This is a genomic window from Lederbergia citrisecunda, assembly GCF_018343695.1.
In the GTDB taxonomy this organism is placed as follows: Bacteria; Bacillota; Bacilli; order Bacillales; family Bacillaceae_C; genus Lederbergia; species Lederbergia citrisecunda.
Genome location: NZ_JAGYPJ010000001.1, coordinates 346029 through 403699 on the forward strand (window position 1 = coordinate 346029; position 57671 = coordinate 403699).

A 57671-nucleotide genomic window follows, 5' to 3' on the forward strand; every position below is an offset into this window, starting at 1 on the left:
CTACGTTTCTCAGTTTGGAAATTATTCGGCTACGTATGGAAGCATCGGAGGTATTATCGTTTTAATGTTATGGTTTTATATCACTGCCATCATTATTATGGTGGGGGGAGAGATTAACTCTCTTGTTACGAAAGAAAAAGACCGTTGTTAAATGAATGGAATTATAGTTAAATGGTGCAAACTAATGGAGCTTTAGGGAATAATGTAGTCAAAAGTATGCAAATAAAAATTTATTAAGTTATATCTTTTTATATAGGTTTTTGCTGCCCAGCTCCGGTGCCATTCGACTAGCCATCATTTTGTTCTCTTCCTTACGATAAGTCAACATCGATTCATCCTAATGGACTCATCCTGTTTCCTTTAGCTTAGTCGAAGGCCGTAAACGCCACGTCTTCTTGTGGCACCATTGAGAGCCCAAAGGCTGTAAGCCTGTAGGTCGATGAGCAGGGCGTTTGCGCTTTTCTAAAGAACTTGAGAGGAATGGAATGCATTGGTAAATAGAATTTTTCTTATTGTCATATTGATTGGCTTTCCATTAATTGTAATCGGAGCGCTATTACAATTCCCAAGCGTATTAATGTTTGGAATTTCCTGCATTACCATTATCGGCCTCTCTAGCTTCATGGGGAGGGCCACTGAAAGCTTGACGATTGTGGCTGGCCCACGAATTGGTGGACTATTGAATGCTACTTTTGGTAATGCCGTGGAGCTGATCATTTCGATTTTTTCATTAAAGGCTGGGCTCATTGGAGTTGTGCTTGCTTCATTAACGGGTTCCGTTATTGGAAATCTTTTGCTCGTCGCGGGTTTATCATTCTTTGTTGGAGGTTTAAAATTTAAACGTCAAAACTTTAATGTGTTTGATGCTAGGCATAATTCAGGGTTACTTATGTTTGCAATCATTGTCGCATTTATAGTACCGGAAATGTTTTCAAAAAGCATGAACGAAACAAAAACTATTACGTTAAGTATTGGTGTTTCCATTATTATGATTATTCTTTATATACTCGCATTGTATTTTAAATTAGTTACTCATCGAGGGGTCTATAATACAAAGGAATCGGAAGAAAATATTGAGCATGAGGAACCGGAATGGGGAATAGGAAAAGCAATCCTTATTTTGGCAGTGGCTACGTTAGCTGTAGCATACACGTCTGAGAAGCTTGTTCACACGTTTCATGAAGTTGGTGTCAAATTTGGTTGGAGCGAGTTATTTATTGGAGTTATCATTGTTGCCATTGTTGGAAACGCCGCGGAACATGCCTCTGCGGTTTTAATGGCATTTAAAGATAAAATGGATGTTGCAGTTGAAATTGCAGTTGGATCGACTTTGCAAATTGCTATGTTCGTTGCGCCACTACTTGTCCTTGTATCGTTGTTTTTTCCAATTTCAATGCCGCTCATATTCACTGTGCCTGATATAGTTGCGATGGCTACTTCTGTCTTACTGACGATCGTAATCGTTAATGATGGTGAATCGAACTGGTTTGAAGGTGCAACGTTGCTTGCAGCCTATTTAATCATGGGAATTGGTTTTTATTTGCTCTAAAGTTGGATAAACAGTTTACTTTCGGAAAAAAATAAAGGTAAATGATGAAAGGAGTTTGCCTTTATGAAACAGTTTCGTTATGGAATGCAGTTAATGCTTATTTTACTTTTAATATTATCTGGACCTACTAATTTTAGCTTTGCAAAAGGGCAATCAAAGGGGTCCATTCAACTGCCTTCATCTGTAGTAAATATAGCAAAAGAAAATACGATACCAACTGAAATGGAAGACTTAATCTATTTAAAACCAAGCCATTTTACGAAGGAATTGTTTAAATCATCAAATGAAGCAATCGAAAATCCTAATTTGATTCGAATATTAAATGAGTCCTCCATTAATAAGTCCCCACTTTCTATTGGGATGCGAGCAACGATTTATATGGGTGAGTGGCCATTGAACTATAAATCAGATGAAACAATTCCTAATTGGCAATATCAAAAAATAAATACAAATGTATACGATAATACTGTCGGAAAAGTAAACCACCAAATTAACTATGTACAGCAAGCGCAAAAAAGGGTAAAAGGTGGTTTAACTGGAAGAGTTCCTCATCCAGAGGATGTACAAAAGATGATCCTAATTAAAGCAATGGAAAAAACAAATCTTCCAATTGCCACTGAAACAGTTATTGGTGCCGGTACGAAACATTCGCAAATTTACAATGTACATCCAAAGCGAATTGGATATTTGCATGCTCATGTCCCAGCCATAATTGAAAAAGGAGAGGTAACGTACGGAGAGGTATACTTAGTCATTAGAGGGACGAAACGGAAAATCGTCGTTAAAAACGTAACCTCCCAAAAAATTGGAGCATGGCTCCCAATTCAAGATCATTTATCCTTTTCCTTCACTGCAAATTGAGGGGACGGGTTCAAAAGGGACAGGTTCAAATGAACCTGTCCCTTTTATTGTCAGGCATGATTTTTTAACTATGGAAAAATCTAAAGGAAAAGGATGAAAGGCGGAAAATGAAATGAAAAAATGGATACTATTTTTCCCTGTTCTGTTTCTTATGTTTTTTCATGCAGCGACTACCCATGCCGTCTCCAATCAACCGATTCATTGGGGTTTTAAAAAAGGAGCGAACGAACAACAAGCAGATGCAGGTGAACGATATGATAAATTACTTGAAAAATATGGTGCCTTCTACAAAGGTAGCCCGGAAGAAAAGATACTATATTTAACGTTTGATAATGGCTACGAAAATGGTTATACGGCAAAAATATTAGATGTTTTGAAAAAGGAAAAAGTACCAGCTATATTTTTTGTTACAGGTCATTACTTAGAGAGTGCTCCTGATTTAGCGAAGCGGATGGCGGATGAAGGACATATTATTGGCAATCATTCATGGAGCCATCCCGATATGACCCAAATCAGTGATGCAAAAATAAAAATGGAGCTCGCAAAAGTGAAGGAGGCAACTGAAAAGGTTACAGGACAAACCAATATGCAATATTTACGTCCGCCACGAGGAATACTAAGTGAACGGACCCTTAAAGTAGCACAAGAAGAGGGTTATGTTCATGTACTATGGTCATTAGCTTTTAAAGACTGGCAAATCAACCAACAAAAAGGCTGGAAGTACGCTTATGACAATATCATGGCACAGGCACATCCAGGTGCAGTCATATTATTGCATACCGTATCAAAAGATAATGCTGATGCACTAGAAAAGGTAATCCAAGACTTAAAAAAACGCGGGTATATATTTAAAAGCCTCGATGATTATATGCTTAAGGAAAAAGTCAAAAATCCAATAATGACACATTGAAGATCTTTACCAGCCGTTTCATGAATAATGGCGCTTATACATTGATTTGCCCTTCACTTAATTGCTTCAATCGGATAGCAACGTTACTTTTCCATAGGTTACAGGCATATCGAATGCTAAAAGCGGAAGGTAACGTTGCCTCTTTCTGTTCAAGTGAGAATGACACTATTGAGGATTGAAATCATCAAAAACAGAAACATTTGTATTTCTACCAATGAACACGAAAACTGATGGAACTCTTTAATATTCTTTTTGATTGAGTGAAAAAACTCCATCCACGATGGTATAATAAATAAACATTTAACCATTCGGAGGAGATATAAGTGTGGCAAGAAAAGATAGAATTTTCCGGCCCATATGATTTTGACTTGGCTTTAAGTAGGCTATCCATGGATCCGCTAAATATCGTAAATCAGAAGGAACGATCCTTAATGGTTCCAATTTATGATGCTGTTCCTGAAGTAGCGAGTATGCAGGCAATTGGTTCAACGGATGAACCAGTATTTCTTGTAAGTGGCCAAAATGGTTCAACAAAGTCAAATGTGATAGAGAAAATAACCGGCATTTTTCAATGGGATACGTCATTAGCCGAAATTCAAAATCATTTTTTAACAACTTCTTTAAATAAAATTTTCGATAACCATCGAGGAACTCCAATCGTATTAGATTTTTCACCATTTACTACGCTTGTAAAATCGATTATTCATCAACAAGTTAATATGAAATTTGCCATTTCTTTGACGGAGGAATTCGTTAAAACGTTTGGCTTCCAAATGGATGGGGTATATTTTTATCCGTCCCCAGAGACAATTGCTACGATACAGCCAGAAGCGTTAAGAACATTAAAATTTAGTCAGCGAAAAGCGGAATACATTATCGGCTTAGCAAAACAAATAGTAGAGGGTGAAATTAATTTAGAACAGTTGTCAAAGCTGTCAGATGAGGAGATTATGAAATCATTAGTAAAAATCCGTGGAATTGGTCCTTGGACAGCTCAAAGCTTCCTTCTTTTTGGACTGGGAAGACCTAATTTATTTCCTCTTGCTGATATTGGGTTACAAAATGCGATTAAAGATCTTTATGGACTGGATCGAAAACCTACGAAAGAAGAAATGCTGGAATATAGCAGTGAATGGCAACCTTATTTGAGCTATGCCTCTCTATATTTATGGAGAAGCATAGAACCTCCTATCAAAGAATTAATTGTAGAATGAGTGATTTTATGACAAAAGTGAATGAAACAATTATCAAAGTAAACCAACAATTCCCTCTTACTATAAAACGTCTCGGAATCAACGGGGAAGGCGTCGGCTATTTTAAAAAGAAGGTCGTATTCGTACCAGGTGCGCTACCAGGTGAAGAAGTCGTCGTAGAAGTCGTCAATGTTCATCCGAAATTTTCGGAAGCCATCGTAAAAAAGGTCCGAAAACGTTCCCCATACAGAATAAAAGCACCTTGTCCTGTATACGAACAATGCGGAGGATGCCAGCTCCAGCATTTACGTTACGATCAACAGTTAAAGGAAAAACGAGATATATTAATTCAAGCACTTGAAAGGCATACGAAATTTACGATTGATGATTTAGATATCCGTGAAACAATAGGTATGGAAGATCCATGGAAATATCGTAATAAAAGCCAATTTCAATTAAGGGAAATGAACGGAAGAATAGTCGCAGGACTCTACAGTATGAATTCTCATCGACTAATCAGTGTTCCTGAGTGTATCGTCCAGCATCCTGCAACAAATAAAGTAAACAATGCCATTAAGAAAATTTTTGAAGACTTTAAAGTTCCTATTTATAATGAAAAAACAAAAAAAGGAATTGTGAAAACAATTGTAACTCGTGTTGGAGTACAAACTGGCCAAGTTCAGGTTGTCATTGTAACGGCTGGAGAAAAACTTCCCCGTAAGGAAATGATTGCTGAAGAAATAAAAAAGCGACTTCCAGAAGTTGTATCCGTCATGCAGAATATTAATCCTAAGCAAACTTCACTTGTATTCGGAGACAAAACACTCAATATTACAGGCAAAGAATACATTGATGATAAAATGAATGAATTTACATATGAGCTTTCAGCTCGTGCATTTTTTCAATTAAATCCTGAGCAAACTGTAAAACTATACGATGAAGTAAAAAAAGCAGCTGCCCTCACTGGTAAGGAAAAAATCGTAGATGCCTATTGTGGTTCTGGAACAATCGGATTATGGCTTTCTGAAGGTGCCGCAGAAATTCGTGGAATGGATGTAATACCAGAATCCATTGAAGATGCGAAAAAAAATGCCATGAAGCATGGGGTTAGGAAGGCAAAATATGAAACGGGAAAGGCAGAAGATATTTTGCCAAAATGGCTTAAACAAGGCTGGCATCCAGACGTAGTTATTGTTGACCCTCCTCGTACAGGTTGCGATGATAAGTTTTTAAAAACACTATTAAAAATAAAACCGAAAAAATTTATATATGTTTCCTGCAATCCTTCTACTTTAGCTAAGGACTTGCAAGCGATCAGCCATATGTATGAGGTGAAGTATATTCAGCCTGTGGATATGTTCCCACAGACTGCACATGTAGAGGCAGTCGTGAAAGTAGAATTAAAAAAAGTAACCCCTACTTAAAACATTCGATGGTCCTACCCCGTTTTCGTTAAAACACTCTTTTGCGAATTCGGGGTCTTTTTCTCCAAGTTTTGAAGAGACTTGTTTAGTTTATTTGTCGTGTGTTCTTTCTCTTGATGAATGAAGCCTTTCAGTCTGTTTATCTTCTATCGTACAGCAAGTGGCTGTTTATGCTTGTGAGTTAGTATTGGACCTATTAAACCAAAGAAAGTTAAAGATGGTAAATACATAATAATGTATAGATTTTAATAAAGAAAAAAAGATTTGAAATTCGAATATTTTATAATCCGAGCTATAATTTGATTTGAATAATATTGTATGTATAATCAAAATAAACGGAGAATGATAGTGTAAATATAGGCTGAAAGAAGTTTTGCTTTTTGGATGTATATTTGAAGTTTGTACTAGTAGGTTTTTCGATTGCCTTACCTGTTGGGGCAATCACCGTAGAAATGACTAAACAGGGATTAAAAAATGGGTTTTTTCATGGTTGGGCAGTTGGTATTGGTGGAATGACCGTCGATATGTTGCTCATTTTTGCATTGTATATGGGTCTTGCGAAGATTCTGTCCTTATCATATGTGCAAATACCATTGTGGATTATAGGAGCAGGATTCTTATTCATGCTTGCCTATGATTCTATCAAAAATGCAGATAAAGATATTACTCTTGTTGGTAAAAAAGTGAATAAATCTTTATTTAAGACCTATCTTAATGGTTTATTGGTTGCTATTTCACCTGGGAATTTAGTTTTTTGGGTTTCTGTATTTGGAGCAGTTCTGGCTGATTCTTATACACAAACTAAATCAGCTAGTTTTATTATCGCCGCATTTGGTATTTTAACAGGAATTCTTTTACATGATATTGGTTTACTGAGTATCGTCTCAACTACTCGAAAAGTAATGAACCGAAAAATGATTAAATGGACATCCATTATAGCTGGCATATTATTATTTGGATTTGCTTGTTATTTCTTATATGAATTTTATTTAGATATTCAATTATTTTTATAATTGTTTAAGCTAAAGTAAGAAAATCTTTTTTACTTTAGCTTTTTTATTTTGAAGGCGACATGTATGAGGTGAAGTATATTCAGTTCCCACACACGGCGCATGTGGAGTCAGTCGAGTAGATAGAATTTAAAATATATCCTTTTACATAAACCTTAATGGCCAGACCTCGTTTTCGTTAAAACATTCTTTTTCGTGTCTAATCCTTTTTACGAATTCAGCATTTGTCACTGATTTAGGGCAAATACCCAAGAACTTTTATCCGCTAATGCATATGCTTTATTGACAAAATAATTGAGGAGGATAAAAGTGCTTCCATATAATGTAAATTATAATGCCCATAACTTAACAGATGAAAGGATTCGACCAGGCTTTGGTCTAGGTGGACCAGGTTCTGGATTCGGCTTTGCTCCTGGTCTAGGTTTAGGCGGACCTGGTTCGGGCTTTGGGGTTTATCCTGGTCTAGGCTTTGGTGGCCCAGGATTTGGATATGGCTATCCATACGCACACTACCCATACCACCACCACCACCACTATCCATATCATCACTATCCCTACCCATATCCTTACTAGAACACATTAGCTTTTTGTGCAGTAAGAAATTCACATAATAATAGAAGTAAGATGATACTGTATTGTTAAAAATTGGCGTACCTACATTAAGTAGAGACGCCAATTTCTTATTTGGCTAATAGAGCGGCTTTGTTAATCAAAAAATGTTTACAATACTAAAAAAATTTATAAAGTGAAATTAAATTTAGAAAATCCTTGTGATATGAAAAAAGAGGTCACTATTGTTATGAACGAACTAATATCCTTATTAAAAATAAGATAGTGGATTAAAGACTAGTGATGTAAAAAGAACATTAATTCATTCTTATATAACAATTTTCTGTTCCAACCCTCCTACATAAATTCAGAAACCGTAACACAAACCCACATACAAGAATATTTTGAAAAGAGAATATAGAGGAGGTAAATGAAAATGGAACATGTTACGCATGATCAAAGAGATATGAAGCATCATCATGAAAAGTCAAAACAACATTTGTATCAATTTGTGCAAGTTGAAATGAATGATGGCTCAGTTTATCAAGGTATATTACACAGCTATGATATGGACAAATTGTTTCTTATTATGCCTAAAATGCATCACCATATGTCAATGGAATTAGATGAAAGCAGCAGCCGCCAATTTCCTTTCTTTGGACCATTTGGATTATTTGGATTTCCATTCTTTGGAATTAGAAGATTTGGACCATTTTTCCCATTCTTTATCTAAAATATAGAAAAACGGCTTGCAGTATGATTTGCTGCAAGCCGTTTTGATTTACTCCTTCGTACATGAATATATTCGATAGTCTATTGTGCCGTCATACTCATACATATTAATAAAATGCTGCATCATGACCATGAAAAGCTTTGGTTCAATGGAATCTGAGTAGCGAAATTCAGTTATAGTATTATTTTCTTGAAGAGAATACTGTGGTTTGTGAACATAAATATTTTTAAAGCCAGTCTTTTCTAATAATGATAGCCACTCCTCCTCAGCTAGGAAAGAATCAAAGCCATAAAATTTTTTAATTTCCTCTTTATCTGGAGCATCGAGCTCATGATTTATCGTAAGTTCATTTGCAATGAACCGTCCGCCTTTTTTTAATAACCGAAATATTTCATCCATTGCACTAGTTGCATTTACAAAAGCAAGGACTGACTCAGAAATGATTAAATCAAATTTTTCATTCTCAATCGGACATTTTTCAATTGAGCCTTGGATAATCTCTACACCTAACTGGTCTTGCTCCATTCTATATTGGGCTTTTTCCACCATAATTGGATTTATATCTAATCCAGTTACGTTTGCTTTGTAATGTGTAGCTAGAAAAGCTGCGGTTTGGCCGGTACCACATCCTACATCTAAAATATGAGAAGTATTATTAATTTCTTCTGTCGCTAATATTTCTCTTGTTAGGTTCATACCTCCAGGGTGTGCACCACTAACACCAAATTTGGACAAGAAATCTAAATATATGGACTGCTCGATCAGAACCACCTACTTTATATATCTTTTTTGCATGATATGTAAACAAAACAAGATGGGTTACTGACACAATTGAGGAAGTCCCTGGATTTAGCATATGCGGCTATATATAAAAAACTTTGCAAACAATTAGGAAATAAAGCCAATGTAAATCTTTTACAATTTGGTATACTTTTCCTAAGGTGATGTTGAAGATTTTAATAGCTTTTTAAATTAGGTATCCACGATTTTAACGAAACTGATTGATTACTCTAATTGACAATTTATACAAAATAAGTTGATTTCCACTCCAATCAACTTAGTATTAAAACAATGATTGAGTTTGAAAAATCTATAGGAACTTGGGGAGATTTCAATACTGGAAAAATAAGTTTCGTCTTTAGGAGGATTCCATGTTAGTAGACTTAGTAATTGTTGGTGGGGGATTGGGAGGCTGTGCAGCGGCTCTTTCGGCTTGCGCGAATGGACTTAGGGTTTTTATGACGGAAGAAACAGATTGGATTGGGGGCCAAGTCACTTCTCAAGGTGTCCCTCCAGATGAGCGTCCATGGATTGAACAATTTGGATGTACAAAAAGATATCGGACTTACCGTGATAATGTAAGAGATACATATATTAAAACGTTTAATGTTAAAGAGGCTAGTTCTTCTTTTAACCCTGGCAATGGACTAGTAAGCAAAATTTGTCATGATCCACGAGTTTCATTGCATGTTTTAAACGAAATGCTGATGCCATACCTTTTGACAAATCAATTACTACTAAGCTTAAATACAAAAATATTATCAGTGAAAAAAATAGATAAAACCATTCGTGAAATGACATTTGAAAATACGATTACTGCTGAAAAGGTGCAAGTGATAGCTCCATATTTTATTGATGCAACAGAAGCAGGGGACGTTCTTCCATTGGCAGATATTGAATATGTGGTGGGAGCAGAGTCTAAAGCTGAAACAGGAGAACCTCATGCATTAGAATCGAGTAATCCAGAAGATATTCAAGCTTTCACATACGTGTTGCCGATGGAATATCGCGAAGGGGAAAATCATGTCATTCCAGAACCTGAAATGTACGAGTTTTGGAGAGAATATCATCCGGATATTTGGCCGGATAGATATTTAAGTTTTTTTGCCCCACATCCGATTACGAAAGAAAAAAGAGAGTACACATTATTTCGTGAAGAAACAGGGTTCCCACTTTGGGAATATCGTCGAATTTTTGATAAAAACCAGTTTGATTCGAAATACAAAGCTGGAGATATTACATTGATGAACTGGCCACAAAATGATTTCTTTTTAGGAAATATTTATGATGTTTCTGAAGAAGACAAGAAGAAGCATGTATATCAGGCAAAACAACTCAGTCTTTCGCTTCTTTATTGGCTACAAACTGAAGCCCCCCGTCCGGATGGAGCAAAAGGCTACACAGGATTAAAACTAAGAAAAGATATTTTTGCCACAAAGGATGGCTTGGCTAAATCAGCATATATTCGTGAATCTAGGCGAATTAAAGCAGAATATACGATTGTAGAACAGGATGTATCGCCAGACTTTAATAAAGGGAGAACCGGAAAGAAATATCACGATCGAGTAGGAATCGGTTCCTACAGTATTGATTTACATCCAAGTATGGCAGGAAGAAATTATCTTGATATTAAAGCATTGCCGTATCATATTCCGTTAGGTGCATTACTACCGAAAGACGTCGACAACGTATTAGCCGGGTGCAAAAATATCGGAACGACACATATTACGAACGGCTGCTATCGATTGCATCCAGCGGAGTGGAATATAGGTGAAGCTTGCGGAGCATTAGTAGCATTTTGTATAAAACACAATACCTATCCAAAAACGGTAAGAGAAGATAAGAAACTATTGTCTGCATTTCAAGTGGAATTGAGAAATGATGGCTTTGAATTGGAATGGCCGGAGGATTTCTATTAGAGAAGAAAATAATATTTTGCCTAAAACTTAATACCAAATGTCAATGGACTTAGATGAAAGCAACAGAAGCTTATTTACTTGAAATCAAAGGTTCGTACCATTTTCCCCAACTTTTTCCAAACTTTTAAATGAAAAACAGGCTTGCAAATAACGATTTGCAAGCCATTTCTGTTTACCTTAAGTACATGTAAAAATGTACCACATCCTTCTAATAAGAGATAATCTCGTTTAGTAATTAAGCTATTATCTTACCTCATCTTCACTTACATCCATTACTATATTGAAATAATATCTATTTTACGACGGTTTTATTAACATTCTGTGAATGAACTTCATGAACAGTTTGTGACTTTTATCACATTTAAGTGTTTTTATTATTTGATGATAATAAAATATGAAATATATTATGGTATTTTTACATTTTAGATTTCATCTTCAAGAAAGAGGGGAACTGAATGAAAATGAAATGGGCTTTTTTTAGTTTGATTATCATATGCCTGTTTACATTAACTGGTTGTGAACCATTAATGGTATTAGATCCGAAAGGACCTCAAGCAGAAACACAAGCTAATGTGATTTGGCTTTCGATAGCGACGATGGCATTTATTGTGATTGTAGTCTTTGCCCTTTTAATATATGTCGTTACCAAATATCGAGCATCTAAACAAAGTGAAGATTACGAGCCACCACACATTGAAGGGAATCCGATCGTTGAGTCGATTATTGTTGGTATTCCTGTGATAATTATTATATTTCTTTCGATTGTCACCGTTAAATCGACCTATGATGTGGAAGCAACACCAAAAGGATATGAAGACCAAAAGCCATTGACGATTTATGCATCTTCTTCTGATTGGAAATGGCACTTTAGTTATCCAGAAGAAAATATCGAAACGGTTAATTATTTATATATCCCAACTGATCGTGCGTTAGAATTCAAACTTTACTCTTATGGACCGATTACGAGTTTTTGGATTCCTCAGCTTGGCGGTCAAAAATACGCTATGTCAGATATGGTAACGACATTGCACTTAGCAGCAAGCGTACCTGGTGAATACATGGGAAGAAATGCGAACTTTAGTGGGAAGGGATTCGCAGAAAATACGTTTCAAGTGAAAGCCATGCCGCAAAAAGAATTTGATAAATGGGTTGAAGAGGTAAAAACCTCTGCCGAACCACTAACTGAAGAAAAATTTAATGAGCTATTAGAACCAGGTCATCTTGGACAGTTAACGTTTAGTGGTACACATTTAACCTTTTTACCCGCTCCAGAAGGTGAATATGGCGGTCATCATCATGGATCAACCGATTCGCATGAACACGATCATGATGAACATGCACAGCAAGATTCCCATGAAAAAACAAATGAACATCATCATCATTAATAGATGTAGAGTTAGTTAACAAATCGTTTTGCATGAAAGGAGTCAAAAAGTATGAATTTCTTTGATCGATTTGCTATTCCGCATCCAAGCCCGGCGATTTATGCTTCGATGGTTGCCATCGGTCTTACCGTTATTGCCATCATCTTCGGCTTAACATATTTTAAAAAATGGGGATACTTATGGCGCGAATGGTTAACAACTGTTGACCATAAAAGAATTGGTATTATGTATTTAATTTCCGCCCTACTAATGTTATTTCGTGGTGGCGTTGATGCGCTTATGATGCGGGCACAGACGGCTGTTCCTGAAAATACGCTTTTAGATGCCCAACATTATAATGAGGTGTTTACTACCCACGGGGTGGTTATGATTATTTTTATGGCTATGCCATTTATCTATGCTTTAATGAATTTCGTTGTTCCCTTACAAATTGGTGCACGTGATGTGGCGTTCCCACGCTTGAATGCATTAAGTTTTTGGCTATTTTTCATGGGAGCCATGTTGTTCAATATTTCTTTCGTCATTGGTGGTTCACCTGATGCTGGCTGGACTTCTTATTTCCCACTTGCTGGTAATGACTTCAGTCAATCGGTTGGGACAAATTATTATATGCTTTCGATCCAGATTGCTGGTATTGGAACATTAATATCGGGAATTAATTTTATTACAACGATTTTAAAAATGAGAGCGCCAGGTATGACATTAATGAAAATGCCAATGTTTACATGGACTGCTTTCATTACGAATGCCATTGTTGTTTTTGCCTTTCCAGTTTTAACGATTGCCCTTTTATTAGGGACAATGGATCGACTTTTTGGCGCAAATTTCTTCACCACAACAAATGGTGGTATGGACATGCTTTGGGCGAACCTTTTCTGGGTTTGGGGACATCCTGAGGTGTACATTTTGATTCTTCCGGCATTTGGTATATATAGTGAGATTATTTCTACTTTTTCACGACGTAATCTCTATGGATATAAATCAATGGTCGCTTCCATTGTTATTATCTCGTTTTTCTCATTCCTAGTTTGGACACACCATTTCTTTACTATGGGGCAAGGACCACTAACGAATAGTATTTTCTCGATTACTACAATGGCCATAGCGATTCCGACCGGAATTAAGATTTTTAATTGGCTGCTGACGATGTGGAAAGGGAAAATTAAATTTACGGTTCCAATGCTGTATGCGGTTGGTTTTATTCCGATTTTTACAATTGGTGGGGTAACTGGGGTTATGCTCGGGATGGCAAGTGCCGATTATCAATATCATAATACGATGTTTTTAGTTGCACACTTCCACTATACAATTATTCCTGGGGTCGTATTTGCGATGCTTGCCGGACTTACGTACTGGTGGCCAAAAATGTTCGGTTTCATGCTAAATGAAAGAATTGGAAAATGGGCATTCTGGTTTATTGCTGTAAGCTTTAATGTCACCTTCTTCCCAATGTTCTTCACTGGTTTAGACGGTCAGGCGCGTAGGATGTACACATACTCTGAAGCAACTGGGTTTGGTCCATTGAACTTGATTTCATTTGTCGGTGCGGTAGGACTTGCCATTGGTTTTGCTTTAATTGTCTATAATGTTTATTACAGTACTCGTTATGCTTCAAGAAATATTAGTTCAGATCCATGGGATGCACGCACGCTTGAATGGGCAACGCATAGTCCAGTTCCCTCATATAACTTTGCCGTCACACCGCAAGTTGGTTCAATTGAAGCATTCTGGGATGCTAAGAAAAAGAATATTCCTTTATTCCGAGGGAAAATAGATAAGATTCATATGCCGAATAATAGTGGTGTTCCTTTTATTATGAGTAGTATTTTCTTTGTATGGGGATTTTCATTCGTATTTAGCATGTGGATTCCAGCGATTATTACAACCATCGGTATATTTGTTTGTATGGCGCATCGTTCATTTGAAAAGGATGACGGATATTATATTTCTGTTAAAGATGTTGAAGATACCGAAAAAAAGCTGCGAGGTGTTAGTTAATGAAAATAGATCACTCGCTTCCACTTGAATATAGTACTGACCAAAACAAATTAAATATTTTAGGGTTCTGGATTTTCCTTGGGGCCGAAATTATGCTGTTTGCCACGCTTTTCGCCACTTATTTTACATTAGTGGATCGCACAGGAAACGGACCTATGGGCGCAGATATTTTCGAAATTACTCCAGTGCTGATTGAAACGCTTGTCCTTTTAACAAGTAGCTTTACAATTGGACTTGGTGTTCATGCAATGAGATTAGGTAGAAAGAATGCGATGATCACATTCTTTGCGATTACACTCCTTCTTGGTCTTACCTTTTTAGGGGTAGAGATTTATGAGTTTACGCATTATGTGCATATTGGAGCAGGTCTTCAAACGAGTGCTTTTACCGCGATCCTATTAACAACATTAGGAACACATGGAGCACACGTGACGCTCGGATTATTTTGGGGATTATTTATCATTTTACAAGTGAAAAAACGTGGACTTACTCCGGAAACAGCAAATAAATCATTCATCTTTTCACTTTACTGGCATTTCTTAGATGTTGTTTGGATCTTCATTTTCAGCTTCGTCTATTTGAAAGGAATGATGTAATATGAGCGAATTATTTCCGAGGAAGCAAGTAATGGGGTTTGTCTTTTCTTTAGTCCTTACCGCTGTCGCCTTAGCTGTGTATTTCTTTGATCTATCATTTGCAGTAGCAATGACCATTCTTTTAGTCACCGCATTTGTGCAGGCAGTCGTTCAACTTGTTGTATTTATGCATGCAGGTGAAACGGGAGATAAAGGATCGATTTATACGAATCTTTTTTATGGATTTGCGATCGCCCTCGTTACTATTTTCGGGACATTACTCATTTTGATATGGGATATGTAAATTCTAAAGGAGCGCCTATGATGGCGCTCCTTTTTGTTCAGAAAGTTTTTCCCTTAGCAGGAATCCTAACTCCTTTATTTGTTTTTTCATGCAATTCCTCTGTTGCTACGAAAAAAACCCCCATTAAAAAGATAAAAATTGCCCCCATCACTGTACCAATTCCAATACTTGTGATCGCGCTGTGATCGCTTACAAAAAATCCGTATAAGAAAATAATGATTCCAGTTGTAAGTAAAGTAAAACCAACATATTTAACAGCATTTAGTAATTTTTTACGATCATTCATTTTATTTCCCCCTTGTTATTTATTATTCATTTTGTTCACAAAGTTGTCAATTGTTTTTTGGAAGAGGCAGGAAAGAGAAGATGTTAATCTTTGGTTCAAAGTTATTATTCCTATTACTATTATATGTAATTTCAGGGATGAGAAACGGAACGCTTCAATCATTCATTTGTTGTTTCTAGTTAGCCTATTTGTTTCTGATAGATTTGGTCGGACAAAAATCTCCATTATAAGATGTGACAATTATACTTCCGCTCATTATTTCTACTAACTTTATAAGTAGAAAAGTTACTTTTTTATTTAATGGAAAAACTCTAATTCTTATTTATAATATTGGTATAATAGAACTCAGGTACACCTGACTTAAAGAAATCAACGAACGGATCTAGTTTATACGCTTTTGCAAGCAACTCCCAAAATACATACAGATAATCAAAACAGAAAATGGATAAAAGGTGAACTTATGAATAGAGAAAATGGGATAACAGCCGAACTAAACAATAAAAAAATGAGCACTGAAACTAAAATACAGAGAAGCATTAGAAATAATCTGATTACACATAGACTGGATTCAGCTAAACAGGTGATCATTGATCGTGAGCCAGGGCAGTATTTAGGGCAACCGGACTCCGTTTTGCTCGATGATGATCAAACCATTCTGACTGTGTATCCAAAGGGACACGGGATAGGAGAAGCCTTAATTAATAAAAGTACCGACGGCGGACTTACTTGGTCAGGAAGAAAATCTGCAAACCTTACATGGAAAGATTCACAGGAAACACCGACAATATATAAATTAAATCTTAATAATGGCGATCAAAAACTAATTTCTATATCTGGTGGCCCTGGTTGGGGACCTGATAAATTTACTGGATGGAAAACTTCTATTTCTATTGATAATGGTGAGACTTGGAGTGATTATAAAGACTGGTATATGGGAAACCAAACGATTGTAGCGATGGCCAGTCTTGTTAGGTTAAAAGATAAAGAGGGAAGATGGCTAGATAAATGGATGGGGATTTACCATGATCCTAATTTTATAAACTATAAAACATATCTAACATTTACAGAAGATGGCCAAGAGCAATGGAGCAATCCAAAACCTTATTTAGAAGAGTATCGTGATATTGAAGCCACCGTTCAATTATGCGAGGTCTGTATTTTTCGTTCCCCCGATGAAAGCCAGCTTATATTATTAGCGCGAAGTCAATCCCATATGCATACATCGGTTATTTCGTTTTCGGATGATGAAGGAGAAAGTTGGACAAAGCCAAGGGAAGTGCCAGGGGCCTTAAATGGAGAACGCCATAAAGCAGCTTATGACCCGATAAGTGGTAGACTTGTCATTTCCTTCAGGGAAATTACACTTGATTATAACAATAATGGATTGATTGAACATGATGACTGGATGGCGGGTGACTGGGTCGCTTGGATCGGTACATATGAAAATTTAATCAATGGAGAAGAAGGAGAGTACCGTATTCTTTTAGGGGAAGACTTTACTCCTTCGAGAAAATCCGGAGACTGCGGGTATGCCGGAAATGTAGTCATGAAAGATGGAACTTTCTTTTTGAACTCTTATGGATATTTTGATAAGGATGAAGTTGAGAAATTAGGAACAGAGGCCAAGCCCTATATAATGGGAGTTCGGTTTAAATTATCAGACTTTGATTAATCAAGATTTGATATACAACAAACAACAACATAGGAAACCCCATCATAAAACAGCCAGCGATATAAGGGGATATTCTTGTTTATAGTGATTGGATCAAGCAAATAAATATCCTGTCTTACAAAAAATGTTTTGGTGAATACAAAACCCGATTCTCTAATTGAAGAAAATCGGGTTTTATTTTTGTAGAGGTTATCATTTGATGTTGAAGATAATCTCAGTCTCAAGTTTCGATTCATCTTCATTCCAATGTCCGTAAATTTCCATTGAAGGTGGCTGATGGTGCTCACCCGAAGTTTCAATGATTGACTCAATTTTTCTGTATGATTTGTCCAATTCACTATAAGGACCAATGTGTTTGCAGTATGCATATTTATCAAGATGAACAATTTTTTCCTCTAATGATGAATCTTCTGAAGGGGAAGAATTCAGCTCAATCCCTGCAAATACGATGTGATTAGCGTCATATACTACATGGTTAATGCCTTTATGAGAAAGATTATTGTTTCTAACTTCCGCCCATACCTTATCCAATAATTCGAACATCGTTTCACTATACGCTCTGTTTTGATCATGTTGTTTGGAAAATCCAAATAATGTAAATGTTTTACTTTGATTCACAATAACAGCTTCCATGATTAGAGCACCCCTTACCAATATGTTAACTGGTTATATTCGATACTCCATTTTATTTTCCTTTATTTTTTCCAAAAGAATCATAAAAAATCCACCTTTACAATCATATACAGCATTATTACTTATTTTTACTAACTTAATAATTGTTGCCTACACTTCAAAGTTTTCCGCTTGTTTCAAGTATGGAAAGCTATACCGTAAAAGTTATATTTCCATATCCTTCATATTAAATTCAAAAAATATGAATCTCAACATTCCATTTTTGCGTCAAATATATTAAGGAAGAAAACCTCTATTAAAATTCATATGACACGATACTTATTAATGGTGTTTAAAAAAGAATGGCGAAAAAAACCGTCGAACGAATTTTTAGCTTTTTGCATATATTATTCAAGGGATTCGAGTTCACATATCGAATCATAATTATACAAGAAAAATAAATTATTCGGTTTCACATATTGTCCATGCAGAAAAGAAACATAATGATGATAGGGGAATAAAGATAAGCCCAAATGAATAGAGTGGAGAATGTGTATGGAACCATAAAAATATTAGTAAAGTTGGGATAAAAAAATGGGGATGTATAAAGGGGTGCTTACTGTTATTTTGGTAAGTAGTTTATTAGGTTTGACCGGATGTTCGGTACATACGGCAAAACAGAAAGAGCTGGATGAAAAAATCGCAGAATTAGAGAAACAAAAGGAACAATATGAGAAAGAACAGAAAAAATTAGAAGAGGAAAGGAAGAAAGCAGAAGAATTACGGTTGGAAGAAGAAAGGCGAAAGGCAGAAGAGTTAAAACCAATTGATATTGAGGTCGTAGATCCACTGAAGAATGAAGTCATTAAGACATTTAATTTTATCCGGAAAGATTTAAAAGAAAATGAGGAAACATATAAGCAGGAGATTCAAAACTGGGCGAGGGAATTGGCAAGAGGAACGGATACAACAGAAGGATATGATCAGAGGATGATTCCTGATCGAATTGGGGATGACGGGAAAATAATAAAAGGTAATCCGAGAGTTATTTTAGAGGAATCGGAATTAGTTGAAAAAGTAGTGGAAGCTTTTATCGATGGAGGGACGGTAGAACTCCCTTTACAAGTGACCGAAAGTGGTTATAAAGAGGAAGAAGCATCTAAATTGGATGAAGTTGTAGTAGCTTCGTTTACTACATATTTTGGTGGAAGTCCCGATGGCCGGAATAAAAATATCGAGCTTTCAACAGACGCTATAAATAACGTAATTCTTGGGATAGACGATTATTTTTCTTTTAACACAACGGTTGGACCAAGTGACGCGGAACACGGATATCAAAAAGCCATGGAAGCTTTAAATGGTAAGCTAGTGGAAGGAATTGGCGGGGGAATCTGTCAAACATCCTCTACCTTATTTAATACTGTCGATCAAATGGGCGTTTCCTATGTCGAATTGCATCACCACTCCGTTAATGTTGGATACGTACCGAAAGGACGGGATGCAACGGTATCTTATGGTGGTAAAGATTTTAGATTCCAAAATAAAGCTGGTGTACCGTTATTGATTAAAGCATTTACAAATGGTGGAGCATTGACCGTTGAATTAAGGACATCTAAATCTTATCAACCATTAGTCAGAAAAGGGAATGTATAAGATTATCATCCATGGTTCATTTTTTGTTAAGTTTTATCGATACAATCGGTAAAACTTTTTTCATGTTCAAATAGCAGAGATTTGACGAAAAAAAATGTACTTGACCCTTATCTTATGCGTCGCTAAGATATTTGTAGGTAACCCGTAGTTATCTTTTATCGATTAAGTTTTATGTTCAATATTAGATAATTTAAGATTCATAAATTAATAAAATGAGTGAGGTTTTTATTTCATGATACCGATCATATACGAGAAAAAAATTTCTTCAAAAATAAGATCTCATGCAATTAGATCAACTCGGTTACTCATGTTATATTTTTTAGCTATTGTACATATCTCTATGGTGGATAAAGTTGGAAGTGGCCAGAGTATCTTCATTGTTGTTTCTATGCTTATTTTTACGTTAACCCATTTTTTCTATTTTTCACGTTTTTCGACTAAAACCTTTATCCTTCTTAACTTAGTTGACTTTTTATTCGGTGTCGGATATGGATACATGTTTCCAGAATCTAATTATTTGTATTTACTCTTTTTTGGAGTAGTAGGAGTAACGTTATTTTTAGGTACGAGTTCCAAGGGCGTCTTGATGGGGGGAGTAGTTCTTTTTACTATTGCATGGTTGTTCAATATGGCGACCGACTATTATCGTACTGGATCTGCCAATTTGATTTTCAATATTATATGCTTCGTCGTTCTTGTGCTTCAAGGATGCATGGTTGGTGGATTAATCCGTTATTTACTCCTTGCTCAAGATAAAATTAGCGATCAGTACAAAGAAGTAACCTCATCCCATATGGCTTTACAAGAGGCTCATGAACAGATGCGCCGCTATGCAGAAGAAGTTGAAATACTTACTTCGACGAGAGAACGTAATCAAATTGCGCGAGAGATTCATGATACTGTTGGACATAAGATGACAGCACTTCTAGTACAGCTTGAGGTAGCACAAATGATCCAAGAGAGTGAGCCTTTAAAAGCAAAAGACACGATACAACTTTGTAAACAATTAGCTCAATCTGCACTTCAAGAAGTCAGGCTGTCAGTAAGAGCGATTCACGAAGAAGTAGGAATACAGCTTGGACTCATTGAATCCTTACGCAAGTTGCTAACTGACTTTTCAGAAATGACAGGAGTGAAAACATCCTTACAAGTAGAAGGTGATCTTTCTTCCGTATCGGCAACATTGCAACCAATCATTTATCGTGTCATTCAGGAATCTCTAACCAATGCTAAACGCCATGGTAACGCTACGCAAGCCAACGTCAATCTTCATGTTACGGAACAACAAATTAATATAGAGATAGCTGATAATGGAGCAGGTGTTACGGGTATTGTTCCAGGTTTTGGATTAATCAATATGAGAGAAAGAGTGGAGGAACATAGCGGTATGATTCAATTTATTAGTAAAAAAGAACATGGATTTCTAATCAAAATATCTTTTCCTTTGCAGAAGAAAACATGGACGTTCGAAGGCTAGGCAGTATAATCTACATATTGTAACGGATGAACAACACCTCATTAGTGATGGATCAGAGACTATTTTAAGTTTGAGGGATTATCAGTAGTTAAAAAGGCATCGAATGGAGCTGAAACTCTTAAAGTAGCAAATATATTAATACCAGACTTAGAATCGAGTCGGGAACTCTAGGATTATCGAATTACTGTCTCGATTAGTAATGAATCTGGACAGAGACCTAGCAATATTCAAATTTCAGTCTCCATCCAAGGTAAATCGAGAGAAAGATATGAATTCAGCTAGCCTATCCATACTTTTGCTACCTCCAATTTGTTCGATAAAGCATCTTTGAAAAAAAAAGGAGTTGTTCAAAAAGCTGCCATTATATCTTCTTAAGTTTGTAACAAGAGACTATCGTAAATAGTAAACGATTTGGTATGATTGTAAGAGATTATGTTAAACTTTTCACAAATGTTATGTTAGGCTTAGCATGAAATGCTCATTATTTCACTAATTAAGGAGGGAATGAGCTACATATATACATAGAATCATTGTTTTATTTGAATAGTATTTAGTAAAGTTATGTTTGTTCACTTTTTCACTTAGTAATATTTTTTTCTTTGTTTATGATCACTTTTTCACAAATTACAAAAGTCTTACAATCAACTGTTAACGTAGGAGGAGAGTCAAAGAATGGAAGAGATTATTCTTGCAAGGATTCAGTTTGCATCAACTACACTGTTTCACTTTATTTTTGTTCCTTTATCGATTGGATTGGCTTTTATCGTAGCTATCATGCAAACGATGTATTTAATCAAAAAAGACGAAATCTATCAAAAAATGACAAAGTTTTGGGGAACTTTTTTCCTTATTAACTTTGCAGTTGGGGTCGTTACTGGGATTATTCAAGAATTTCAATTCGGGATGAACTGGTCATCGTATTCACGCTTTGTTGGGGATGTGTTTGGTGCCCCATTAGCAATTGAGGCGCTGCTTGCTTTCTTTATGGAGTCCACATTTATCGGGCTTTGGATTTTTGGCTGGAATAAGATACCGAAAAAACTTCATCTTGCTTGTATTTGGCTCGTTTCAATCGGAACGATATTATCAGCATTTTGGATTTTAGCGGCTAACTCCTTTATGCAAAATCCAGTTGGCTTTACTATTCAAAATGGGCGGGCAGAAATGAATGATATTTTAGCCGTTTTGACTAATCCCAAATTAATGGTTGCTTTCCCGCATACTATTTTTGCTAGCTTTGCTACAGCTGCTTTCTTTGTCGTTGGTGTAAGTGCTTGGAACATATTAAAGAAAAAAGATCTGCTCTTTTTCAAAAAATCGATGGCTATTTCTCTTATTCTCGGTCTTGTTTCCGGATTAGGCATCGCTTTTTCCGGACATTCTCAAGCGACGTATTTAATGACTGCACAACCAATGAAAATGGCGGCTGCGGAGGCACTTTGGGAAGATAGTGATGATCCGGCTGCATGGACAGTCATCGCAAATATCGATGTGGAGAACAAAGAAAGTACTGCCAGACTTGAAATTCCATATTTATTAAGTTATTTAGCTTTCAGTGAATTTTCCGGAAAAGTAGAAGGGATGAACACACTTCAAGAAAAGTTTGTGCAAAAGTTCGGTGAAGGAGACTATATTCCACCTGTAAAAACAACCTTCTGGAGCTTTAGAATAATGGCCGGTACTGGTGGACTTTTAATAGTATTAAGTGGACTCGGTTTATTCTTAATGTGGAGAGGCAAAATTGTTGAAAGCACTCGTTACTTAAAATGGCTTGTTCCTGCGATTTTCTTCCCGTTAATTGGAAATTCATTTGGCTGGATTATGTCAGAGATTGGTCGTCAGCCTTGGGTTGTTAACGGCTTAATGCTTACCTCCGATGGAATTTCACCAAATGTAAGTGCTGGTCAGATTTTATTTTCATTAATATCTTTCTCACTCATCTATACGCTGCTCGCAATAGCAATGGTGTATCTATTTATTAGGGTAATTAAGCAAGGACCTCATGAGAAGGTTAAAGAAGATGTTTCAGCTTCAGATCCATTTGAAATGGGAGGGTTGCAAAATGCAGCTGAGTGAGTTGTGGTTCGTACTAATCGCTGTTTTGTTTGTAGGCTTTGTTTTTTTAGAAGGATTTGATTTTGGGGTTGGAATGAGCACGAAGCTTTTAGCAAAAAATGAGTTGGAAAAACGAATGCTGATTAATTCGATTGGACCATTTTGGGACGCGAATGAAGTTTGGCTTATTACTGCCGGAGGTGCGATGTTCGCTGCTTTTCCTCATTGGTATGCCACTCTCTTCAGTGGTTACTATCTACCGTTTGTTGTCCTTCTACTTGCCCTCATTGCAAGAGGAGTCGCCTTTGAATTTAGAGGAAAGGTAGAATCAGAAAGATGGACACTTACATGGGATTGGTCGATTTTCCTTGGGAGTTTATTGCCGCCGTTTTTATTAGGTGTCTTGTTTTCAAGTCTGATCAAAGGACTTCCTATTGATGAAAATATGAATATGCATGCTGGATTCCTAGATATAGTTAATATTTACACAGTTGTAGGTGGTATTGCTTTTGTTACCCTAACTTATTTGCATGGCTTAATGTTCATTTCATTAAAAACTACCGGCCCGTTACGTGAACGCTCCCGCCAGACTGCAATGAAAATGTACTTGCTAGGTGGAGGAGTAATTATTCTATTTACAGTTTTAACAGGTCTGTATACTGATGCATTTTCTGATAAAGGGATTATTTTCTATCCGCTTTATAGCGTTGCGATTATTTTGTACCTTGTATTGTTTCCTTTATTGCGCCATAAAAAAGAAGGATTTAGTTTTACCGTCACTGGGTTAATTTTAATGATCATTACGTCTTCTTTTTTTATCGGATTATTTCCTAATGTCATGATTAGCTCTACGAACTTATTAAACAATTTAACGGTTTATAATGCTGCTTCTGGTCACTATTCATTAAAACTAATGACCATTGTAGCAGCAGTTATGGTACCTATAGTCCTCGGCTACACAATCTGGAGTTATTATATTTTCAGGAAACGAGTTACAAGTAAGGAGCATTTAGAATACTGATGGACAGAAACCTTCTACATTATAAAGGAAGTAAAAGTCTTATCGTTATCGTTGGAATATTAACAGTTGCACAGACGTTGGCCATTATTTTTCAAGCGGTGTATTTATCAGAGGCAATAGTAAAAATGTATAAGGGGGCTGCTTTATCCGCAGTCCTTCCTTCTTTTTTCATATTTTTTGGAGCCTATGCAGCTAGACATTTTCTTCAATGGATGAAGGATAAATTAGCTTACCGTTTTGCTGATAAAACGTCTATTCATTTTCAGCAATTACTCGTTGATAAATTATTTGATCTTGGGCCTCGAGAGATTGGCAAAAAGGGTTCTGGAGATTTAATTACGCTTTGTCTTGAAGGAATCCCAAATTTTCGGACATATTTAAAGCTGTTTATTCCACGTTTCGTTGCTACGATTTGCATCCCTATTATGCTATTAATTTATGTATTAAAAGTAGATATTGCATCGGGGATTATTTTAGCGGTTGTCATGCCGATTATGATTATTTTTCTCATATTATTGGGTCTTACTGCCAAAAAACAAATCGAAGCACAATTGGATACGTATCAGCTGCTTTCTCGCCATTTTGTCGATTCATTACGGGGTCTAGTGACACTAAAATATTTAGGAAAAAGTAAGAGTCATCAAGAAGCCATTAAGTCTGTAAGTAATAAATATAGAATTGCAACTAATCGTACGCTCCGGGTCGCTTTTTTATCAACCTTTTCTTTAGACTTTTTCTCAAGTCTTTCTGTTGCGGTTGTTGCAGTAGAACTTGGGCTCCGGCTCATTAACGGTGGTATTGGTCTCGAGTCTGCTTTAACGATTCTCATATTGGCACCTGAATATTTTCTTCCAGTGCGTGAATTAGGAAATGATTATCATGCGACGATGGACGGGAAGGAAGCGGGAGAGAAGATCCATTCATTATTGAAAAAAGAAGGGCCTTCTAATCAATATCAGAATGTGACAATCAAAAAATGGGATGAGAATAGCACATTATCTATTCGAAATTTGACGAAATCCTCTGAGGAGGAAAATCGAGTTATTTTAAATAACATCAACTTTGAAATCAGTGGTTTTGCAAAAGTAGGGATAGTTGGCACTTCTGGTGCAGGGAAATCGACACTGATTGATATTTTATCAGGATTTACACAACCTTCGATAGGTAATATCCATGTCAATGGAACAACATTGCACCACTTTTCTAATTCAGAATGGCAGGAACAAGTGACGTATATCCCTCAACATCCATACATTTTTTCAGGGACGCTTGCTGAAAATATCGGTTTGTATGCGAAAAATCCGTCTCAAGAAGAAATAGAACGGGCTGTACAAATGGCGGGGATATCCGAATTAGTGAAAAGTTTACCAAAAGGATTAGAAGAGAAGGTTGGACAAGGAGGAAGGATCTTAAGTGGTGGTGAAGAACAGCGTGTTGCGCTTGCTAGGGCTTTACTAGAAAAAAGACCGATTATGTTGTTTGATGAGCCAACAGCACATTTAGATATTGAAACGGAACATGAGATTAAGAATATTATTTTACCAATGTTAGATAATAAACTCGTTTTTTTTGCGACACATCGCCTTCACTGGATGAAAAACATGGATATCATTCTTATATTGGAAAATGGAGAGCTAGTTGAATATGGATCACATGATGAACTTATTCGCAGAAATGGAGAGTATTTTCGTTTAGTCTCTGCACTTGGGGGAGGTGGCATGAAATGAAGTTGTTTCAAAAGTATATAATACCTTATCTTAAACAATTTAAATGGTTGTTGATTGCGACGATTTTCTTAGGGATTTTAACAGTGGTTGCCGCCTCCATGCTTACGTTTACGTCAGGATATTTAATCACGAGAGCATCAGAAATGCCCGCAACAATTCTTCTATTATATATTCCAATTGTGGGGGTTAGAACATTTGGAATATCACGGGCTGTTACGCGTTACTTAGAGCGTTTGACAGGTCATAATACAGTTTTGAAAATTTTAGCGGATATGAGGGTAAAGCTTTATTCTATATTAGAACCGCAAGCTTTATTTATCCGCTCACGTTTTCAAACTGGTGATTTATTAGGAACACTCGCAGATGATATTGAACATTTGCAAGACGCTTATATACGCACCATTTTTCCTACAATCATAGGTTTGTTTTTGTTTACTTATTCTGTCATTGTTTTGGCGCTATTTGATTGGCTTTTCGCACTTTTTATGACATTTTGTTTAAGTATTATCGTATTTGTGTATCCTCTTATTTCACTGTATTTCTTGAAAAAACATCAATTGAAATTAAAAGACATTCGTTCAGGACTTTATCAATCATTTACTGATGCGATCTTCGGATTGACTGATTGGATGATTAGTGGGAGAAAAGAGACGTTTATTAATGGATTTACAAAAGAAAGCAGGAAGAGTGGTATTCTTGAGAAGAAACTAGAAAACTGGAATCAATCACGGACATTTCAACTACAAATAATAAGTGGCATCATCCTTATTTTAGTAGGTTTGTGGGCAGGGGCTGCTGCTCAAAGTGGTGATATCGCTCCTACTTATATCGCTGCATTTACGCTTGTCTCTCTACCTATATTAGAAGGGCTAATCCCATTGTCACATGCAATTGAAAGGTTGCCATCTTACCAAGAATCATTGAAGAGAATTGATAACCTTCAACAATTTGTTTCTGAAAAAGGGGAAGTAACAGAGCAGCTGAACATGAATGAATATCCAGATATTATCTTGAAAAATGTTACGTATCAATATCAAGGTCAAGTGGCACCGGCTCTGGAAAATATTTCACTTTCCGTTCAAAATGGACAAAAAGTAGCCATCCTTGGAAAAAGTGGTGCAGGAAAATCTACATTGCTTCAATTACTTTTAGGAGCTTTGACACCAGATTCAGGCAACATACAAATAGGTGGATACGCGCCAGAAATGTACGGTGACGACAATATTACTAACATCTTGAGCGTTCTTAATCAAAAGCCTTATTTATTTGCAACGTCGGTAAAAAACAATATCCGTTTAGGAAATCAAAAGGCAACTAATGAAGATATTAATAATGTTATAAGTGATGTAAAGCTAGAGAAATATATTCAATCTCTACCGATAGGAATCGAAACTCAAATGGAAGAGACTGGCCAACGATTTTCCGGAGGGGAAAGGCAGCGAATTGCATTAGCAAGAATTTTATTGAAGAACTCTCCGATTGTCGTATTAGATGAACCAACAGTAGGATTGGATCCATTAACAGAAGCTGATTTACTTAATACAATATTTGCTGGATTGCAGAATAAAACAATAATTATGATTACTCATCATCTAATTGGCATGGAGTATATGGATCAAATCATATTCTTAGATGAAGGGAAAATTGCCATGAGCGGAACTCATGAACAATTAATGGCAAAGAACGAACGCTATCGCCATTTGTATTTACTAGATAGAGGCTTATAAAAGATTTCCTTCCAAGGTATATATTTGGGAGGATTTTTATTTTTAATGGCAAATTTGTAACTTAACAAAAAAGGTGGTGGATATTATGAAAACTTTACTTATTACTGGTGGTAACAATGGAATTGGCTATTTTATGGTTAAGGAATGGCTTAGAAATGGGCATTGTGTGTCTGTACTTGATCTCCATTGTGATAACCTTGAACAGTTACAAAACTTTTATCCAACAACATTAATATATTTTAAAGATGATGTTACAGACTTGGAATCCGTAAAAATGGCGGTCAACGAAACAACTCGTCAGTTTGGAAGTATAGATTACGCAATACATAATGCCTGCTTATGTTTATTTAAAGATTTTGAGGAACATAGTAGGGAAGATTTTGATAGAGTAATCGATGTAAATTTGTATGGAGCGATGAATATAACTAAAGCAGTATTAGGGACTATGAAAAATCTAAAACGTGGTAAGGTCATATTCACAAGTTCAGGTATAGGAGTTACTGGATATACCAATTTAAGTGCGTATGCATGCAGCAAAGGTGCTATAGAATCTTTAGCAAAATGCTTAAACCTAGAATTTGTAGACAGTGGTATTACATTTCATATTATGCATCCACCCCTTACTAATACAAAATCATCTACGCCGTTGCCAATTCCGAAAGAGTTTAAAGCTTCACCTGAAAGAGTTGGAAAAGGGTTTATTAGAAACATCGACAGTAAAAAGTTCATTATTACTCCTTCCTTTAAGGATGCATTATCAATAAAATTCAGTTATCTTTTCCCATTATCTATAGGTCGTATGCTTGTAAAAATGACGAATAGAGCAATGAATAGATAACTAGAAAAGGATAGAAAAAAACGGCTCGGAATTTTCCAAGCCATTTTTTCAATAAGGTAAGAAATTTTAAATAGGTATGCCTTTCGTTTAATTAATTATCCAACATTATCAGGTGTGACGGATACTTTCAGTTTCTTCCTTTTCTCCTTCACTTTCACTCGTTCAACACTGACGCGTGAAAAGGAAAATAGTCGATACGTTGCGGGTACGAGTAATAAGGTGATAAAGGTTGCAAACATTAATCCGCATATGATAGCGGTAGCCATCGGTGCTTGATAATTACCTGATGTACCAGAGGCAAGTGCTAATGGAAGCATTCCTCCTGCTGTCGTTAAGGTTGTCATGAATATCGGGCGAATCCGATCTTTCCCCGCTGCAACGAGTGCCTCTTCAATTGAGTATCCATCTTTGCGAAGCTGATTCGTCCTGTCAATGAGAAGAATCGCATTGTTTAATACAATTCCAATCAACATGACAATTCCAATTCCAGACATTAAATTTAACTCCATTTGTGTAAAGAATAATCCAAGAATGACGCCGACGATTGTCATTGGAATTACGGACATGACAATAAGGGGATGACCTAAATGGTTAAATTGGACGGCCATTACAAGGTACACAAGGAATAAGGCGATTGCAAAAACAAATAGTAAGTCCTTCATTAATGCTTGTTGCTCCTCAAGATCCCCAGCAACAGTGATTGTGTAACCATCTGGTGTATTAAAGTCTTTTATCAATTTTTGGACATCACGATTAATGGTACCTAAGTCTTTTCCTTCAATATCTGCATTAATGGATAAAAAGCGGTCTCCATCTGTATGTCTAATTTCATTCGGAGTTTCAATCGTTTTTAAATCGATAAAGGAAGATAGCTTTTTTTCACCATTTGGAAGTGGTATTTTCAAATCCAAAAGGTCAGACTTCTTACTCGTTTTCTCATCCCATTTTACATTTAATGGAATGTTCTCGTCTTCGAGCGTGATTTCACCAACAGGCATTTGTAAAAATGCTTGTTCTATGAATTGCTTTATTTGAATAGGGGAAAGTCCAGCCTTTTCTATTTCTTTCTCCTTTAATTGGATAACCTGAGCTTGTGATGTGCGTTTCATAGAACTTTTTGAATCAACGATACCTTCAATAGATTCGAGTTCATTCATAAAATCATTTGATATCTGTTGTAATTGTTCAAAGCTTTCTCCTTTAATGTTAACTTGAACAGGAGAACCACCACCTTCATCCATCGCACTTTGAACATGATCGATTGGAGAAGTTTCACGTAAATCACGCAGTGAACTCATAATTTGTTCATTTACTTCTTTTTGGGGTAAAACAATATCGTCACCTTTCGTCATATTGATAATGGTGTAAAACATCCCTCCATTATCCATAACATAGTTTGTTTCTACATCTTCGATCGATTGGAGTTTATCATTAATTTTATGAACAATCTCTTCTTTATCTTTATTTGAAAGGCCAGGTTCTAAAGTGATCATTAGCTCAGAATAACGATTTAACATATCTGGCATTATGTTCGTTGGAATTTTATTTACAAGGAATAATGATCCTACGAACATTAAGATAAAAGCGGTAATAATAGCCAAACTACGACGTTTCTTCCTAATGGTCCATGCGACTACTCCGTTGTAGCTTCGTAGAAGTGGCCCTTCTTTTCTTCTTTTCTTAGGCTGGCGAAGCTTTAATAATTTCTCAGAAAGTGCCGGAATAATCGTGAAAGCGACGATGACAGAGGCTATTAAAGTAATAGCGACGACTGTTGAAAGAATGACCATGAATTGGGCCATTTCACCTTGGACCAAGCCAATCGGTAGAAATACGACGATAGTTGTTAACATCGATGCAATGACTGCAGATGAAACTTCTTTCGTTCCTTCTATTACGGCATCAAATTTGCTTAACCCTTGTTCTCTCTTTTTATAAATCGACTCGAGAATAACAATGGATGAATCAACCATCATTCCAATCCCTAATCCGAGGCCAATCAAAGTAATAATATTAAAGCTATAATCTAATAACCATATTGTTAAAAAAGTAAGTAGAACAGAGGTTGGAATCGATATTCCAATAATAAACGTTGCCCTTAAGTTGCGAAGGAATAATAAAAGTACGGCAACTGCAATAATTCCTCCGACAAGTATATTATCTGTTACACCATCTATTGAATCCTTTACATAATCAGCCTGGGCGACCATTTCATTTAATTCAAAGCCGTGAATTAAATTTTCTTTACGAATGTTTTCAATTTCTGCCCTTACAGCATCGGCCATATCAATTTGAGTAACTTCAGAAGAACGACCCACTTGGACTAATATAAAATCCTTCGATCCATTTTTCCATACATACGAAGAGTTTTCCAACGGCTGAACTGATACTTTTGCAATGTCATTTAGTAAAATATTGCCATTTGAAGTAGGGATTTTAATATTCTTTACATCATTAACATTTTCTAATTTAGTATTCCAGCGAATGGATGGAGAATCTTTGTCATTGTTTAGTTCTCCTAAAGTAGCTTCAGTATTAACGTTTTGTAATGCACCAATTACTTGAGTTACATCCAAAGAATGCTTAGCCATTTTTTCACGGTTAAACTCAATGGACACTTCACGCTCTACAGTACCAACAAGCGCTACATCTCTTACTTCTTTCAAAGCTTCTAGTCTAGGTTCCAAAACATTTTTGGCAAAATCGGTCATTTCCTCCATATTCCCATTGGAAATATCCATAAAAAATTCGTAGTTTTGACTTGTTCCATACTGCCCAGAATGGACTTCAGTAATACCGGATACAGAGCCTTTTAAGGAGTTAGAAATTGACTCGACTTCTTTATACATCTCATCTCCTTTACCACGCTTAAAGTTGATTAAAAGAGTGCTCCGCCCAATGGATGACGTAGACTGAATCTCTTCAACTCCATTCAAGCCTTTAAGCTTTTGTTCCAATGGGGTCGTAATCGTTCGTTCAATTTCAACAGCTGCCATTTCACCAGCACTGATCTCCACATACGCTCCGTCCATTTTTATGTTTGGCAGCAGCTCCTTATCTAACTTAAAAACAGAATAACAACCTAGCAAAATAATTAATACAGTCATTAATCCTACTAAAATCTTTCGTTTCACAATAAACATAATTGCTTTCATATTTCATACCCCTTTCGTTTTTTTATATTTCAATGTGGAGGAAAAATTCGGTGAATTTGGTAATACACTGAAACATTAATTCCTATCATAGCCAGCTTTCATAATCTGAATAACCAGCCTGAGACATATTTTTGACTAAGTCTCGAGACGGAGATATAAAGAAAAGCAGAAACATCTTTATGAATGTTCAAACTACAGGAAGCAAGATGAGGAACGAATCGATTTTGACATATTGAAGGAAAAGGACGAGAAGTTTGCTAGCTAATAGGCGCTGGAGATGTACACAAAACAGCCTCCAACATAAAAAGTTGGAGGCTATCTAAACATCATAAATTATTATTTTGCTGCTTTATTTCTTCCTCAGCTTGTATCAGGTTCCCTCTTTCGACCATGCGATGTTCATTGACTGAATCGCCTGCTTTAAGGTTATTTAAGTTTGATGTGATGGTGATTTGTTCTTGGTTGAGGAGGGGCGGTTTCTTTTTCTTCATTATTACAACTCCGTTCTATTTCATGTAGCGAAGGCATAATATGGTTCTTGGGTAGTTTCTACAGTAATATGTTTTCTTATACATAACAGTTTGTCATAACAATTTTTTGAAAAGGAAAAAAATAAATGTATAAAAAGACTATTGACTTGTTCTCTATAAAGAACTATTATAAATGTAATCAAATTTTATTGAAAACACAGACGAAAATTTTGAATTTTTTTTACTACACTTGTTCTTTATTAAGAATATCATGTCATACATATAAGGTGGTTTTATGAATCAAGGAAATGGAATAGCTAAAGAAATTAATTTGAAACATTTATATAATGTCATCATCAAAAGATTCTGGATTGTTTTGGTAATAACCTTTTTAACTACCATTGCAGGTTGGTACTATAGTAGCCTCCATAAAACTGAACCATTGTATGAAGCTTCAACAAATATCTTTATTGAGGCAGATTCAGAATATAGGAAAACCCTTCAAGTCATTATTAAAGACCCCAGTGTTTTAGAAAGTGTCATCGCCGACCTTGGTCTAGAAAAATCACCTGCTGAATTAGCAGGTCAAATTAATGCGTATAGCATCGATGATACACAGGTAGTAAGAATATCTGTAACAGATACTAGTTCAAAGAGAGCAGTGGAGATTGCAAACACAACTGCTAAAGTCTTTTCTGAAAAAATCCCACTTATTCTTAAATTCAAAGAGGATAAAGAAGATATTCGAATATTATCAGGAGCAAAGGAGAATCCTTTACCAATTAATAATAGTAACCCAAATAAGATAATCCTTGCAGCAATTGTATTCGGGGTGGTTTTAGGCATCGGATTACTTTTTCTCATTGATTCCCTAGATGATACCATTAAGTCTGAAAGTGACATCGAAATGATATTGGGCATTCAAGTTTTAGGCAGTGTTTCTTCTATGAACAAAAAGAATATTAGTAAAAAAAAACACAAACGAATCGAAACCGGACTCCGAGGTGAGACAATTGTTTCTAAATAAGAAAAGACGGATCGTGTCCAATAAAAAAAGAAATTTAATAACGTTCGCAAATCCGGATTCCATTATTTCCGAGCAATACCGGACGATACGAACCAATTTATATTTTCTCAATGTTGATAAAAAAAACAAGACGCTTCTCATCACGTCTCCGGGTAAGCTAGACGGTAAATCTACAACAGCTGCTAATCTAGCTATATCAATGGCTCAGCAACAAGAACGAGTATTATTGATAGATGGAAATTTAAGAAATCCCAATATTCACAACATCTTTAAAACATCAAATGCAATTGGACTAACAGATGTTCTTACCGGAACAACTTCTTTTGAAGAAGCAGTTTACTCATCTACTATTGAAAGATTAGATATACTAACAAGTGGGATGATTCCTTCGAACCCAGTAGAGTTATTAGCATCTAAAAATATGCAATTATTAATGCAAAAAATAAAAACCATGTATGACACTATTCTTATTGATTCGACATCAATATTAGAAGTAACGGACACAAAAATCATTGCAAATATTTGTGATGGCGTTGTATTAGTCATAAAGCAAAATAAAACAAATATCGAGAGTGCAGTTGAAACAAAAAAAGTATTAGATTATGCTAAGGCCAAAATTGTAGGAATAATATTAAATAATAAAAAGTAAAATGTATTTATTTTTTTTGTTCTTTATGTTCTTTATTAAGAACTATTTGTTGTTTTATTGTGTACAACTGGTGATGCCTCCTAACCAATATCAACGGAGGCACTCGATCATGCTGTGGGTTTATGACCTTAGACGCGAGTCGTCGGTAGTGTGGTGTGAGGAGGGGTTAGATGCCCCAATTCATTAAAGATTTTAATGATGTTGTTTTGTGCCAGAGACCGTATCATTAAGGTCTTTAATTCTAAAAAATAGTAATAAAAGGCGGGTTTATATGACTTATCGACAAAGACTATCTTTATTTATTGTTGTTGATACTTTTATTGTGTTAACAGCTATTTTTTTCAGTCGTTTTTTAGTTAATGCGAGTCTTAATGTATTTCAATTGCCGGTTATCTTTATCTGTTTGTCAATCGTCATTAGTCATCATCTATTTGCGTTTATTTTCAAAGTATATAAAAAAGCTTGGGAATATGCGAGCATTGGAGAGCTAATCATCATTTTTAAAGTCGTCACTTTGACGATAATCGTAACTGCCTTTGTACAAAAAATGGTTATGAATGAAATTTATTTAAGATTATTAGTTGTTACTTGGCTTCTTCACATGCTTTTGATTGGAGGATCTAGATTTTGTTGGAGAATATTCCGTGACCACTATTTAAACAAGACTGATGATCGAAAGAGAACATTAATTATTGGAGCAGGATCAGCTGGGACGATGGTAGCGAGACAATTATTAAAAAGCAAAGATGCTGAACTGTTGCCTGTCGCTTTTATCGATGATGACAATAAGAAACATAAATTAGATATACTCGGTATTCCTGTATTCGGTGGGATCAATCGTATTGAACAGGCGGTTAAAGATTTAAATATAGACTATATCATCATTTCCATACCTTCTTTATCAAAGAAAAAATTAAACACCATTTTTTTAGAATGTGCAAAGACAAAGGCTAAAACACAAATCCTTCCTCTACTTGAAGATCTAGTAACAGGTAAAATAGCGGTAAATGAATTTCGTGATGTCCAAGTCGAGGATCTTTTGGGAAGAGAACCAATAGAGTTAGATATTGATAGCATTTCAGAGTATATAACAAACAAAGTGGTTCTTGTTACAGGCGCAGGAGGATCAATAGGTTCAGAAATTTGCAGGCAAATATCAAAGTTTAACCCTAAAAAATTAGTGTTATTAGGGCATGGAGAAAATAGCATTTACTCAATTGAATTGGAGTTATTAGAGAAATTTGGCCATTTTCCAATTGAATTTGTAACTGAAATCGCTGATACACAGGATGCTTATAAAATGATGGTAGTCATGAATAAATACAAGCCTGATGTTGTTTATCATGCTGCGGCGCATAAACATGTTCCTTTAATGGAACGCAATCCAGAAGAAGCGGTTAAAAATAACATCATTGGTACGAGAAATGTCGCAGAGGCTGCGAGTTGGCATGGAGTCAATACTTTCGTCATGATTTCTACGGACAAAGCGGTGAATCCTACGAGTGTAATGGGAGCGACTAAACGCTTAGCAGAAATGATTGTTCAAAATATGAATGGAAAGAGTAAAACGAAATTTGTCGCCGTTAGATTTGGAAATGTATTAGGAAGTCGTGGGAGTGTAATTCCCATATTTAAAAAACAAATTGAAAAAGGTGGGCCAGTAACCGTTACTCATCAAGAAATGGTTCGCTATTTTATGACCATTCCTGAAGCCTCAAGACTAGTCATTCAAGCTGGTGCGTTAGCTAAAGGTGGCGAAATCTTTGTTTTAGATATGGGGGAACCTGTAAAAATCCTTGACTTGGCTACGAATTTAATAAAGTTATCAGGACATTCTGTAGAAGATATTGGAATTGAGTTCACAGGAATCAGACCTGGTGAAAAGCTTTATGAAGAGTTATTAAAAGATGAAGAAGTGATTGAAAAACAAGTATATCCTAATATTTATGTTGGAAAAGTAGCAAAGCTTTATCTAGAAGAAATTGAAGAAATAATCGAAACGTATTCTACATTGGATAATGAAACGTTAAGAGAGACATTAATTGTCCTAGCAAATCGAAAAGTAAGACTTATACCACAACCACTAATTCAAGTCTCAGGTTAAGGAGGGTGACATATATGAAAGTTAGAAAAGCTATCATCCCAGCAGCAGGATTAGGTACAAGGTTTTTACCTGCTACGAAGGCGATGCCAAAAGAAATGTTGCCAATTGTTGATAAACCAACGATTCAATATATTATTGAGGAAGCAATTGAGTCTGGAATCGAAGATATTATTATTGTGACGGGTAAGGGGAAAAGAGCGATTGAAGATCATTTCGATCATTCCTTTGAGCTTGAACAAAATTTATATGAAAAAGGGAAATTTGATCTACTGAATGAGGTTCAAAAGTCGTCCCAATTAGTCGATATTCATTATATTCGTCAAAAGGAACCGAAAGGGTTAGGTCACGCAATATGGTGTGCCAGGAAATTTATTGGAAATGAACCTTTTGCGATATTACTTGGGGATGATATTGTTCAAGCCGAGAAGCCCTGTCTAAAACAGATGATTGAACAATATGAAAGATATAATGCATCCATTCTAGGAGTCCAATCTGTTCCGAAAAACGACGTGTCAAGATATGGAATCGTTGATGTGAATAAAATAGGTGAACGTTTTTATAATGTTAATAACTTAATAGAAAAACCAAGTGAAGAGGAAGCTCCTTCAAATCTAGCTATTATGGGGAGGTACATTCTTAATCCAAGGGTGTTCGAAATATTAGCTGATCAAAAACCTGGAGCGGGTGGAGAAATCCAGTTGACGGATGCCATTGCGACACTAAATCATTACGAAGCCGTTTTCGCCTATGATTTTGAAGGGGTGAGATATGATGTTGGAGAAAAATTGGGCTTTATTCAAACAACAATTGAGTTTGCATTACAAAGAGAAGATATAAAAAAAGATCTCCTTGATTATTTAACATCTGTACTCGATCGGCAATTGATTGGGTGAGCAAAATGAAGAAAAAGGTTTTATTCTGTGCAACAATTGATGAGCATTTTACCTCTTTTCATATTCCTTATATAAAATGGTTTAAGGAACAAGGATGGGAAGTACATGTTGCAGCGGCAGGATATTTGGATATTCTTTATGTAGATAAGAAGTACCATCTTTCCATTGAACGATCACCTTTCAAATTAAAAAACATGAAGGCATATAAAGAGCTAAAAAAAATCATTAAACAAAATCAATATAATATAATCCATTGTCATACACCGATGGGGGGAGCCTTAGCCCGATTAGCTGCCATTAAAGCAAGAAGACAAGGGACGAAAGTGATCTATACTGCACATGGTTTTCATTTTTGCAAAGGGGCACCACTCCTCAATTGGCTCATTTATTATCCGATTGAAAAAGCACTTGCCTATTTTACGGATTGTTTATTAACGATAAATGAAGAGGATTTTGAGCTTGCGAAGACTCATTTTAAATCGAAGCGTATTGAACACATTCATGGTGTTGGAGTAAATACAGATCGATTCGCACCTGTATTAGAATTTCATAAATTAGTATTAAGAGCTAAGTATCATTATGAAAATGATACTTTTTTAATGTTTTACGCTGCAGAATTTAATAAAAATAAAAACCAAAAGCTTTTAATTGAAGCTTTGCCATTTATAAAAGAACATGTTCCAAATATCAAGCTCTTATTAGCTGGTGAAGGTCAGCTGCTAGACTATTGTAAACAACTTTCCAAAACACTTGGAGTTGAGGAATTAGTTGACTTCTTAGGGCAACGTGATGACATTGATTTCTTGTTAAAAATGAGCGATATAACAGTTGCTTCTAGCATTAGAGAGGGATTGCCAGTCAACATAATGGAAGCAATGGCTTGTGGATTGCCCATAATCGCAGTCGATAATAGAGGACATAGAGAGCTCATTTCTCATAATGAAAACGGATGGCTTGTGGAAAAAAATAAAGTAGAGATTGCTAAAAGAATTATTCAACTTGCACAGAATGAAGATATTCGAAAGGGATTTGGGTCACAAAGTCGAAAAATCATTTTATCAAAGTATAGCTTGAATAAAGTATTGGAAGAAAAAAAGGTTATTTACAAAAATGTCATGGATAAGGTGGAGGAAGTTCAGTGGGCGGTCCATTAAGGGTATTGCATGTTGCGGTTAATATGAATCGAGGCGGTGCTGAGACCCTTATCATGAATTTATATCGAAATCTTAATAGGTCAAACGTACAGTTTGATTTTTTGACATGTAAGCCAGGAGATTTCGATGATGAGATTATTAAGATGGGTGGAAAAATACACCGAATTCCTTATATTTCTGAAATTGGTCATTTTAAATATATTCAAGAGTTAAGAAAGTTTTTTTCTGCACATTCTTACAAGATTATTCATTCGCATTTAGATAAGATGAGTGGAATCGTCCTGCGTGAAGCAAAAAAAGGTGGAATTCCAGTTCGAATTTCACATAGCCATAATACGAAAAGTGAAGGTGGCATTGCCGCAAGAACATACAAGTGGTTAGCGGGAAATTATATAATTCCAAGTGCTACCACTTTTTTTGCTTGCTCTAATGAAGCAGCTAAATGGTTATTTACTAAAAAGTCTATTAACGCGAGGATTATAAAAAATGGAATTGAATATAATAAATTTTCATTTTCAGAGGAAATTAGAAAACAAGTAAGAAATGAATTGGCCATTGAAAAAAATTCATTTGTAATTGGCCATGTAGGAAGGTTTAACTATCAAAAAAATCATTTGTTTTTACTAGACATATTTGCAGAGTTTCTTAAAGTACAGGAAAATGCCATTCTATTATTAATGGGTGGTGGCGAATTGCGAACTACGATAGAAAATAAAGTACATTTACTCAGGTTAGAAAAGAATGTGAGATTCTTAGGAGTTCGAAGTGATATTGAGCGAATTCTTCAAGGTATAGATCTTTTTATCTTTCCATCCTTACATGAGGGACTTCCTGTCTCATTAATTGAGGCACAAGGAGCAGGATTGCCTTGTATTATTTCAGACCAAATTTCAAGAGAAGTTGATTTAGGAATGAAGTTAATAGAATATGCCCCACTTGATGATATAGGCTTTTGGATAGAAAAAATGAAAAAAATAGCATCCAAACAAACATCGAGGAAACCATCATACGAATCTTTAGTTAACTGTGGTTATGATATTCGGAACACAGCAAAAGAAATGGAAAATTTTTATTTAAGTTGTTGAGGATGAAATAAATGAAAAAATTATTAACTGTTTTCACTCCTACTTATAATCGTTCTTATTGCTTAGTGAACTGTTACTTAAGTCTTTTACGGCAAACTAGTAATGATTTTTGTTGGCTTATTATTGATGATGGTTCAACTGACAATACAAAGGAATTGGTTGAAGGATGGATTGCTGAAAATAAAATCGATATTCGATATGTTTGGCAAGAAAATAAGGGGATGCATGGGGCACATAATACAGCTTATGAGCTAATCGATACAGAACTAAATGTATGTATTGACTCAGATGATTATATGCCAGATGACGCAGTGGAAAAAATCAAATCTTTTTGGATGAAAAACGGTAATGATCAAGTCAGCGGTATTATAGGACTTGATGCAAATACGGATAATCAAATAATCGGAACAATGTTACCTGAGAATATTAAAAGTTCAACACTATTTGATCTGTACAATCGATATGGAGTAACTGGAGACAAAAAGCTTGTCTATCGAACAGAATTGACAAAACAATTTCCATATCCACTTTTTGAAAACGAAAAATATGTAGGATTAGCATACAAATATTTTATGTTAGACCGGCAATTCGAGATGCTCCTTATGAATGAAATATTATGTTATGTCGAGTATCTGCAAGATGGATCATCCTTAAACATGTTTCATCAGTATAGAAAAAATCCTAGAGGGTTCGCTTTTTATCGTAAGGAATTAATGAAACTTCCTTTTGCTGGTTTTATTTTTAAATTCAGGCAAGCAATTCATTATGTTTCAAGTAGCATAATGATAAAAAATAGGAATTTTATCAGTGAGACACCGTGCAAGGGATTAACGGTAATCGCAATACCGTTTGGCGCCTTATTATATTTATATATTGTGTCCAAAACAAAAACGTTAGTGACATAGTCTAAATTCTGTGAAAGGAACGGAATGATGACATTTTTATATATGAACCTTGCAATTGTATTTATGTTGTCCTTCTTTGCAAGGTATTTTGGAACACCTGTTTTAGTAGGAGAATCAACACTTTCAATTAAGCCAAACAAAATATTGATGACCGGTGTCCTTGCCTCATTAATCATCATCTCGGGATTAAGATCCAATATTGGAGATACGTTCTTTTACAAGCATATATATGAGATCAATGATTTTACTTGGGAATACATTTTTTCTCAAAAAGATATAGGATTTGGGATTCTACAAATGTTATTAAAAAAGATTTCTAGTGATCCGCAAATCATGATTTTTACAACTGCTCTTATAACAAATGTACTGATAATTGCTGTTTTTATGAAATATTCACGGATGATTGAACTAAGTGTTTACGTTTATATTACGGGTGGTTTATTTTTAGTTTCCATGAATGGAATTAGGCAAGTATTGGCGGCGGCAATAATATTTACAGCTACGAAATATTTAATCGATGGAAAATGGATTAAATACTTTTTTATTGTACTTTTGGCATCAACATTTCATCAAAGTGCTTTAATTCTAATTCCGATTTATTTTTTCGTAAGATATAAGGCATGGTCAAAAGCAACATTAGTTTTGTTGGCATTCTCCTTATTGATTGTAGTCGGCTATCATCAGTTTTCAACTCTATTATTTGCAGCAATAGAGGATAGTCAGTATGGGCATTATTCCAATTTTAATGAGGGTGGAGCAAATGCTTTGAGAGTTGGCGTGGATGCGGTTCCCTTACTTATTGCATATCTAGGACGGGAAAAGCTTAGAAACATTTTTCCTAGTAGTGATTACATTGTCAATATGGCTCTCATTGGTTTCATGTTTATGATTATCTCCACTCAAAATTGGATTTTCGCCAGATTTGGAATTTACTTTAGTTTATATCAGTTAATTTTAATTTCCTGGATCATAAAGCTATTTAGACAAAAAGATCAAACGCTTATTTATTATGGATTATTAATTTGTTATTTCCTATATTATTTTTATGAAAGTGTAATTAGTTTAAATATTGTATATAAAAGCAATTATTTTGGTTAGGAGAAGAGGGAAATGGCAGAACCAAAAAGAGTGCTGCATATTGTAAGTGCATTGGAAAGGGGTGGTGCGGAAACAATAATTATGAATATTTATAGACATATAGATCGAGAAAAGGTCCAATTTGATTTCATTACACATAGTTATGAACAAGGTGATTTTGATCAGGAGATTAAAGAAATGGGAGGTAATATTTTCCGAATTTCGAGCCTGGGTTCTTCTGGACCAATTCACTATTTAAAGTCTTTAATCAAAGTGATGTCATCAAGTAAATATACTGCGATTCACGCACATACCGATTTCCAAAGCGGTTTTCCTGCACTGGCCGCGAAAATATGCAAGATTAATCATAGAATCTGTCACTCACATAGTAATAATTGGTTGAAGAATGGGTTCAAAGGGCTGCTCATGTTAAAGGTGTTACAAATGTTAATAAAAATGTCAGCCACAAAATTGTGCAGCTGTAGTGAAGAAGCAGCATCATTCCTATATGGCAGATATTCTAATAGAGTGCATATTCTAAAGAATGGAATCGATATTAATGAATTTTTAGAGGTAGATAAAAAAGCTAGAGACCAAATCTTAGAGGAATTGCAGATATCGATGGATGTCAAAATCATCGGGCATGTCGGACGATTTTCCGAATCTAAGAATCATCTGTTCTTATTGAAAGTATTAAAGCAAATGGTTGAGAAAGATCCTAGCTATATTGCTCTTTTAGTTGGTGATGGTCCATTAAGACAAACAATAGAATTGGAAGTTGAACGATTAGGATTAGATAAACACGTTAGATTTTTAGGAGTTAGATCAGATATCCCCAAATTAATGAAAGTATTTGATGTTTTTCTATTCCCTTCAAAATTTGAGGGGTTTGGAATAGTTCTTTTGGAGGCGCAATGTGCAGGTATTCCTTGCATTGTTGCTGATACAGTTCCTAAAAGTACAGATATGGAATTGGGACTCGTCACTTACTTACCACTTGAAGAGGATTTATTAAGATGGAGTAATAGTATAGAGAATTCATTTAAAATTGAAAAGCCAAATAAAATAATAATTTTAAATAATTTATCGAAACTGGGGTTCAATATACAAGATAATGTGCATGATTGGTTACAACTATATGGGCTAAGAACCATGTGATGAGAGGTTATAGTTTATGAAGAAAAAAATCCTCATTTCTTCCTTTGATTTAGCGGTAGGGGGCGTAGAACGAAGCTTAATAGGCTTACTACAAACAATCGATTACAGTAAATATGATGTAGATTTGATGCTTTATAAGCATGAAGGGGAATTCTTTTCATTATTGCCCTCAGGACCTAATTTATTGGCTGAAGTGCCGCAATATAGTACGTTCAGAAAATCGATAAAACAAACGGTAGGAGAAGGTTACTTTCAAATAGGGATTTCGAGATTACTAGCCAGAACTGTAAGTTCTATTCAAGGGATAGTTCAAAAGATTGACGAACCAGGATATTTAAACATCCAGTATGGTTGGGAAATGTCCCATGCTTTTCTTCCAAAATTACATAAAGAATACGATGTGGCCATAGGTTTCCTGTGGCCACATCATTTTATAGGACGAAAAGTAAATGCAAAGAAAAAAATTGGTTGGATTCATACTGATTATTCCAATATCCATATAAACAAAAAACTGGATGATCAAATGTGGAATAAAGTAGATCAGATTGTGGCAGTTTCCGAAGACTGTTCAGAAACTTTTTTGAAGTTTTTCCCAAATTATAAAGAAAAAACTTTGGTCATTGAAAACATTCTTTCTCCGGAGCTCATACATGAACAGGCAAGGAAAGAAGAACCAGTTGAAATAAAGAAAAGCGATGGTAGAACAATATTAGTGACTGTTGGTCGACTTTCACATGCAAAAGGGATTGATCAGGCGATAAAAGCTTGTAAGGAATTGTTAATGAAGGGGTATGACATAGAATGGTATGTCGTAGGATATGGACCACTCGAAAAAGAGCTTCAAACATTAATTAATAAACTGGGGCTGAATGAGAGGTTTTTTTTATTAGGCAAGAAGGTCAATCCCTATCCATATATTAAAGCATGTGATATTTATGTGCAGCCATCCAGATATGAAGGAAAAGCAGTGACCGTCAGGGAGGCGCAAATATTAAAGAAGCCTGTTTTGATCACGAATTTTCCTACTGCACGTAGTCAAGCACAAGATGAATATGATGCAATAATCACGCCCAAGAATGCCGAGGGAATTGTAAAAGGGGTTCAAAGATTAATAGATGAACAGTCATTAAGGGAGCGCTTAATTACAAATGTAAGTAAAAATAATTATGGAAATGAAAGTGAAATAGAAAAACTGTATCGATTAATTGGAGATTAATGTAAAGGGGGATTCATTTGGCAGTACTCATTACAGGTGGTGCTGGCTATATAGGTAGCCATACATGTGTTGAATTATTGGAAGCGGGCTATGAAATTATAGTTCTTGATAACTATAAGAATAGCCATCCTGAAGCTTTAAAACGAGTCAGTCAAATTACTGGCAGAAGTTTTAAAGTATATCTTGGGGATTTGATGAATGAAGACTTACTAGAAAAAGTATTTATAGAAAATGATATTGATGCAGTCATACATTTTGCAGGACTAAAAGCGGTAGGTGAAAGTGTTCAAAATCCACTTAAATACTATGAATGCAATATTCTTGGCACTGTGAAACTATGTAACGTAATGAAAAAATATAATGTTAAAAATCTAGTGTTCAGTTCATCCGCGACTGTATATGGGGTGCCGGATCGTATTCCAATTTCCGAAGACTCCTCATTAAGAGCCATGAATCCTTATGGTAGGACGAAACAAATGATTGAAGAAATTTTACGTGATCTGTATGTGTCTGACCAGGACTGGAGTATTGCCCTATTACGATATTTTAATCCGATTGGCGCTCATGAAAGTGGATTAATTGGTGAAGCACCTAATGGAATCCCTAATAACTTAATGCCTTATATCACTCAAGTTGCAGTTGGAAAATTAAAAGAGCTTACCATTTTCGGAAATATATATCCAACTAAGGATGGTACGGGTGTGAGGGACTATATTCATGTAGTCGATTTAGCAAAAGGCCATTTGAAAGCATTGGAAAAAGTTTCGATGTCAACCGGAGTGGAAGCATATAATTTGGGGACAGGAAAAGGATATAGCGTATTCGAAATAGTGGCGGCATTTGAAAAAGCGTCAAATATTAAAATCCCATATAAAATTTCGGAACCACGAAAAGGGGATATTGCCATTAGTTATGGAGACCCTTCTAAAGCTAAGAGAGAACTTGGTTGGGAAGCTGAAAAAGAGATTGAAGACATGTGTAGAGATTCATGGAGATGGCAATCCAGAAATCCAAATGGGTATAGTGTAGACCGAGAAATTTTATCAAATTAAGTGAACATGTATTAGAAACAAAGTGAGGAAGATATAGAGATGAGTATGAGTAGGACTGAAGGGGAGTTTCAAAAACAATTCAAGGAATTGTTGGAGGATATATATATTAAGGGGCAGGAAACGGAGTTTTTATTAATAGAAGAAGTAATGAATGAAATTCAAACTAAATTGATTAAGTTATTAGATACAACAAATTAACACCTAGGAGTTGTAAATAGATGAAAAGACTCTTAGATTTCTTTTGTTCTATTGTTATTTTGATTATTTCTTTTCCCCTTATAATCTGTGTTGGACTGCTAGTAAAGTTGAAACTTGGCAGTCCTGTTTTGTTTACACAACAACGTCCTGGGTTAAACGGAAAACCTTTTTATTTATATAAGTTTCGTACAATGACGGACGAAAGGGATCAATGGGGAAAGTTGTACCCAGATGAAATAAGGTTAACACCGTTTGGGAGGTTTCTAAGAAAATATAGCATAGATGAACTTCCTCAACTAATAAATGTTGTTAAGGGCGAATTAAGTTTAGTAGGTCCGCGTCCGCTTTTAATGGAATATTTGCCCTTATACTCAGAAGAACAAGCAAAACGCCATTTGGTAAAGCCTGGAATAACCGGATGGGCGCAAGTAAATGGCCGTAATGCAATAAGCTGGGAAGAGAAATTTGAATTAGATTTATGGTATGTGAACAATCAATCTTGGCACCTGGATATAAAGATATTACTTTTGACGATTAAAAAAGTTTTATTCTCAGAAGGGATTAATCAAAGTGAACAAGTCACAATGGAAGACTTTAAGGGGTCAAAGTCAGTATTGAAAGAGGGACATGGATGAATATCGTACTAATCGGTGATGGCGGGCATGGTAAAGTAGTTCAAGACCTAGTTTTGTTGCATAAAAATATTAAGCTTGTTGCTTTTCTAGATGATAAACATTCAGAAGTATATACGAAAGGCAATCTAATCGTTGGACCCATTTCTTTTGCAGAGACAGTTATGGGTATGTTTCAAAATGTGAAATTTGTCATTACTATAGGTGATAACAAGGTAAGAAAGAAAATCATTAATAAGTTAAACCTGCCTCATATTTATTATGCAACTCTTATTCATCCAACGGCAACTATAAGTCCCAGCACTACGATTGGTCATGGATCTGTAATTATGGCCCATGCAGTCATTAATGCAGATAGTTATATAGGAGATCATGTCATCGTTAATACGAACTCAATCGTGGAACACGAAAATATTGTCGGAGACTTTGTGCATCTATCTCCAAGTACGACTTTGACAGGAGCTTGCAAAATTCAGGAAGGAGTGCATATTGGAGCTGGAGCAACGGTCATACCAAACATAGAAATTGGGCAATGGTCCGTAATTGGAGCAGGATCAGCTGTCATCAAACCTATACCTCCAAATAGCACTGCAGTCGGTGTTCCAGCCAAGGTAAAAGAAAAACATAAAATGGGGGAGGTATTAGTGAATCAGATCAAGAATAAAAAAATTCTTCTTTCACCACCACATTTGTCTGGTAATGAATGGAAGTATATACAGGAGGCAATTGACACAAATTGGATTGCTCCACTCGGACCTAATGTTGATGCATTTGAAAAAGAAATGGCTAGCTATTTGGGAGTAAGGGATGCTGTAGCGGTTAGTTCAGGAACTGCAGCCATTCATTTGGCACTTTCTTTATTGGATGTTAAAAAGGGTGATACCGTTTTTTGTTCAACCCTTACATTTGTGGCGAGTGCAAATCCGATTCTTTACCAAGGTGCTTTGCCAGTCTTTATTGATTCTGAACCAGAAACATGGAATATGTCGCCTGAGGCATTGGAAAGAGCGTTTAGAGATGCACAACTTTCAGGACAATTACCAAAAGCAGTAATTGTGGTCAACTTATATGGGCAAAGTGCAAAGATGGAAGAGATTCTAGCTATTTGTAGTCGATATGAAGTACCAATAATTGAAGATGCTGCAGAATCACTTGGTTCACAATATAAAGGGAAGAAAAGTGGCACCTTCGGACAATTTGGTGTTTTTTCATTTAACGGAAATAAGATTGTTACGACTTCGGGTGGTGGAATGCTTGTTTCGGATGATGTGAATGCAATACAGAAAGCGCGCTTTTTAGCAACGCAAGCAAAGGATCCAGCTCCTTATTACGAGCATAGTGAAATGGGATATAACTATCGCATGAGTAATGTATTGGCTGGGATTGGCAGGGCACAATTAGAGGTATTAGAGGAAAGAGTTAACGCAAAAAGAGTTACTTTCTTAAAATATTATAAAGAATTGTCAGGACTACCGGGCGTTCGCTTTATGCCCGAACTGGAAGGGACTTTATCCAATCGATGGTTAACAACTTTGACCATTGATGAGGAAATAACGGGTATTTCGGCCACTCAGTTAATTCAATCTTTAGCTGATGATCATATAGAAGCCCGTCACGTTTGGAAACCATTGCATTTACAGCCACTTTTTAAAGATGCAAAGTACTTATCACATCGAGAACATACAAGTATATCCGAGACATTATTTATGACGGGGATATGTCTTCCTTCTGGCTCTAACATGTCAAATGATGAACAATTGAGGGTGATCGAAAGTCTTAAAAAGGCAATATTACAAAGAGCTAAGATGACCCATCCTATTTCAGGATGAGAGAGGTAAAAATCAATGATTGGAAAAAATATTTATGAAATTAGAAAAAGAAAGGGTCTTACATTAACTGAGCTGGCAGACAGAGCAGGAATTGCAAAATCGTATTTAAGTAATATTGAAAGAAGTGTTAATAAAAATCCCTCTGTTAATGTAGTAGAAAAAATAGCAAAAGTCTTAGATATTGACGTTAGCATATTACTAAATCCAAGTATGGAGCAAGAGCAAATACATTTAGATGAAGAATGGGTTGGCTTTGCTCGCGAACTTAAGGAATCAGGGGTCGAAAAAGATCAATTCGAAGATTATAAAACTTTATTGGAATTTATAAAGTGGAAAAATAGAAATGATGGAAATCATTAGGTTGAAGGGGATTATATGTTTCCAAAAGTAAGTATTGTAGTACCAATATATAAAGTCGAAAAATATATTCATAGATGTATCGAAAGCATTTTAGAACAAACATATACAAATTTGGAAATAATTTTGGTAAATGACGGTTCTCCTGATAATTGTGGAAAAATAATAGATGAATATGCCGGGAAAGATAATAGGATCCATGTAGTTCACAAAAAAAATGGTGGATTATCGGATGCAAGGAATAAAGGGATGGAATATGCAACTGGTGAATATACGCTTTTTGTAGATAGTGATGATTGGTTAGAAAGAAACATGGTTGAAGTGTTAGTGAAAATAAGTTTGGATTATCAGGCTGATGTTGTTCAATCGGCTTTTTATTATGCTTATAACGATCATTTACTTTATGACAATCGATATTTTTCCCAGAATGATCCACATGTTTTATTGAATAAAAAAGAGCTGATGTATGAATTGGTTCGCAATGAAAAAGTAAAAAACTTTGCATGGGGAAAGTTGTATAAAACGAATCTCATAAAGAATCTCCCTTTTAAAAAAGGAGTCCTTTTTGAAGATGTATTTTGGGCACATCTAGTTATGCATCGTGTGAATACATACGTCATTTCACACAAACCAATGTATTATTACTTACAACGAGATGAAAGCATAGTAGCAAATTATTCATTGAGAAACTTGGACATCATTGAAGGGTTAAAAGAAAGGCATAAATTTATTGAACAACATTATGATAACCTAATTGACGAATCTTTTACTGTTATCTTAACAAATTGCTTAATCCATTATAATCTTTTGATGATGAATCGGAGAATTGATGAAAATGGGATTTGCAAGAAAAGAATACGATCATACATCAAGATGCATTACAAGGAATTTCTAGCAGCTGTAAAAGGAAATAAAGAAATGAAAACGCAGCTTCTATTATTTCATATCCATCCAATTATAAATTTTAGCTTTCTAGCATTGAGAAAAATTTCTAGAAAGCTAAAAGTTCTGCCTCAACAGGTTGGATTTGAGAGAAAAAATTTTAGTTTTAAAGTGTAAAAAAGGGGATTATATAAATGAATCGGCTAATCGAAAAACTAAAAAAAATAATAAGCCTCTTCATTATTCACTTATTCAATTGTTTTCCTATTAAAAATAATAAAATCTTTATGACGAGTTACTATGGAAGTCAGTATGGATGCAACCCAAAATATATAACGGAATACATCATTCGAAATATGCCGGAGGATCATTTTGATATTGTTTGGGCTTTCAATGATGTTATACAGCATAAACATATTCCATACATTAGGAAAGTAAAAAACATGTCCTTGAAGTATTTTTATGAGCTATGCACCTCAAAAATTGTAATTACAAACTTTAGAACGACGGATTTGTTTGTAAAAAGAAAAAATCAATATTATATCCAAACATGGCATAGTTCACTAAGGTTAAAACAAATTGAAAAAGATGCAGAGGATAAACTCCCAAAGTCTTATGTTGAGATGGCCAAAAAGGATTCCAAAAAATGTGACCTCCTACTGTCTGGATGTAAATTTTCTACAGATATTTTTAAGAGGTCTTTTTGGTATGATGGGGAAATTTATGAACACGGAACCCCTAGGAATGATTTTCTCTTAAATCAAAAAGTAAACCTTAAAAGGAATGTTTTAAATCTATTAAACATCCCCAGCGATTATAAGATTATTTTGTATGCACCGACTTTTCGAAATCATAAGGATCATACGATTTATGAATTGGAATTTGAAAAAATCATTCGGACGGTTGAAAACACATTTGGTGGAAAATGGATTTGTCTAGTCAAATTACATCCGCATCTTCTCTCCTTATCAAATAACATCATTCGAGGAAAAGATGTTTTGGATGTAACAAATTATGACGACATTCAAGAATTATTAAGTGTCTCTGATATCTTGATTTCCGACTATTCTTCCTTAATGTTTGATTTTGCCATGACGAGAAAACCTTGTTTTTTATATGTTCCCGATTATGAGGAGTATACTTCGAAAGATAGAAACTTATATTTTAATGTTTTGGAATTACCGTTTAAAGTAGCCATGAATAAGGAAGAGCTTTTGCATAAAATTATACATTTTGAATCCAACACTTACTCAAAGGATTTAGACCAGTTCTTTTTTAAAATTGGATCCTACGAAGATGGAAAGGCAAGTGAATACTTAGTTCGACGTATTAATAATATCTGCTTTGGTGAAAGTAGGGAGATTATGAATGAAGCAGTATAAAATTGGATACACGACTGGCGTTTTTGATTTATTTCATGTAGGGCATTTAAACATCTTGAGAAGAGCTAAAGAACAGTGTGAATATCTTATTGTTGGCGTAAGTACGGATGAACTGGTCCAGCAATACAAATTTAAAGTGCCAGTCATTCCATATCACGAAAGGGTAGAGATAGTTGAAGGAATAAAATTCGTTGATCAAGTTGTTCCACAAACAAATCGTGATAAATTTTTAGCATGGCAAAAATTATTATTCAATGCCATGTTCGTCGGGGATGACTGGAAAGGTGATCCTCTTTTTAGTGAAGTCGAAAATAAATTCCGCCAAGTTGGGGTAGATATCGTCTATTTTCCATATACAAAGGGTGTTTCATCGACTGCTTTGAAAGAGAAAATTAAATATAAAGAAAAGGTTATATAAACGATGAAGCCAGAAGTTAGTATTATAGTGCCTGTATATAATGTAGAAAGATATCTAGAAGAATGCTTAAACAGCATCTTAAATCAGACTTTTAAAAACTTCGAGGTAATCCTTGTTAATGATGGATCAACAGATCGCAGTGGAATTATTTGTAATGAATTCTCCGAAAAGGATAGCCGAATAATGGTTATTCATAAAAAATATGGAGGAGTCAGTTCTGCAAGAAACATCGGTGTTTCTGTGGCTAGAGGGGATTATATAGGGTTTGTGGATAGCGATGATCGAATCGACAATGGCATGTATAAGAAATTATTAGAGCTCAGCATCCAAACAGATAGTGATATAGCTATTTGCCGGCTTGGAAGAGAAATAGATGGAAAAATAATCAATCCTATTGAAGAAGAATTTAATAAAGAGCTTAATGGTCTTGAAGCAATGAGAGAACTATTTAAAGGCCAGTTATACCGTTTTTCTTTATGTAATAAATTATTTAAGAAAAGTTGTTTTGAAAAAATAATCTTTCCAGAAGGAAGGATTCACGAGGACTTATCGACCACTTATAAGATATTTTCTAAATCTAAAAAATCTGTTTATACAAATTATATTGGATATATATACGTAAAACGTGCAGATAGCATCCTTACTTCAAGATTTAACGAAAAGAGAATGGATGCTTTTTTAGGTTGGGAAGAAATTTTATCTTTTATGAGTGAAAAATATGATGGATTAACGAATGAATTTATTTCCTGTTTTACGTATGGATGTGTGGATAACATTTATTATATTTTGAACCAAGTAGAGGAAACCGATCGGGCGAAACAGTACTTAAATAGCATTCGTAAGCTTGTTCGAAAACATTATAAAAAGATAATATTAAACGAATCTTTGTCAATAAAATATAAAGCTATGATCACTTTAATGGTATTAAGTTCAAAATTATTGATAGCTCATAATAACATTAAGAAAAATATTAAGGTTGGGAATGTAAAGGATGACTCCAAAACTAAGTATCATAGTTCCAATATATAAGGTGGAGAAATATCTACCTAAATGTATCGATTCAATTTTGGCACAAACTTTTACGGATTTTGAACTTATTCTTGTTAATGATGGTTCGCCCGATAACTGCGGTAGGATTTGTGATGAGTATGCAAAGAGGGATAAGAGAATCATTGTGATTCATAAAGAAAATGGTGGATTATCTTCTGCAAGAAATGCCGGGATAAAGGTTGCAAGAGGTAAATATATAGGCTTTGTTGATAGTGACGATTTTATAGATAAGAATAAGTATCATATATTGTTGCTAAATGCTGAATTGCATTCTTCAGATGTAGTTGTTTGCGATGTGATTAAAGTAAATGTTAATAAAATAGACGAGTTAAACGAACAAGAAAACAAAAACTATCATGTAAAGCACTTTACAAATATTCAAGCATTAAATGAATTATATAACTCAATTGATAACATTTTCGATTCAATGGGCCAAAAGGCTGAAAGATGGATTTTTGCAGTCAACAAGATATATAAACGTTCTTTATTCTACTCTTTAAAATTTGAAGAAGGGAGAATTTTTGAAGACGAATATATAGCACATAAAATTTATTATCAATGCACCAAGATCACCTCTATTTCTGCTAAATTATACTACTATGTGCAAAGACCAGATAGCATCGTAAATACAAATTTTTCTACCAAAAAATTCGATAGAGTATATGCATTAAAAGATCGTTCAGATTTTTTTAAGCATGTAAAAGAGCTTGATTTACATGAAAAAGCATTTAAATGTTATGTGGAAGTGTTATTTTGGAATTATCTTGAGGGACGTTTAAGACTCTCAGAAGCCAAGAAAGAGTTGAAGCAGCTTAAGAAAACCTTAAATGGAAGCTTACTTCCTCTTATTAAAAATCCATATATCAGTTCGAAACAAAAAGTAATGGTAACTTTGTTCATTATACATCCTGTTATATTCGACCGTATTGTAAATTTGGTTGATAGAAGATCATTAAAAGCAACTTAACTAATGGAGAGAAAGAAAATGAAAAAATCGCTATTATTTGTTATAGACTCTTTAGTGGCAGCGGGAGCGGAAAAAAGTTTAATAACATTACTTTCATTATTAGATTACAACAAATATTCGGTAGACTTAATGTTATTTGCACATGGAGAACTTCTTGAAAAATTGGTCCCAAAGGAAGTAAATATATTAAAGCCGTTAAAGTATACTAACTTTTCAAAATTAACTATAAAAGATGCAATTGTTTATTCTATAAAAAATTCAGATTTTAGAATGCTTAAATCACGGCTAAAATTCTCTATCAATTTAAGGTTAAAAAAATATAGTAATGCTCAAAAAGCTAGATTATTTTGGGAATTCACTTCTAATGTAATTGAAAAAAATCCCAAACAATATGATATCGCCATAAGTTATGCTCAAGGGATTCCAACATTCTATGTAGCAGATAAGGTAAAGGCAAACAATAAGTTTGCTTGGGTAAATGTGAGTTACAGGCTTGATAACAAAGAAGCTAATTTTCAAAAGCAATTTTACGATCAATACAATAAAATTGTAGCAGTGTCGGATTCAACGAAAGAGATACTATTAGAGACCTTTCCTTATTACAATCATAAAATATCAATTATATATGATATTAATGATCCTGATTTTATCAATAATATGGCTGAAATTGGAAAAGATTATCATGATAATGATAATTTTGATGGAATAAGATTACTGACAATCGGAAGATTAGCCTATCAAAAAGGTTATGATATTGCTTTACATGCTTGCGAAAAATTAAAGAAAAAAGGAATTAATTTTAAGTGGTATGTTTTAGGCAAAGGCCCACTTATGCAAGAAATAAAGAAAACAATTAATGAAAAAGACTTATCTGATCATTTTATATTATTAGGTGTTACCGAAAATCCATATCGTTTAATAAAAAACTGTGATATATATGTGCAAACATCCAGGTTCGAGGGATTTGGACTCGCAATTGCGGAAGCGCGAATGTTAAATATTCCTGTTGTTACAACAAGGTTTGATGCGGTATATAACCAAATGGTCGATGGGAAAAACGGGCTGGTCGTTGACATGGATCCAAATGCAATTATGGATGGCATAATATCACTAATTCAAAATAATGCACTTAGAGAAGATATTATAAATTACCTAAAAAATGAGAAGAAGGGGAATCTTGAGGAATTGAATAAATTTTACAAATTAATTAGTTAAGTTTATAACGAAAGCGAGCTTTTCTATGAGGAAGAAAATAATATTTGTCATAATAAATATGAACATTGGTGGAACTGAAAAAGCCCTCCTAAATATGATAAACAATATATCTAAGAACCAGTATGAAATAACTATTTTCATGCTTGAAAAATATGGTGGTTTCCTAGATCATATTCCATCTGATGTAAAAGTTAAATATTTTAATGGTTATAAAGGTATTAAAGATATTTTAAATAAACCTCCTCAACTAGTATCTTTGAAATTTTTAAAAAATGGAAAAGTTTTAAAGGCTATTACAATTATATTGTTACATATTATTACAAAGGTGTTAAATAATAGAAGTATTTATTTTAAATATGTACTAAGAAAATATCCAGTGCTTAATGAGGAGTATGATATTGCTATAGCTTATGATGGTCCCATGGATTTCATAAGCTATTTTGTTTTAAAAAAGATCAGTTCAAGAAAGAAAATCCAATGGATCCACTTCGATGTAACAAAAATAGGGTTTAATCCTAAATTTGCATTAAGTATATATAGCAGATTTGACAAAATATTTGTTGTTTCTAAAGAAGCGAAAAATCATTTATTATCTCTTGTGCCGACATTAGAAAATAAAACAAAAACGTACCTAAATACAACATCACCAAAACTTGTTAGAAAACAAGCAAAAATGGGTGTAGGATTTACAGATTCTTTTGCTGGAATTCGGATTTTAACTGTTGGAAGATTATCAGAAGAAAAAGGGCAGGATCTAGCAATTCATGTACTAGAAAAATTAGTAAATAAAGGGTATGACGTTAGGTGGTACTGTGTCGGAGAAGGACCTTCAAGGGAAAAATATGAACAATTAATAAGACAAAAAAACTTGAGAAATCAATTTATTTTATTAGGTTCAGATCCCAATCCCTACACTTACATGGAACAATGCGATATTTATGTTCAGCCTTCAAGACATGAAGGATATTGTATAACTTTAATGGAAGCAAGAATTTTGGGTAAACCAATAATTACAACTAATTTTACAGGAGCTAGGGAACAAATATCAAACGGCGAGAATGGTTTAATTGTTGATACTGATGATGACGAAATCTATAAAGCAGTAGTGAAATTAATTGAAAATAAAGATTTATGTGAAAAGTTTTCTACAAATTTAGCTTTAAATAATAACGAAAAAAATAATATAAATTTAGCATTTAATCATATAGTTTAGTTGAAGTTTTCAGAAATGAAAGGTGGTTACATGTATCTAATATATATAAGTTCAATCATATTACTGCCACTTATGATCTTGTTATTTAGGAAAAAGTTAATCGTAGGTGTTTGGTCAATTTCAGTTTTTAATTCTCCATCCATTATTTCCAAAAAAACAAAAGGCAATAGTATGCTGCCTTCATTGCAAGCTTCGGATGTGTCGGATGTTTACGCAGAGTTTGTTGCTGATCCCTTTATCATTAATCATAACTCAGTTTTCTATATGTTTTTTGAAATTCTGGATAAATCCACAGATAAGGGGATAATAGGGCTAGCAACCAGTAGAGATGGAAAAGACTGGAGTTATGAAAGAACAGTATTAAAGGAAACCTATCATTTATCGTATCCCTATGTTTTTAAATATAAAGATAACTTTTACATGATACCTGAGACATGTGAAACAAACAAAGTTTTGCTATATAAGGCTAAAAGATTCCCATATGAATGGGAAATAGTATCAGAAATGATTCAGGGGAATTATGTTGATGCGAGTATTTTTTATTATAAGAATAAGTGGTGGATTATGGCCGGAAAGAGTGGGAAATTGCATCTTTTTTATTCAGACAATTTATATACAAATTGGATAGAGCATGTTAAAAGTCCTTTGATAGAGAACAATTATAACATTACTAGGCCGGGAGGAAGGGTGATTGTAGAGAAAAACAATATATTTAGATACACACAAGACGGGGAACCGAATTATGGGAGTGCTGTACGGGTATTTAAAATTACTCATTTATCAGAAAGGGAATATGAAGAGGAAGAGCTGAGTGTTGTACTCAACGGCTCTAAAATGAAGGCAGATTGGAAAAAAGACGGTATGCATTCTATTGATCAGTATAAAATTTCAGATAATAATTGGTTAGTAGCTGTAGATGGTCATAATTTAGTAAATAAAAACTATTTCTTATGGAAAGTGGATCGTATTTTAGCAAAATTTTTAACTTTTATTAAAGAAAAAAGGTCTAATAAACGATATATAGAGAAAAATAGAACTAAAACAAGCATAACATGAGAAATCTGTGGAGGTGGGATGATTGATAAAAAAAATTGGACGCTCTATTGAATATTTGTTGAAACCTTACTTTAAATGGCGATATTGGAGTACATTATACAGAAATATGGTAAGACAAATTGATTACTTCCCTAGCAATAAAGAAAACAATGAGTGTATTCCTTATATTAATAAACCCGGAATTGCATTTTCATTCGATGATAGTTACAGAGTCTATGATTGGTATAAATACGGGAAAGATTTGTTTGGGTATTACGATATTAAAGTAACATTTAATATTAATGGAGTAAACCCTCTAGAGAATTATCGGGAACATACACAACAGGAAATAGATAAATTATTGGAATTGCAGGCGCAAGGCCATGAAATAGCTCATCACGGATTTAAACATAAGACAACTACTAATTACGCGTTAAAATATGGTGTTGATAGCTGGCTAAAGGATGAAATCGATTCCCTTCTTCATTGGATGGAAAATCATTCACACTCTACTACAAATGAAAGATTCAAAAAGCCAGTTTCTTTTGCGTTTCCTCATTTTGTATACAACGAAGAAATTTTAAAGGAAATAGTCCCTAAATATTTCAAAGTTGCTCGAGGACATTTATATAAAGACAACTTAACGAACTTTAATGCTGTTGGTTATGTCCCATCGATATGTTTAGATGGTTATTATTCTTACAGTGCCTACTATTTAAGAAAAATAATCAAGTTGTTAAAAAAAACTGGCAAAAATTTGATCTTAACTTGTCACTCAATATTACCGGAAGAACATAGTGGGGAACTGTACGGAGTCGGAAAAAAAGCGAGTGAGTGGGGTACCTGGAGAGTATCAACTAGACTAATAAAAACAATTATAGATGAAGCCAAGAAAAATAATTTGGAATTTTACACAACCTCAGAAATTGCCGGTATTGCCACTTTTATCGACCATAAAATGGAAGAAGCAGTAAGGGAGCATTTGTCTATTAGTTCCTACAAAGATATAGAGATTAAAGAGCTAATGAAAGTGAAGGAATTAGATTTAAGTAACAAAGGTATTTCTAATCTAGATGGTATTGAATACTTTTTGAATTTAGAGAAATTAAATCTGCGAAATAATGAATTAAATGATTTTAGATTGCTTAAGAAACTTCCCAAACTTAAAAATGTAAGTATTGATGGCCAGCTCTCCAAGAAGAAAAAAACATTCGAGGGCTCTTTGTTCACACATTTAAAAGGAAGTTGTGTAATTTTAAGTTTAAACATGATGGCTTTTGGAAATTCATTCTCTTGTATCTAAGTAGAAAGAATTCATTATCAAAATGAGAAAGCGTGTGTGAAAATGAAAGAAACCATCGAAAAAATAATGATTCTTTTTAATGAAAATGAAAAGAAATTGTTATTATTACTACTTTTTATGATGATCGTTGCAGCTATATTTGAAACATTAGGTATTGGGTTAATCGTTCCCCTTGTAGGAATATTAACCAATCCAAAAGTAATCCATGAACAAAAAATCTTATCATATATATATAATCAATTTAACTTTCAAACGACATCAGCCTTTATTGTTTTTGCTGTATTAATGTTACTATTGGTTTTTGTTGTTAAAAATCTGTATTTACTTTTATTTAACTACACACAAATAAGGATAATTTTAAATCAAAAAGTTAAATTATCTCGTAGATTGTTTAAGGAATATTTAACAAAACCCTATACATTCCATATACAACGTAATACAGCTGAATTACTTCGGAATGTAAATAGTGAGGTAAATAGAGTTTGTTATGGGATCGTTATTTCCGGGTTTCAATTATTTACGGAGTTTCTTGTCATTACATTTATACTAGCACTGTTAATTGTTACATCACCTTTAGCAACAATTACAGCTTCCGTCTTATTGGGGGGAAGTGTTTTTTTGTTTTTTAAAACATTCAGGAAAAAAATTAGTCAACTTGGCGAAGAGCAACAAGAAGTAAGTGGCAAGATGATTAAATGGGTAAATCAAGGACTTGGTGCGAGTAAGGAAGTTAAGGTATCCGGAAAAGAAGACTTCTTCATTAATAACTTCACCATTCAAAGTCAAATTAGTGCTAATAACAGTCGTTTTATGGGAATGTTAGAATATATTCCGCGACTTTTTATAGAAACTCTATTAGTTTCAATTGTTCTCATTACAATGTTAATTATTGTGTTTGAAGGTTTGGATACAACGCAGTTAGTTTCAACAATGGCACTCTTTGCGATGGCAGCTTTTCGATTAATGCCTTCAATTACAAAAGTAACA

The 57671-nt window shown here is 34.8% G+C and carries 52 protein-coding genes and 1 pseudogene (2 of these 53 cut by a window edge); 48 read left to right on the forward strand and 5 right to left on the reverse strand.

The genetic code is table 11. The annotated features are described in order from the left end of the window. The 9 genes from KHA93_RS01660 to KHA93_RS01700 all read left to right on the forward strand — a co-directional run. Nucleotides 1-151, forward strand: the 3' portion of a protein-coding gene (locus KHA93_RS01660) for a YihY/virulence factor BrkB family protein (RefSeq protein WP_213109131.1). Its footprint begins 704 nt before the window's first position; only the last 151 of its 855 coding nucleotides appear in the window; its start codon lies off the left edge, out of view; it ends in the stop codon at nucleotides 149-151. A 339-nt stretch (nucleotides 152-490) separates the two neighbouring features. Further along, nucleotides 491-1549 (forward strand): calcium/proton exchanger, encoded by a 1059-nt coding sequence (gene cax / locus KHA93_RS01665; RefSeq protein ID WP_213109132.1) that lies wholly within the window; start codon nucleotides 491-493, stop codon nucleotides 1547-1549. A gap of 63 nt (nucleotides 1550-1612) precedes the next feature. Beyond that, nucleotides 1613-2410 carry a YfkD famly protein gene (locus tag KHA93_RS01670; protein WP_213109133.1) on the forward strand — a complete coding sequence of 266 codons (798 nt, stop codon included), beginning with the start codon at nucleotides 1613-1615 and terminating at the stop codon, nucleotides 2408-2410. Nucleotides 2411-2522: 112 nt separating this feature from the next. After that, nucleotides 2523-3320 (forward strand): delta-lactam-biosynthetic de-N-acetylase, encoded by a 798-nt coding sequence (gene pdaA, locus KHA93_RS01675; protein ID WP_213109134.1) that lies wholly within the window; start codon nucleotides 2523-2525, stop codon nucleotides 3318-3320. A gap of 323 nt (nucleotides 3321-3643) precedes the next feature. Continuing rightward, a complete protein-coding gene (locus KHA93_RS01680; protein WP_213109135.1) occupies nucleotides 3644-4534 on the forward strand; it encodes a DNA-3-methyladenine glycosylase family protein in 891 nt (296 codons plus the stop codon). Beyond that, on the forward strand, nucleotides 4531-5937 hold the full coding sequence (rlmD, locus tag KHA93_RS01685; protein WP_233711014.1) for a 23S rRNA (uracil(1939)-C(5))-methyltransferase RlmD: 1407 nt from the start codon (nucleotides 4531-4533) through the stop codon (nucleotides 5935-5937). The genes KHA93_RS01680 and rlmD overlap by 4 nt, the downstream gene beginning before the upstream one ends. A gap of 380 nt (nucleotides 5938-6317) precedes the next feature. After that, nucleotides 6318-6950 carry a LysE family transporter gene (locus KHA93_RS01690; RefSeq protein WP_213109136.1) on the forward strand — a complete coding sequence of 211 codons (633 nt, stop codon included), beginning with the start codon at nucleotides 6318-6320 and terminating at the stop codon, nucleotides 6948-6950. A gap of 306 nt (nucleotides 6951-7256) precedes the next feature. Next, nucleotides 7257-7520 carry a spore coat protein gene (locus KHA93_RS01695; protein WP_213109137.1) on the forward strand — a complete coding sequence of 88 codons (264 nt, stop codon included), beginning with the start codon at nucleotides 7257-7259 and terminating at the stop codon, nucleotides 7518-7520. A 412-nt stretch (nucleotides 7521-7932) separates the two neighbouring features. Continuing rightward, on the forward strand, nucleotides 7933-8229 hold the full coding sequence (locus KHA93_RS01700; protein ID WP_213109138.1) for an LSm family protein: 297 nt from the start codon (nucleotides 7933-7935) through the stop codon (nucleotides 8227-8229). Nucleotides 8230-8277: 48 nt separating this feature from the next. On the opposite strand, the gene KHA93_RS01705 is transcribed toward KHA93_RS01700, so the two are convergent. Further along, entirely contained in the window at nucleotides 8278-8964 is a 687-nt protein-coding gene (locus KHA93_RS01705) for a class I SAM-dependent methyltransferase (protein ID WP_233711015.1), read from the reverse strand. Between the two features lie 416 nt (nucleotides 8965-9380). Here KHA93_RS01705 and KHA93_RS01710 point away from each other — a divergent pair, with 416 nt between their 5' ends. The 5 genes from KHA93_RS01710 to qoxD all read left to right on the forward strand — a co-directional run bounded on the left by KHA93_RS01710 (nucleotide 9381) and on the right by qoxD (nucleotide 15190). Then, complete coding sequence (locus KHA93_RS01710; RefSeq protein WP_213109139.1) at nucleotides 9381-10928, forward strand: FAD-dependent oxidoreductase; 1548 nt, start codon at nucleotides 9381-9383, stop codon at nucleotides 10926-10928. A 455-nt stretch (nucleotides 10929-11383) separates the two neighbouring features. Next, nucleotides 11384-12313: a cytochrome aa3 quinol oxidase subunit II gene (gene qoxA, locus KHA93_RS01715; protein ID WP_213109140.1), complete on the forward strand. Its 930-nt coding sequence runs from the start codon at nucleotides 11384-11386 to the stop codon at nucleotides 12311-12313. A 51-nt stretch (nucleotides 12314-12364) separates the two neighbouring features. Then, nucleotides 12365-14311 (forward strand): cytochrome aa3 quinol oxidase subunit I, encoded by a 1947-nt coding sequence (gene qoxB, locus KHA93_RS01720; protein ID WP_213109141.1) that lies wholly within the window; start codon nucleotides 12365-12367, stop codon nucleotides 14309-14311. Then, nucleotides 14311-14907 carry a cytochrome aa3 quinol oxidase subunit III gene (qoxC, locus tag KHA93_RS01725; protein WP_213109142.1) on the forward strand — a complete coding sequence of 199 codons (597 nt, stop codon included), beginning with the start codon at nucleotides 14311-14313 and terminating at the stop codon, nucleotides 14905-14907. Before qoxB ends, qoxC begins: the two co-directional genes overlap by 1 nt. A 1-nt stretch (nucleotide 14908) precedes the next feature. Further along, a complete protein-coding gene (gene qoxD, locus KHA93_RS01730; protein WP_213109143.1) occupies nucleotides 14909-15190 on the forward strand; it encodes a cytochrome aa3 quinol oxidase subunit IV in 282 nt (93 codons plus the stop codon). Nucleotides 15191-15227: 37 nt separating this feature from the next. Here qoxD and KHA93_RS01735 read toward each other — a convergent pair whose 3' ends face one another. Further along, nucleotides 15228-15476 carry a hypothetical protein gene (locus tag KHA93_RS01735; RefSeq protein ID WP_213109144.1) on the reverse strand — a complete coding sequence of 83 codons (249 nt, stop codon included), beginning with the start codon at nucleotides 15474-15476 and terminating at the stop codon, nucleotides 15228-15230. A gap of 460 nt (nucleotides 15477-15936) precedes the next feature. On the opposite strand from KHA93_RS01735, the gene KHA93_RS01740 reads away from it, so the two are divergent. After that, nucleotides 15937-17148 (forward strand): sialidase family protein, encoded by a 1212-nt coding sequence (locus KHA93_RS01740; protein WP_213109145.1) that lies wholly within the window; start codon nucleotides 15937-15939, stop codon nucleotides 17146-17148. A gap of 192 nt (nucleotides 17149-17340) precedes the next feature. On the opposite strand, the gene KHA93_RS01745 is transcribed toward KHA93_RS01740, so the two are convergent. Then, nucleotides 17341-17781, reverse strand: a complete 441-nt coding sequence (locus KHA93_RS01745; protein ID WP_213109146.1) for a GyrI-like domain-containing protein — start codon at nucleotides 17779-17781, stop codon at nucleotides 17341-17343. Between the two features lie 579 nt (nucleotides 17782-18360). Here KHA93_RS01745 and KHA93_RS01750 point away from each other — a divergent pair. From KHA93_RS01750 to KHA93_RS01780, 7 genes are all read left to right on the forward strand, one after another. Beyond that, nucleotides 18361-19413, forward strand: coding sequence for a VanW family protein (locus KHA93_RS01750; RefSeq protein WP_213112731.1), 1053 nt, complete (start codon nucleotides 18361-18363; stop codon nucleotides 19411-19413). Nucleotides 19414-19720: 307 nt separating this feature from the next. Next, nucleotides 19721-20890 carry a sensor histidine kinase gene (locus KHA93_RS01755; protein ID WP_213109147.1) on the forward strand — a complete coding sequence of 390 codons (1170 nt, stop codon included), beginning with the start codon at nucleotides 19721-19723 and terminating at the stop codon, nucleotides 20888-20890. Between the two features lie 672 nt (nucleotides 20891-21562). Further along, nucleotides 21563-22966 (forward strand): cytochrome ubiquinol oxidase subunit I, encoded by a 1404-nt coding sequence (locus tag KHA93_RS01760; RefSeq protein ID WP_213109148.1) that lies wholly within the window; start codon nucleotides 21563-21565, stop codon nucleotides 22964-22966. Continuing rightward, nucleotides 22953-23966 (forward strand): cytochrome d ubiquinol oxidase subunit II, encoded by a 1014-nt coding sequence (cydB, locus tag KHA93_RS01765; protein ID WP_213109149.1) that lies wholly within the window; start codon nucleotides 22953-22955, stop codon nucleotides 23964-23966. Before KHA93_RS01760 ends, cydB begins: the two co-directional genes overlap by 14 nt. Next, nucleotides 23966-25693: a thiol reductant ABC exporter subunit CydD gene (cydD, locus tag KHA93_RS01770; RefSeq protein WP_213109150.1), complete on the forward strand. Its 1728-nt coding sequence runs from the start codon at nucleotides 23966-23968 to the stop codon at nucleotides 25691-25693. The genes cydB and cydD overlap by 1 nt, the downstream gene beginning before the upstream one ends. After that, the gene (gene cydC, locus KHA93_RS01775; protein ID WP_213109151.1) at nucleotides 25690-27420 is read left to right on the forward strand and encodes a thiol reductant ABC exporter subunit CydC; all 1731 of its coding nucleotides are present in this window, start codon (nucleotides 25690-25692) and stop codon (nucleotides 27418-27420) included. Before cydD ends, cydC begins: the two co-directional genes overlap by 4 nt. Nucleotides 27421-27505: 85 nt before the next feature. Next, nucleotides 27506-28258 carry an SDR family NAD(P)-dependent oxidoreductase gene (locus tag KHA93_RS01780; RefSeq protein ID WP_213109152.1) on the forward strand — a complete coding sequence of 251 codons (753 nt, stop codon included), beginning with the start codon at nucleotides 27506-27508 and terminating at the stop codon, nucleotides 28256-28258. Between the two features lie 95 nt (nucleotides 28259-28353). Here the strand turns inward: KHA93_RS01780 and KHA93_RS01785 are convergent, their stop codons facing one another. Both KHA93_RS01785 and KHA93_RS01790 read right to left on the reverse strand, forming a co-directional pair. Continuing rightward, the gene (locus KHA93_RS01785; protein WP_213109153.1) at nucleotides 28354-31413 is read right to left on the reverse strand and encodes an efflux RND transporter permease subunit; all 3060 of its coding nucleotides are present in this window, start codon (nucleotides 31411-31413) and stop codon (nucleotides 28354-28356) included. A 326-nt stretch (nucleotides 31414-31739) separates the two neighbouring features. Then, on the reverse strand, nucleotides 31740-31904 hold the full coding sequence (locus KHA93_RS01790; RefSeq protein WP_213113099.1) for a hypothetical protein: 165 nt from the start codon (nucleotides 31902-31904) through the stop codon (nucleotides 31740-31742). A 274-nt stretch (nucleotides 31905-32178) separates the two neighbouring features. Here KHA93_RS01790 and KHA93_RS01795 point away from each other — a divergent pair, with 274 nt between their 5' ends. From KHA93_RS01795 to KHA93_RS01915, 26 genes and pseudogenes are all read left to right on the forward strand, one after another. Next, entirely contained in the window at nucleotides 32179-32910 is a 732-nt protein-coding gene (locus KHA93_RS01795) for a YveK family protein (RefSeq protein ID WP_213109154.1), read from the forward strand. 13 nt (nucleotides 32911-32923) lie between these two features. Beyond that, nucleotides 32924-33559, forward strand: a complete 636-nt coding sequence (locus KHA93_RS01800) for a CpsD/CapB family tyrosine-protein kinase (protein WP_349772245.1) — start codon at nucleotides 32924-32926, stop codon at nucleotides 33557-33559. A gap of 271 nt (nucleotides 33560-33830) precedes the next feature. Next, the gene (locus KHA93_RS01805) at nucleotides 33831-35663 is read left to right on the forward strand and encodes a polysaccharide biosynthesis protein (RefSeq protein ID WP_213109156.1); all 1833 of its coding nucleotides are present in this window, start codon (nucleotides 33831-33833) and stop codon (nucleotides 35661-35663) included. A gap of 14 nt (nucleotides 35664-35677) precedes the next feature. Further along, complete coding sequence (gene galU, locus KHA93_RS01810; protein ID WP_213109157.1) at nucleotides 35678-36556, forward strand: UTP--glucose-1-phosphate uridylyltransferase GalU; 879 nt, start codon at nucleotides 35678-35680, stop codon at nucleotides 36554-36556. A 5-nt stretch (nucleotides 36557-36561) separates the two neighbouring features. Continuing rightward, nucleotides 36562-37710 carry a glycosyltransferase family 4 protein gene (locus KHA93_RS01815; RefSeq protein WP_213109158.1) on the forward strand — a complete coding sequence of 383 codons (1149 nt, stop codon included), beginning with the start codon at nucleotides 36562-36564 and terminating at the stop codon, nucleotides 37708-37710. Next, nucleotides 37695-38795: a glycosyltransferase family 1 protein gene (locus KHA93_RS01820; protein ID WP_213109159.1), complete on the forward strand. Its 1101-nt coding sequence runs from the start codon at nucleotides 37695-37697 to the stop codon at nucleotides 38793-38795. Before KHA93_RS01815 ends, KHA93_RS01820 begins: the two co-directional genes overlap by 16 nt. A gap of 11 nt (nucleotides 38796-38806) precedes the next feature. Beyond that, nucleotides 38807-39700, forward strand: a complete 894-nt coding sequence (locus tag KHA93_RS01825; RefSeq protein WP_213109160.1) for a glycosyltransferase family 2 protein — start codon at nucleotides 38807-38809, stop codon at nucleotides 39698-39700. 27 nt (nucleotides 39701-39727) lie between these two features. Continuing rightward, complete coding sequence (locus KHA93_RS01830; protein ID WP_213112732.1) at nucleotides 39728-40798, forward strand: EpsG family protein; 1071 nt, start codon at nucleotides 39728-39730, stop codon at nucleotides 40796-40798. A 12-nt stretch (nucleotides 40799-40810) separates the two neighbouring features. Next, the gene (locus KHA93_RS01835) at nucleotides 40811-41935 is read left to right on the forward strand and encodes a glycosyltransferase family 1 protein (RefSeq protein ID WP_213109161.1); all 1125 of its coding nucleotides are present in this window, start codon (nucleotides 40811-40813) and stop codon (nucleotides 41933-41935) included. 16 nt (nucleotides 41936-41951) lie between these two features. After that, complete coding sequence (locus KHA93_RS01840) at nucleotides 41952-43151, forward strand: glycosyltransferase (RefSeq protein ID WP_213109162.1); 1200 nt, start codon at nucleotides 41952-41954, stop codon at nucleotides 43149-43151. 17 nt (nucleotides 43152-43168) lie between these two features. Next, nucleotides 43169-44203, forward strand: coding sequence for a UDP-glucose 4-epimerase GalE (gene galE, locus KHA93_RS01845; RefSeq protein ID WP_213109163.1), 1035 nt, complete (start codon nucleotides 43169-43171; stop codon nucleotides 44201-44203). A 39-nt stretch (nucleotides 44204-44242) separates the two neighbouring features. Further along, entirely contained in the window at nucleotides 44243-44401 is a 159-nt protein-coding gene (locus KHA93_RS01850; protein ID WP_213109164.1) for a YwzD family small protein, read from the forward strand. A 20-nt stretch (nucleotides 44402-44421) separates the two neighbouring features. Next, nucleotides 44422-45036 (forward strand): sugar transferase, encoded by a 615-nt coding sequence (locus KHA93_RS01855; protein ID WP_213109165.1) that lies wholly within the window; start codon nucleotides 44422-44424, stop codon nucleotides 45034-45036. Next, nucleotides 45033-45632: pseudogene (locus KHA93_RS23050) on the forward strand (acetyltransferase); the annotation flags it as partial. The gene KHA93_RS01855 and the pseudogene KHA93_RS23050, both read left to right, overlap by 4 nt. Nucleotides 45633-45662: 30 nt before the next feature. Continuing rightward, nucleotides 45663-46862 (forward strand): aminotransferase class I/II-fold pyridoxal phosphate-dependent enzyme, encoded by a 1200-nt coding sequence (locus KHA93_RS01860; RefSeq protein WP_233711333.1) that lies wholly within the window; start codon nucleotides 45663-45665, stop codon nucleotides 46860-46862. Nucleotides 46863-46877: 15 nt separating this feature from the next. Beyond that, complete coding sequence (locus KHA93_RS01865; protein ID WP_213109167.1) at nucleotides 46878-47222, forward strand: helix-turn-helix domain-containing protein; 345 nt, start codon at nucleotides 46878-46880, stop codon at nucleotides 47220-47222. A 15-nt stretch (nucleotides 47223-47237) separates the two neighbouring features. Continuing rightward, nucleotides 47238-48278: a glycosyltransferase family 2 protein gene (locus tag KHA93_RS01870; RefSeq protein ID WP_213109168.1), complete on the forward strand. Its 1041-nt coding sequence runs from the start codon at nucleotides 47238-47240 to the stop codon at nucleotides 48276-48278. 17 nt (nucleotides 48279-48295) lie between these two features. After that, the gene (locus KHA93_RS01875) at nucleotides 48296-49483 is read left to right on the forward strand and encodes a CDP-glycerol glycerophosphotransferase family protein (protein ID WP_233711016.1); all 1188 of its coding nucleotides are present in this window, start codon (nucleotides 48296-48298) and stop codon (nucleotides 49481-49483) included. Then, nucleotides 49470-49901, forward strand: a complete 432-nt coding sequence (locus KHA93_RS01880; RefSeq protein WP_213109169.1) for an FAD synthase family protein — start codon at nucleotides 49470-49472, stop codon at nucleotides 49899-49901. Before KHA93_RS01875 ends, KHA93_RS01880 begins: the two co-directional genes overlap by 14 nt. 3 nt (nucleotides 49902-49904) lie before the next feature. Continuing rightward, entirely contained in the window at nucleotides 49905-50930 is a 1026-nt protein-coding gene (locus KHA93_RS01885; RefSeq protein ID WP_213109170.1) for a glycosyltransferase, read from the forward strand. Then, nucleotides 50893-51918, forward strand: coding sequence for a glycosyltransferase family 2 protein (locus KHA93_RS01890; RefSeq protein WP_213109171.1), 1026 nt, complete (start codon nucleotides 50893-50895; stop codon nucleotides 51916-51918). The genes KHA93_RS01885 and KHA93_RS01890 overlap by 38 nt, the downstream gene beginning before the upstream one ends. Before the next feature lie 18 nt (nucleotides 51919-51936). After that, nucleotides 51937-53133, forward strand: a complete 1197-nt coding sequence (locus KHA93_RS01895; RefSeq protein ID WP_213109172.1) for a glycosyltransferase — start codon at nucleotides 51937-51939, stop codon at nucleotides 53131-53133. A gap of 58 nt (nucleotides 53134-53191) precedes the next feature. Beyond that, a complete protein-coding gene (locus tag KHA93_RS01900; protein WP_233711017.1) occupies nucleotides 53192-54346 on the forward strand; it encodes a glycosyltransferase in 1155 nt (384 codons plus the stop codon). Continuing rightward, nucleotides 54347-55402 (forward strand): glucosamine inositolphosphorylceramide transferase family protein, encoded by a 1056-nt coding sequence (locus KHA93_RS01905; protein WP_213109174.1) that lies wholly within the window; start codon nucleotides 54347-54349, stop codon nucleotides 55400-55402. It abuts the gene before it with no gap. 22 nt (nucleotides 55403-55424) lie between these two features. Next, complete coding sequence (locus KHA93_RS01910; RefSeq protein ID WP_213109175.1) at nucleotides 55425-56684, forward strand: polysaccharide deacetylase family protein; 1260 nt, start codon at nucleotides 55425-55427, stop codon at nucleotides 56682-56684. A gap of 42 nt (nucleotides 56685-56726) precedes the next feature. Further along, nucleotides 56727-57671, forward strand: partial view of an ABC transporter ATP-binding protein gene (locus tag KHA93_RS01915; protein WP_213109176.1) — the 5' portion only. The gene runs 840 nt beyond the window's last position; the window shows 945 of its 1785 coding nt (coding positions 1-945); the start codon lies at nucleotides 56727-56729; its stop codon lies beyond the right edge, outside the window.

What these genes read in the sequence shown, in the direction of transcription:
- pdaA (WP_213109134.1), top strand. Translation starts at nt 2,523, where the DNA reads ATGAAAAAATGGATACTATTTTTCCCTGTTCTGTTTCTTATGTTTTTT.
- KHA93_RS01755 (WP_213109147.1), top strand. Translation starts at nt 19,721, where the DNA reads ATGTTATATTTTTTAGCTATTGTACATATCTCTATGGTGGATAAAGTT.
- qoxC (WP_213109142.1), top strand. Translation starts at nt 14,311, where the DNA reads ATGAAAATAGATCACTCGCTTCCACTTGAATATAGTACTGACCAAAAC.
- KHA93_RS01740 (WP_213109145.1), top strand. Translation starts at nt 15,937, where the DNA reads ATGAATAGAGAAAATGGGATAACAGCCGAACTAAACAATAAAAAAATG.
- KHA93_RS01825 (WP_213109160.1), top strand. Translation starts at nt 38,807, where the DNA reads ATGAAAAAATTATTAACTGTTTTCACTCCTACTTATAATCGTTCTTAT.
- cydB (WP_213109149.1), top strand. Translation starts at nt 22,953, where the DNA reads ATGCAGCTGAGTGAGTTGTGGTTCGTACTAATCGCTGTTTTGTTTGTA.
- qoxB (WP_213109141.1), top strand. Translation starts at nt 12,365, where the DNA reads ATGAATTTCTTTGATCGATTTGCTATTCCGCATCCAAGCCCGGCGATT.
- KHA93_RS01865 (WP_213109167.1), top strand. Translation starts at nt 46,878, where the DNA reads ATGATTGGAAAAAATATTTATGAAATTAGAAAAAGAAAGGGTCTTACA.
- KHA93_RS01780 (WP_213109152.1), top strand. Translation starts at nt 27,506, where the DNA reads ATGAAAACTTTACTTATTACTGGTGGTAACAATGGAATTGGCTATTTT.
- KHA93_RS01785 (WP_213109153.1), bottom strand. Translation starts at nt 31,413, where the DNA reads ATGAAAGCAATTATGTTTATTGTGAAACGAAAGATTTTAGTAGGATTA.
- KHA93_RS01710 (WP_213109139.1), top strand. Translation starts at nt 9,381, where the DNA reads ATGTTAGTAGACTTAGTAATTGTTGGTGGGGGATTGGGAGGCTGTGCA.
- KHA93_RS01870 (WP_213109168.1), top strand. Translation starts at nt 47,238, where the DNA reads ATGTTTCCAAAAGTAAGTATTGTAGTACCAATATATAAAGTCGAAAAA.
- KHA93_RS01875 (WP_233711016.1), top strand. Translation starts at nt 48,296, where the DNA reads ATGAATCGGCTAATCGAAAAACTAAAAAAAATAATAAGCCTCTTCATT.
- KHA93_RS01835 (WP_213109161.1), top strand. Translation starts at nt 40,811, where the DNA reads ATGGCAGAACCAAAAAGAGTGCTGCATATTGTAAGTGCATTGGAAAGG.
- KHA93_RS01745 (WP_213109146.1), bottom strand. Translation starts at nt 17,781, where the DNA reads ATGGAAGCTGTTATTGTGAATCAAAGTAAAACATTTACATTATTTGGA.
- KHA93_RS01735 (WP_213109144.1), bottom strand. Translation starts at nt 15,476, where the DNA reads ATGAATGATCGTAAAAAATTACTAAATGCTGTTAAATATGTTGGTTTT.
- KHA93_RS01750 (WP_213112731.1), top strand. Translation starts at nt 18,361, where the DNA reads ATGTATAAAGGGGTGCTTACTGTTATTTTGGTAAGTAGTTTATTAGGT.
- rlmD (WP_233711014.1), top strand. Translation starts at nt 4,531, where the DNA reads ATGAGTGATTTTATGACAAAAGTGAATGAAACAATTATCAAAGTAAAC.
- KHA93_RS01790 (WP_213113099.1), bottom strand. Translation starts at nt 31,904, where the DNA reads ATGAAGAAAAAGAAACCGCCCCTCCTCAACCAAGAACAAATCACCATC.
- KHA93_RS01900 (WP_233711017.1), top strand. Translation starts at nt 53,192, where the DNA reads ATGAACATTGGTGGAACTGAAAAAGCCCTCCTAAATATGATAAACAAT.
- KHA93_RS01805 (WP_213109156.1), top strand. Translation starts at nt 33,831, where the DNA reads ATGACTTATCGACAAAGACTATCTTTATTTATTGTTGTTGATACTTTT.
- cydC (WP_213109151.1), top strand. Translation starts at nt 25,690, where the DNA reads ATGAAGTTGTTTCAAAAGTATATAATACCTTATCTTAAACAATTTAAA.
- KHA93_RS01795 (WP_213109154.1), top strand. Translation starts at nt 32,179, where the DNA reads ATGAATCAAGGAAATGGAATAGCTAAAGAAATTAATTTGAAACATTTA.
- KHA93_RS01760 (WP_213109148.1), top strand. Translation starts at nt 21,563, where the DNA reads ATGGAAGAGATTATTCTTGCAAGGATTCAGTTTGCATCAACTACACTG.
- KHA93_RS01840 (WP_213109162.1), top strand. Translation starts at nt 41,952, where the DNA reads ATGAAGAAAAAAATCCTCATTTCTTCCTTTGATTTAGCGGTAGGGGGC.
- KHA93_RS01830 (WP_213112732.1), top strand. Translation starts at nt 39,728, where the DNA reads ATGACATTTTTATATATGAACCTTGCAATTGTATTTATGTTGTCCTTC.
- galU (WP_213109157.1), top strand. Translation starts at nt 35,678, where the DNA reads ATGAAAGTTAGAAAAGCTATCATCCCAGCAGCAGGATTAGGTACAAGG.
- KHA93_RS01850 (WP_213109164.1), top strand. Translation starts at nt 44,243, where the DNA reads ATGAGTATGAGTAGGACTGAAGGGGAGTTTCAAAAACAATTCAAGGAA.
- qoxA (WP_213109140.1), top strand. Translation starts at nt 11,384, where the DNA reads ATGAAAATGAAATGGGCTTTTTTTAGTTTGATTATCATATGCCTGTTT.
- KHA93_RS01895 (WP_213109172.1), top strand. Translation starts at nt 51,937, where the DNA reads ATGAAAAAATCGCTATTATTTGTTATAGACTCTTTAGTGGCAGCGGGA.
- KHA93_RS01890 (WP_213109171.1), top strand. Translation starts at nt 50,893, where the DNA reads ATGACTCCAAAACTAAGTATCATAGTTCCAATATATAAGGTGGAGAAA.
- KHA93_RS01860 (WP_233711333.1), top strand. Translation starts at nt 45,663, where the DNA reads ATGGGGGAGGTATTAGTGAATCAGATCAAGAATAAAAAAATTCTTCTT.
- cydD (WP_213109150.1), top strand. Translation starts at nt 23,966, where the DNA reads ATGGACAGAAACCTTCTACATTATAAAGGAAGTAAAAGTCTTATCGTT.
- KHA93_RS01700 (WP_213109138.1), top strand. Translation starts at nt 7,933, where the DNA reads ATGGAACATGTTACGCATGATCAAAGAGATATGAAGCATCATCATGAA.
- KHA93_RS01885 (WP_213109170.1), top strand. Translation starts at nt 49,905, where the DNA reads ATGAAGCCAGAAGTTAGTATTATAGTGCCTGTATATAATGTAGAAAGA.
- KHA93_RS01815 (WP_213109158.1), top strand. Translation starts at nt 36,562, where the DNA reads ATGAAGAAAAAGGTTTTATTCTGTGCAACAATTGATGAGCATTTTACC.
- KHA93_RS01670 (WP_213109133.1), top strand. Translation starts at nt 1,613, where the DNA reads ATGAAACAGTTTCGTTATGGAATGCAGTTAATGCTTATTTTACTTTTA.
- KHA93_RS01880 (WP_213109169.1), top strand. Translation starts at nt 49,470, where the DNA reads ATGAAGCAGTATAAAATTGGATACACGACTGGCGTTTTTGATTTATTT.
- KHA93_RS01855 (WP_213109165.1), top strand. Translation starts at nt 44,422, where the DNA reads ATGAAAAGACTCTTAGATTTCTTTTGTTCTATTGTTATTTTGATTATT.
- qoxD (WP_213109143.1), top strand. Translation starts at nt 14,909, where the DNA reads ATGAGCGAATTATTTCCGAGGAAGCAAGTAATGGGGTTTGTCTTTTCT.